The organism is Streptosporangium sp. NPDC023615, assembly GCF_040640155.1.
In the GTDB taxonomy this organism is placed as follows: domain Bacteria; phylum Actinomycetota; class Actinomycetes; order Streptosporangiales; family Streptosporangiaceae; genus Streptosporangium.
The window spans coordinates 57,672-114,866 of the sequence record NZ_JBFABE010000002.1; the positions used below are offsets into that span (position 1 = coordinate 57,672).

Sequence of the window (57,195 nt, forward strand, 5' to 3'; positions counted from 1 at the left end):
CGAGAGGGATCCACTCCGTGTTCCTGCTTTCCCCCACGCCCGTTCCCACCCCGAGTCCCAGCCCGACCCCCGTTCCCACCCCGAGCCTCACTCCAACGGTGGACCCGGCGGAGAGCGTCAAGGAGCTTTTGGACATGAGCGCGGGCCTGACGAAGGGATGCGGGGACGGCGGGGGGATACTCTGCGATCTCGTGCAGACCATCGTTCCTCTGAACTGGGCCCCCGTGGTCGCGGCCACCCTCGCCATCGTGCTGGTGATCCTGATCGCGCTGATCCTGCGCAACGTGGCGCACCGGTTGATCAACCGGGTGGTGCGGCGGGCGTCCTCCGGGCGCGCGTCCCTGGCGGGACGGCTGCGCGGCAAGGACACGCCGGCTCCCGAGGGGCTGGACGCGATCCTCGCCGAGCGGCGCAGGCAGCGGTCCGAGACCATGGGCTCGGTGCTCAAGCACGTCGCCTCCATCATCATCCTCGGCACCGCCGTGCTGACCGTCCTGGAACGGCTCACGGTCCCCATCGCCCCCCTGCTGACCAGCGTCGGCATCGTGGGCGTGGCGATCGGCTTCGGCGCCCAGGAGCTCGTCAAGGACTTCATCGCCGGGATGTTCATGCTCCTGGAGGACCAGTACGGCGTGGGCGACGTGATCGACGCCGGTGCCGCCGTGGGCACCGTGGAGGCGGTCACCCTGCGCATCACCCGCCTGCGCGACGCCGACGGCCGGGTCTGGTACGTGCGCAACGGCACCATCACCCGGGTCGGCAACGAGTCCCAGGGCTGGTCACGCGCCACCGTCGACGTCCCGGTGGCCTACGCCTCCGACGTCCCGGCCGTCCGCGACCTGCTCAGGGCGACCGTCGAGGAGATGTGGGAGGAACCGGAGTTCCGCTCGGTCATCGTGGAGGAGCCGCAGGTGTGGGGCATCGAGCAGATCTCCGACACCTCGGTGATCTTCCGCATCAGCGCCAAGACCCTGCCCTCCAAGCAGGCCGAGGTCGCCCGCGAGCTCCGTCTCCGGATCAAGGCGGCCCTCGACCGGGCCTCCATCCCGATCGCCGGCTGACGTCGATTAGGCTGGAGCACGTGTCCGCGACCCCCGAGGAAAAAGAGTCCTTCTACGACGCCGTCGGCGGCGAGGAGGCGTTCAGGCGTCTGGTGCACCACTTCTACCGGGGAGTGGCGACCGACCCGCTGCTCCGGCCGCTCTACCCCGAGGACGACCTCGAGGGCGCCGAGGACCGGCTCCGCCTGTTCCTCATCCAGTACTGGGGCGGCCCCAACACCTACAGCACCCAGCGAGGCCACCCGCGCCTGCGGATGCGGCACAACCCGTTCGTGATCCGCTCGGCCGAGCGCGACGCCTGGCTCAGGCACATGCACGACGCGGTGGCCTCCCTGGAGCTGCCCGAGGACCTGGAGAAACGCCTCTGGGACTACCTCGTGTACGCCGCGCACAGCATGGTCAACGCCCCCGACGCATAAACCCCGCCGACCGGGGGCAACCCATGCACATGGAAACCCCCTGGTGGCGCGACGCCGTCGTCTACGAGATCTATGTTCGCAGCTTCGCCGACGCCTCCGGAGACGGCGTCGGCGACCTGCCCGGCATCAGGAGGCGCCTGCCGTACCTCGCCGAGCTCGGCGTGGACGCGATCTGGCTGACCCCCTTCTACCGTTCCCCGATGGCCGACGGCGGCTACGACGTGGCCGACTACCGCGACGTCGACCCGCTCTTCGGCACGCTCTCCGACTTCGACGACCTGGTGGCCTACGCGCACCGGCTGGGCCTGCGGGTCATCGTGGACATCGTTCCGAACCACTCCTCCTCCGAGCACGAGTGGTTCCAGGCCGCGCTGCGCGGCGAGGGACGCGACCGCTACGTCTTCCGCGACGGCGGGGACCTGCCGCCCAACAACTGGCAGTCGACCTTCAGCGGCCCGGCCTGGTCCAAGACGCCCGACGGGCAGTGGTACCTGCATCTGTTCGCCCCCGAGCAGCCCGACTTCAACTGGCGCAACCCCGAGGTGCACTCCGAGTTCCTCGACGTGCTGCGGTTCTGGCTGGACCGGGGGGTGGACGGGTTCAGGATCGACGTGGCGATGGGCCTGTACAAGGCCGAGGGGCTGCCGGACACGCCGCCGGAGGACCAGGCGTTCAAGGCCGAGTCGCCGATCTGGGGGCGGCCCGAGGTGCACGAGGTCTACCGCGACTGGCGCAAGGTGCTGGACTCCTACGACGGCGAGCGGATGGCGATCGGCGAGGTCTGGACCGACTCCGCCGAGGATCTCGCGCTCTACGTCAGGCCCGACGAGCTCCACCAGAGTTTCAACTTCGCCTGGCTGGAGGCTCCCTGGTCGGGGACCGCGTTCAAGAAGGTCATCGACGACACGCTGGCCGCCGTGACCGCCCCGACCTGGGTGCTCTCCAACCACGACGTGATCCGCCACGTGACCCGGTACGGCGACGGCCTGACCAACTCCACCACGGGCCTGGCCCGCGCGCGTGCGGCGCTGCTGGCCATGCTCGCCCTGCCGGGATCGGCATATCTCTACCAGGGGGAGGAACTGGGCCTCCCCGAGGTGAAGGATCTTCCCCCGGAGGCCCGGCAGGACCCGATCTTCGCCCGTTCCGAGGGGAAGCTGCCCGGCCGGGACGGTTGCCGGGTTCCCCTCCCCTGGTCCGGGATGTCCGAGCCCTATGGCTTCTCCCCCGAGGGGACGCGGCCCTGGCTGCCGCAGCCGGTCGAGTGGGTGGTGCTCTCGGCCGAGCGCCAGTCCAGCGACCCGGGCTCGACGCTGAGCTTCTACCGGGAGGCCCTGCGCGCCCGCCGCGACCTGCGTGGCACCCTGCCCGACGAGATCACCTGGCTGGAGACCTCCGAGGAGACCCTCGCCTTCAGGCGGGGTTCGCTGACGTGCGTCATCAACTGTGGCTCCGAGCCGGTGGCGCTGCCGCCGCACGACCGCGTCCTGATCGGCAGCGCGCCGGTCGAAGGCCACCTGCTGCTGCCGGACACGGCGGTCTGGCTGTCCACCCCCGGAGACTGACGATCCCGGCGCGCCGCCCCACCGGGCGGCGCGCCCACGGGCGGCACCGGACGCCCCGGACGGCAGGCACGCGGCCGCCCGAACGCCGGACGTCTCGGGCGGCGGGCCCCGGGCGTCGTCAGCCGCCGGTGGTGAACCTGCGCAGGTAGGCCATCTCGTCCGGGTTCAGCCGCCGCGGGGAGGCCCGCTCCACGTCGTAGGCCACCAGCACCGAACCCGCCCTGACGAAGATCTCGTCGTCATCGCGGATCTCGTACGCCAGGGTGAACCGCGCCGGCCTGATCTCCGTCACCCAGGTCTCCACCCGTACGGGGTCGAGGCGGAAGGTGAGCGGGCGCCGGTAGTCGATCTCGTGGCGGGCGATCACGAGCCCCTGGAACCGGGTGAGACCCTCGCGGTGAGGGTCGACGTGGAACATCGCCAGCCTGGCGTCCTCCAGGTAGTCGAGGAACCGCACGTTGTTGACGTGGCCCAGCGAGTCGATGTCTGCGAACCTGACGGCCCTGGGGAACACGTGCCGGTGAGCCCGGCCGACCCCGTCCGCGACGCTCTGTTCGAACACACCGCAAACCGTAGCGACCCCTCGGGACGCGCCGCACGCCGGGGCACGCCCCGCGACGGCAGGACATGACCGGGGCCGGCCGCCTGACGGCGACCGGCCCCGGTCCTTTTCCAGGATCTGTTCCCGCACCTGCCCGGACTGTTCCGCTCGCGCCCGCCCGGGCGCCGGAGACCGCGGGACGGTCTCAGTCGCGGGTGAGCTTGCGGTAGGTGACGCGGTGCGGCCGGGCCGCGTCGGCCCCGAGGCGCTCGACCTTGTTCTTCTCGTACTCGGCGTAGTTGCCCTCGAACCAGAACCAGTTCGAGCCCTCCTCCCACGCCAGGATGTGGGTGGCGATGCGGTCCAGGAACCACCGGTCGTGCGAGGTGATCACCGCACAGCCGGGGAACTCCAGCAACGCGTTCTCCAGGCTGGAGAGCGTCTCGGTGTCGAGGTCGTTGGTGGGCTCGTCGAGCAGCAGCACGTTGCCGCCCTGCTTGAGGGTGAGGGCGAGGTTGAGCCGGTTGCGCTCTCCACCGGAGAGGATGCCCGCCTTCTTCTGCTGGTCCGGCCCCTTGAAGCCGAAGGCCGCGATGTAGGCGCGGGACGGCATCTCGACCTGGCCCACCTTGATGTAGTCCAGCCCGTCGGAGACGACCTCCCAGACGTTCTTGGACGGGTCGATCCCGCCCCGGCTCTGGTCGGCGTAGGAGATCTTCACGGTATCGCCGATGACGATCTCGCCGTTGTCGGGCGTCTCGCTACCGGTGATCATGCGGAACAGGGTGGTCTTGCCGACACCGTTGGGGCCGATGATGCCGACGATGCCGTTGCGCGGCAGGTCGAAGGAGAGACTCTCCATCAGCACGCGCTCCTCGAAGCCCTTGGTGAGCTTCTCGGCCCGGATGACCGTGGTGCCCAGGCGCGGGCCCGGCGGGATCTGGATCTCCTCGAAGTCCAGCTTGCGGTGCTTGTCGGCCTCGGCGGCCATCTCCTCGTAGCGCTGGAGACGTGCCCGGCTCTTGGTCTGGCGGGCCCTGGCGTTGGAGCGGACCCACTCCAGCTCCTCCTCCAGGCGCTTCTTGCGCTTGGCGTCCTTCTGGCCTTCGAGCTTGAGCCGCGCCGCCTTGGCCTCCAGGTAGGTGGAGTAGTTGCCCTCGTAGGCGTGGCAGCGCCCCCGGTCGAGCTCCAGGATCCAGTTGGCCACGTTGTCCAGGAAGTAACGGTCGTGGGTGACCGCCAGGACGGTGCCCGGATACTTCTCCAGGTGCGACTCGAGCCACTGGACACTCTCGGCGTCGAGGTGGTTGGTGGGCTCGTCGAGAAGCAGCAGGTCGGGCTGCTCCAGCAGGAGCTTGCACAGGGCGACCCGGCGGCGCTCACCACCGGAGAGCTGGGCGACCTCGGACTCCGGCGGGGGGCAGCGCAGGGCGTCCATCGCCTGCTCGAGCTGGCTGTCGAGATCCCAGCCGTTGCGGTGGTCGAGGGCGTCCTGCAGCTTGCCCATCTCGTCGAGCAGTTCGTCGCTGTAGTCGGTGGCCATCAGCTCGGCGATCTCGTTGAAGCGGTCGAGCATCGCCTTGGTCTCGGCGACGCCCTCTTCGACGTTGCCGAGGACGGTCTTGGATTCGTTGAGGGGGGGCTCCTGCTGAAGCATGCCGACGGTGAAGCCGGGCATGAGCCGGGCGTCGCCGTTGGACGGCTGCTCCAGGCCCGCCATCATCTTCAGCAGCGTCGACTTTCCGGTGCCGTTGGGGCCCAGGACACCGATCTTGGCGCCCGGCAGGAACGACAGCGTCACATCGTCAAGGACGACCTTGTCGCCGTGCGCCTTGCGCACGCGCTGCAGTGTGTAGATGTACTCCGGCATGCCTTTAGTTTAGGGCCTGGAAAGTTCAGCTAGGGGCGGCCTCGGATCCGGGCCGGCGGGCCGGGGGCACGACGGTGGCGGGCAGGCAGATCTGGTCCCGGCCGAGTTCCTTGGCGCGATACAGGGCGAGGTCGGCCGCGGCGAGCAGTTCGATCAGATCGTCGCCGTGCACGCTCATGATCGCGACCCCGACCGAGATGGTCACGGTGATCATGTTGTCGTCGGCCGGGACGGCCATCCTCCCCACCCGGGAGCGGAGCCGCTCGGCGACCCTGCGGGCCTCGGTCACGTCGGCCCTGGGCAGCAGGACCACGAACTCCTCCCCGCCGAACCGGCCCACCACGTCGTAGTCGCGCAGCTGGCTGCGGATGGTGTCGGCCACGCCGACCAGGACCTGGTCCCCGATCAGGTGGCCGTAGGTGTCGTTGACCCGCTTGAAGTGATCGATGTCGACGATCAGCAGGGCGAGCGTCTCCCCGGTGCGCCGGGCTCTGACGATCTCGGTGTCGGCCTCGCGGTGCCAGGCGGCGGCGTTCAGCAGGCCGGTCTTGAGGTCGGTGCGCGCCGCCGCCTGGAGCTGGGCGTGCAGCAGGCTGCGCTGGAGCAGCACCACCGGTGGCAACGCCAGGATCAGCAGCGCCGGGTTGAGCCCGCAGGTGATGGAGACCAGGACGCCGAGACAGAGCTCGACGACGTCCAGGAGCAGGCTCTCGCGGTTCCACAGGACCTCCCGCCAGCGGCTCTCGGGATCGGCGGTGTGGGCGGCGACGGCTATCAGGGCGGTGTTGATCACCGTGAACAGGACCGCGCAACCGACGGCCACCAGGATCGGCCACCCGTCCCCCCTGGTCAGCGCGTTCAGGTCACCGGCCGTGGCGTGGAAGAGCAGGGAGGCCGCGCATCCGGCGAGTCCGATGGCCGCCGAGCTGACGACCCGCCGGTAGACCACGGTCGCGCGGACCCGCTTCTGGAGCAGGAACTGGAGCGGTATGGGCGCCAGGAGCGCGTACAGCGGCGGCAGCAGCAGCGCGGCGGGCAGCCACCAGGCGGAGAGGAGGTCCCGGTAGACGCCGGCGGGCATGCCGAGCCTGCGGGTCGCCTCGATGCACACCGCCCCGCACGCCATCAGCGCGGTGAAGGTCAGCAGATCGGACCAGCGGAGAACGCCGGACATCGCGAAGAAAACGATCGCGACGGCATCCAGCGTGACCAGCCCGCACAGATAGGCAACCAACGGGCGACGCTGCCCGAGCAAGGGCCATCGATCGACCAGGGCCGTTACGCCGTCGCGCGCCTTCGCCGAGGTGTGACCGGGAGCCGCCATGTCGTCCCCCTCTCCGACTAACGATGTGTAACACAATAGTTGCGGAGTGTGCGTCGCGCGATGGCAACCGCTACGTTGACGAAGTGGGTCAACCCGCCGGTTGATTCACGACTTGGAAACCGCTCGCCCGCGAGCGGGCCGTGTGGGAAAGGAGCAAGCCATGCTGCGGGGCGTGACCTGGACCTAACAGGTGTCTCGGCATCTGACACGGGCAAGACCATCGGCCGGTTCATCTCGGCGTCACCGCCTGCGGCGGTGCGCACCGACCGCGCCCGGCCGATGCCCCCTCGCTCGGCCCGTCCCAGGCCCTGTTCTCCACCCCCGGACCTTCCCTCCCCGAATTCCCCTCCTTCCCCAGTCCTTTTTTGGGGAATACATTCTCACGGCTCTCCTCCCTGAAGAGCCCCTTTCGTCCTAGATCCCCCGGTGGCCGGAAGGTCTTCCGGCCGAAGACCCTCTCCCGCCCGACTCCCTCCCGGCTCGCCTCCCTCCTCGGTCGACGCTCCCGCGGCCGAGCCCGCTCCCTCGCGGGAAGATCCTCAGGTCGAACACCACCTTCGGACAGCGGTCAGACACCGAGGCCCACCGGCCCGACGGGGAAGGTCCGGGCCTCCCCCGTCGCCCGGCCCTCCCCTCATCACCGGACCTCCCCGTCGCCCGGCCTCCCCGTCGCCCGGCCTTCCCGCCGGCAGGCCTTCTCCTCGCCCGGCCCTCCCCTCGCGGTGCGGCTCACACCAGGCCGGAGCTCAGACGAGGCCCTGCCGCGCATGATCAGCCCGCGTACGGCTCAGGCTCCCCCGCGCGGGTCAGGCCGCCACATGCTCGCGCACCGGCCAGGGGACCTCGTCATCCGCACCGGAACGGACCCGTCCCTCGTCCGGCTCGGTCGCGGCCGCCTCCCCCGCCGGGACACGGCCGCCCACGACCACGGCACCCGCCCGCCTCGGCGCTCCCTTCGCGGCCGCTCGCCGCCTGCGACCGGGGCCCTCCCCGTGAGCGCGATCCTCGTCCGGGACCTCGTGGCCCGCCACGTGCGGGGTGATCCCGACGCCCTCCACGGCGGTCTCGCCCACCACGGTCGGTTCGACCCCTGGCACACCCCCCACGCCGGGGTGCCCACTCGTCACCCCACCGGCCTCGGACTCCTCGCTCGCCCCTCCGCCGGCCCCGAACTCCCCGGCCGTCCTTCCGTCGAACCCGCCCGTCCCGCCGTCGAGCCCGAACTTCTCGCCCGGCCCGCCGTCGGGCCTGGGGTCCCTGGGCGGCCCGCCGTCGGCCCCGGACCCCGCTGCGGTGAGAGCGTCGGTCAGGGCGGGAACGCCGCCGCTCATGGCCCAGTCGGAGGTCTCACGGTCGAGTTCGCTCCGCTCCGCGCTGCCCAGGGCCGGGACCGGCCCGCCCCGCTGCGGCTTGCTGAAACTTCCCAGGCCCCAGCGCAGGTCGTGACCCAGCGAGCCCGCCTCCACCTCGGGCATGAACCGGCGCTCCCCCTCGTGGGTGAACTCGCGGATGCGCAGCCTGCCCTGGACGAGGACGGGCTGGCCCATCTGAACCGACTGGGCGACGTTGTCGGCCAGCCCGCGAAAGCAGCGGACCCCGAAATAGGTGGTCTCCCCGTTGCGCCACTGCTGGTTCTCCCGGTCGAAATAGCGGCTCGTCGAAGCGATCTTGAGCGAGGTGACCCGGGAACCGTCGGGGAAGGTGTGCTGGCGCGGCGGGGCCGCGACGTTACCGGTCAGCGTGACATGGATGTCGTTCATCGTGCCTCCCATGAGAGCCGGCTGACTGCCGGCGGCTGAGAGACACGATGACTCCCGGGGCCATCCCCACGGGTTCCCGAATCCCGTTCTGTGGACAGTCGGGGTTCCGGGGGCGGAGCCGCGAAAGGGCCGGTGACGAAGCCTCGCGGTGGGCACGGTGAATCCCCGTGACGAAGCCTCGCGATCGGGCACGGTGATCGTCGCGGCCGGCCGCCAGGACGGATCACCCTCGCGGGACGGCCCACCGGAAGAGGACGAGCCTGCAGGAGAGGACGATCCTGCGGAAGAGGACCTCCCCCGGAAAAGGACGGCCCCCGGAAGATGACGGTCCTGCGGACCCGGACGGGATCAGCTCCGCAGGCTCCGCAGAGCGGAGTAGAACTCGTTATAGCGGGTCAGTTCCCGCTCCACCGGTTCGATCACCATGGTCTCGGCGACACCGGCGACCCTGCGGCGCATCTCGCGCTCCAGCACGTCACGCTCGTTGCCCGCACCGAGCACCACGAAGTTGCGGCTGGCCAGCGCGGTCAGCGCCCCGAGCCCGAGAACGGAGACGATCATCAGCCCGACCCAGGGCAGCGAGGCCGCGTCGGCGAAGACCTCCAGCCACTCCGGCGGCGTCCCGAGCTCGAACACCCCGTAGGCCAGGGCCGTACCGACCCAGGCGAGACCGGCGACGAAGAGCACGACCAGCAGGTACTGCCAGACGAGCAGGAGCCGCCACCAGCCGGGAACCCTGTCCAGGCGGGGGGCCACCTCCGACAGCTCCTCCGAGAGCACCTGGGGCAGCTGCGTCATCCGCGAACGGGCCGCGTCCCTGACCCCGTTCTGCCAGGCCTCGTGCATACCCGAGGTGAGCCCGTCGGCGAGGGCCTGGACGGCGGCCTCCACCTCCGCGGGCTGCGCGCTGACCGCTCCACCGGTCAGGCCGCGGATCTCGTTCCTGAGGTCTCCGAGCCGCAGGCTGTTCAGCGGGTCGGGACGGAGCCCGGCGGCCCAGCGCCCGTAGGGCCAGCCGACCCATTCGGCGGAACGGGCGGCGTACACGTTCTCCATCGCCTCGCCGACGGCGGGAACTCCGACCGCGTCACAGAGGGCGTCGGTCAGGCCGATCCGGCGGGCGTCGTCCAGGGACGACGGCGGCGTGGAGGCCCCGTCGGCCGGTACGGCCTTCGCCAGGCGGAGCGTCAGCCGGTCGAGGTCGGCCTCCAGGCGCTGGACCGCGGCCCTGCGCTGGGAGACGGTCTCGGCGAGGACGGCCTTGAGCTCGTCGACGCCGCCACCCGTGATCGCCGAGGTGGTGACGATCACCGGGTGCTCGACCCCCTCACGGCGGAGCAGGCCGTCCAGGTCCGCGACGCACTCGGCCAGCTCCTCCTCGTCGAGCCGGTCGGCCTGGTTGAGGACGAAGATCGTCACAGCCTCGTGCCCGGCCAGGTCCGTCACGTAACGGCGGTGCGTGGAGGCGTCGGCGTACTTCTGCGGATCGAGCACCCACACCACCAGGTCGGCGACCTGGATCAGCCTGTCCGCCTCGGTGTCGGTCAGCGCCCGGATCGAGTCGTGGTCGGGCAGGTCGAGCAGGATCAGCCCGTTCAGCCTCCCCTCCCCCCGATCCAGCGCACTGGCCCGGGCGAAACGGTGCCGCCACTGGATCTGCAGCCAGTCGAGCAGCGGACCCGCGCCGTCCAGCCCCCACACGCAGGCGTGGGTACGTGCCGTGGTCGGGCGGCGCACCCCCGTGGGCGACAGCTCCAGGCCCGAGATCGAGTTGAACAGCGTCGACTTCCCGCTTCCGGTGCCTCCGGCGAGCGCGACCACGGTGTGATCGGGGGAGAGCTTGAGCCGCTCACCGGCACGCAGCAACAGACGGCCCGACTCGGCGAGCAGCTTCGGATCGACCCTGCCCGGACCCAGCTCCACGATCCGGGTCAGGGCCGCGAGCCGCCCGCCGAGCCCCTGGCGCGACCGGGTGGTGTCAACACTCATCGGGCGACCTCAAGGTTGTACGTTGCCTGGTAAAGACGCGTGGCCGCGGCTTCGTCGGGGATGCCCGCTCCGTCGAGAGCCTGGACATAGCGGGCCGTCTCGTCGTCGAAGAGCACGCCGATCCGGGCGCGAAGGTCGCTTCGGGCCTTCACCCCGATGTTGCGCAGCGACTCCGCGCCGAGCAGCGCGTGCACCAGCCGCTGCGGCAGCGCGCCGGGGCCGTTCCGGGCGTCCGAGGAGCCGTACCCGAGCAGCCCTATGGTCAGGATCAGCGACAGGGACTCGGCGTCGAACGAGACCACCCTGGCCACCGCCCGTTTGGTCACGCCCTCGGTACGGATCAGCTCGATGATGTGATCCTGCCAGGCCCCGATGGTCCGGCCGGTCCTGCGCAGCAGCTCGTCGGACGCGCGGCCCGAGCCGGGGACCGCCTCCAGGACGTCCTGCGTGCCCGGACGGTTCAGCCAGCGCGAGGCGGCCTCCTCGGCCGCCCGGTGCGCCGCCGAGACGACCACCGACTCCAGCCCCGCCCTCAGCGCCGACTTCAGGGCGCTGAGCCGCTCGGGCGCCTGCTGGCTCGCCTTTCCCGCGAAACGACCGGGTCTGCGCAGGTGGAGGGTGCGCATGAGATCACCGGAACCGGCGAAGTCCTGCCAGCGGGCGAGCACCTCGCCCTGGAGCAGCGAGCCGTTGCCGGTGTTCTCGTCGATCTCGGCCAGCGCCCGGGCGTAGGCGGTGTCCACGTCCGCGCGCAGTTCCCTGCGGAGAGCGACCTGGGCCTCCAGCTGCTTGGCCAGCGCGGGCACACGGGTGCGGAAACTGTTCAGCACCCCGTCCAGGGTCGCGCGCACGGCCTGCTCGCGACGGCGCTCGTCGACCGAGAGCTCGGTCAGCCAGCGGCGGAGCTCGGTCACCTCGTCGTCGGGGAGCATCCCGTCGACGACCTTGCTCTCGTTGACGACGAACCGGTCGACCTCACCGAGACCGTACTCGGTGAGCATCCTGACGAAGTGCTTGTCGATCACTTCCCGGGACTTGGGGGGCACCCGCGAGAGCACGATGGCCAGCCGGGCGCCACGCTCCTTGGCCAGGCGCAGAAGCCGCCACGCCGGGGCGTCGGCGTACCGGGCGGCGGTGGTCACGAAGATCCACAGGTCGGCCACGTCGAGCATGCGATGGGCGATCTCGTGGTGCTCCTCGACGACCGAGTCGATGTCGGGGGTGTCGAGCAGGGCCACGCCGACGGGGAGATGATCGGTGGAGACGAGCACGAGACCACCCGAGGCCGCCTCGGGGTCGGGCTCGCTGAGCCGCCGCAGGCCGCCCAGCAGTCCCCCCTTGGCGAACCACTCGTGGTCGTCGGGGTGACAGGCCAGGACGGGCGTGCCGGTGGTCGGGCGGCGGACGCCGGTCGCGCTGACCTTGGCGTTGGCCAGGGTGTTCAGGAGCGTGGACTTGCCCGCACCGGTGGAGCCCGCGACCACGATGAGCGCCGGCGCGGTGCTCGTATGGACGCGGGGGATCACGTAGTCGTCGAGCTGGGCCAGGATCTCGCCCTGGACCTTCCTGGCCTCCTCGGCGCCGGGGAGGTCCAGGCCGAAGGTGAGATCGGTGACACCGATGCGGACGGCGGTGAGCGCACTGCTCAGGGCCTTGGAGACGGCGGCCGGAAGCGGTGTCTCCCGTACGCGCTCCCGAGGCTCCTCGTCCTCCTCGTCCCGCGCTGCCCCGGCGGGGTCCTCGTCCCCCTCGCCGTCCTGGACGGCACGGCCGTCCTGGTCGTTCCGGTCGCCCTGGTCGTTCCGGTCGTTCTCGATGTCTCGGTCGTCGGACGCGTCGGTGTCGGCGACGGTGCCGTCGGCGGTCTTGTCGACGATGACGACGATCTCAGCGTCACCGTCGGCCGCGTCGGCGTGCTCGGCCCGGTCATCGCCTTCGACGCCGTCCTCGCCTCCGGCTTCGGCTTCGGCGTCATCGCCGGCCTTGTCGTCGGCCCTTTCGTCGGCTTGGTCCTGAACCCGACCTTCGGTCCCGGCGGATCGCTCGACGCTCGGCGCCTCCGCACCGGCGTCCGCGACGCCGGTGTCTGTGGTGTCTGTGGTGTCGGCGGTGTCGGTGTCGTCTCGCGTTCCGGCACCGTCCGGTACGCCGCGCTCGGTGGCCTCGTGCTCGTCCGCCGGCGTGTCCGTCGGCGTGACCCCGTCACGCGTGGACGAGATGTCCGCGTGCTCGTCGTTCCCGGCGTCGTTCCCGGCCTCGTTCCCGGTGTCGCGGGCATCCGGCGTCTCACCACCGCCCTCGGCCCCGTCTTCGGAGTCACCGGAGCGCACACCTTCGGGCTGTCCGTGACGAACGTTCCCCGAGGCGTCGGAGCCGCCCTCGACGACACCGGAGTGATCGTCCTCGGCGTCGTCCGGGCGGTCGCCCTCAGAGTCCTGGAAGTCCTCGGCGTTCCCGGGATCCCCGGCGTTCCCGGAACGTTCGAGATCGTCGGCGCTCCCGGAAGGGAGGCTTCCGGAGTCACCGGAGTGTTCCCCGTCCCCGGAGCCTTCGGAGCGCCCGCCTTCGGGGCGTGCCTCCTGCCGGGACGTGTCCTCGGTCCCGTCGCCGGGCACGCCGGCGCTCTCGGCCGGCTCCGCGTCCCCGTCCCGCTCACGGGACTCTTCGTGCGGCCCGACGGTACGCAGGGGCGGGGCGACCTCCACGCGGGAGCGCTCCTTCGTGACGTCGGGTGCGCCGATCGCGGACCCTTCGTGGTCCGGTCGGGCCGAGACGGCCTCGGGACCGGCGGAGAAGTCCCCGGGGCGGGTGGGGAGATCCTCTTCCCCGCCGGGGAACGTGCCCGTGGGTCCCTCTCCGGGAGCGGGGCGGGGCGTGACATCCGCGGGCGCGCCGGACGACGGGGCGACGGGCGCCCCGTCACGGGGAGCGCTCGGGGGGACGGGTGCCCCCGGGCGGAAGAGCGCTCCGGGAGCGCCGGGTGAGACGGCGGTGACGTCGTCGAAGGCGCCTGTGGGGCGACCGGCCTGCGAGGAGGACGGCGAGGACGGCGAGGGCGGCGAGGGCGGGGTCGTCGGCGGCACGGGGGCACCCGGCCGGAAGATCGCGCCGGGACCGCCCTGGTCGGCCGGGTCGCCGTAGGGGGACGCACCGGCACCGGGACGGGAGACGGGCGCGGGAGCCTGCGAGCCCGGCCGTACCGGGGCGGCCGGCGGTACGGGAGCACCCGGACGGAAGGCGGCACCCGGGGCGGCGGGTCCGCCTCCCCGTGGGGCGGCCGCGGGTCCCGTCGGCGGGATCGCGGCGTCCTCACGCCGAGGGGCGCCGGGGTAACCGGTGCCGGGAGCGCCTCTCTGCGGGACCGCCGGAGCGAGAGGGCCACCCGCGACCGTACGGGGCGGGACCGTGCCGGACGGGGCCGTCCCGGGGGAAGCCGTCGCGCCGCCCGGGACCATGCCGGGCGGGACAGGGCCGGGCGGGACAGGGCCGGGCGGGACGGGACCACCGAGACGGGGACCGGGCGGGGGGACGGAAGTCCCCGGGCCCGGCGGACGAGGCGGGCCGGAGGCGGGTGGCGGAGCGCCTCGTGAGACGTCCGGGCGCACGCCGGGCCGGACGGATCTGGAAGCCGCCTCCCGGGAGGCGGCGAGGGCGTCGACCGTGGCCTGGGCGGCGGCGGCGGCGGCGCGGAAGGCCGCCATGGCGTCGGCGGGGGCGGGCGGCGCGGAGGGGTCGTCCGCCCTGCCTGGGGCCGCGGGCGCGGCGGGACCCGGTGGCCTGACCGGGGCCGCGGCGGGGCCCGCCGACCGGCCTGGAGTCGTGGCGGGACCGCCCTGCGGCCCGGTCTGGAAGGGAGGGGGCCCCTGCGCCCCGCCCGGGGGCGCGGGGGGACCTACCGGTCGGACCGGGGGCGTGGCGGGGCCGCCGTACGGCCCGGCCTGGAAGGGGGCGGGCCCCTGCGGTCGGCCCGGAGGCGCGCCCGGGCCGGTCGTCCCTCCGGGCGGCGCGGTGCGGGCGCGGATGGAGGCGGCGTCGTCGTCGGGACGGATGGCGCCGAAGGACACCGTCTGCTCGCCGGGGGATTCGGTGTCATCCGGCGAGGTGTCGTCGGGTGGCTCCTGGGGGGTGCCGGCGAGGCGAGGGTCACGGCCACCGCCCTGCTGGGGGGGCCAGTTGGACGCCGAATTCACGGTACTCGCTCCGCTCGAACCATCTCGACCTCCTGGCCGACCTTCACGACATCGCCGACGATCACGATCGCAGGTGGCCGAATCCCAGCCGCGCTCACACGCTCCGCCACGGTGGACAACGTGGCGTAAAGAGCCCGCTGGGTGGGAAGAGTACCGTCCTGTACCACCATTACGGGAGTTTCCGGCGAACGTCCGTCGTGGATCAGCGTCTCGGCGATCACTCCGATCCGTTCGACCGCCATCATAAGCACCAGCGTGCCACCGGATCTGGCCAGATTCGGCCAGTCGACGGTGGATCTCTCGTCGCCCGGGGGGACGTGTACGGAGATCACGTGGAATTCCTGGCTCACGCCGCGGTGCGTGACGGGTACGTTGGCGGCGGCGGGCGCCGCCACCGGGCTGGTGATGCCGGGGACCACGGTGACGGGGATGCCCTCACGGGCGCAGGCCAGCATCTCCTCGCCGCCGCGGCCGAAGACGAACGGGTCCCCGCCCTTGAGCCGGACCACGAACTTGCCCTGCTTGGCGTGCTCGATCAGCAGCTCGTTGATCCTCTCCTGGGCCATGTAGCGGCCGTAGGGGATCTTGGCGGCGTCGATCAGCTCGACGTCCGGGGAGAGCTCGTCGAGCAGGGCCTGCGGCGCGAGGCGGTCGGCGACGACCACGTCGGCCTGGGCCAGGAGCTGCCGTCCGCGGACGGTGATCAGGCCCGGGTCGCCCGGCCCGCCGCCCACCAGGGCGACCCCGACCGGCTTGGTGCGGTTGCGCCGGGCCCCTACCGTGCCGTCCCGGAGGGCTCCGACGACGGCGTCCCTGATCCCGGCGGCACGCCGCGGGTCGCCCCCGGCGGTGATCGCCACGCTGATCTCGTCCACCCTGCCGCTGGCCGGGGTCCAGGCGGCCGAGGCGTCCTTGTCGTCGGCGCGCACGCACCAGATCCGCTTGGCCTCGGCCTCGGCGGCCACCGCGGCGTTCACCGCACGGTCGCTCGTGCACGCCTGGACCAGCCACGCCCCGTCGACGTCGCCGACCTGGTAGCGCCTGGCCTCCCAGGTCACGCGGCCGGTCGCGATGAGGTCGTCGAGGGCGTGCGTCACGCTCGTCGAGACGATGGTGACCAGGGCGCCCGCGTCGAGCAGCGTCGGAACCCGGCGCTGGGCGACGTGCCCGCCGCCCACGACGAGCACCCGCCGCCCGGAGAGACGCAGGCCGAGCAGGTAGGGCGACATGGCGACAGATCTCCCGTTCGCGAGAAATGGTGAAGCAGGGCGTGCTAGGAGGTAAACCTACCGGCTGGCGGCTCTCCCTTCGCTGCCGCGGTGCCGACGCGGGCGGAGGGGCGGCCGATCGTCCGCCGTCGATCGGGTTCATACACTTTCGCAGGTCAGGCCGTCTTGTCCGTCACTCCGGCGGAATCGAAGGTCGCCCCCTCGTGCATGACCCTGACCGCCGCGCAGACGAGCGGGTGGGCGAGCAGGCCGCCGGTGCCCTCTCCGAGCCGCATTCCCAGCTCGATCAGCGGGCGCAGGCCCAGGTGCTCCAGGGCCACGGCGTGCCCCGGCTCGGCCGAGCGGTGCCCGGCCACACAGTGGTCCACGGCGTCGGGGGCCAGTGCCGCCGCGGCCAGTGCGGCGGCTCCGGCGATGACGCCGTCCAGGATGACCGGCACCCGCAGCGCCGCCCCGCCGAGGACGAATCCGGCGATCGCGGCGTGCTCCAGGCCACCGACCGCGGCCAGCGTCTCCAGGGCGGGCACCTCGCGGGCGTCGCCCGGCCCGCGCTCCAGGCCGTTCACCCGCAGGGCCTCACGGACCACCTCGACCTTGCGCGTCAGGGTCTCGTCGTCGACACCGGTCCCCCTGCCGGTCACGACGGCCGGGTCCTGACCGGTGAACGCGCAGATCAGCGCGGCCGACGCCGTGGTGTTGGCGATCCCCATGTCGCCGGTGACCAGGCAGCGGGCCCCCTGCGCGACGAGGTCACGGGCCACCGCGATCCCGGCCTCCAGCGCGGCGACCACCTGTTCGCGGGTCATCGCCGGTCCTCGGGACAGGTCGGCCGTGCCGTAGGCGACCTTGCTGATCGTCAGACCGGGAGCGGGTTCGAGATCGGCGGCCACGCCGACGTCGACGACCGTGACCGAGGCGCCCACCTGGGTGGCGAAGGCGTTGGCCACGGCGCCCCCGGCGAGGAAGTTGCCGACCATCTGCAGGGTGACCTCCTGCGGCCAGGGGGTCACGCCCCGGGCGTGGACACCGTGGTCGGCCGCGAAGATCGCCAGGGCCGGGGGAGCCGGGAGGGGAGGCGGGCTGACCCCGGCCGCTCCGGCCAGCCGTACCGCCACGTCCTCCAGGGCGCCGAGCGCGCCCTGTGGTTTGGTCAGCCGGTCCTGGTGGGCCCGGGCCTCGGCGACGGCCTCCCGGTCGGCGGGAGGGATCGCCGCGACGGTCTCCTCAAGAGTGGTCATGTGATCCAGTCTCTCGCGGAAACGGCATTTCAGGAAAAATCACGAAGATAAAGAGAAAAACCGTCTTCAGGGCGCGGGGCTCCGGGGCGTCCCGGGTGACGGGCGGGCCGGACCTCGGGTCACCTCGGGCGGGTCACTTCGGACCACCCCGGGTCGGTCCGGGTTGGTCCGGGTCGGTCCGGGTCACCAGGCGATGCCGCTGAGCGCCTCCTCGTAGCGGTCGATGACCACGTCGGCCAGGCCTTCGCAGTCGCCGATGACGTCGGCGCAGCGGACGTCCAGTCCCGGATGTCCCGCGGAGTAGGCCATGGACTGCGCCCAGACGCGGTCGAGCAGGCTCCCGGCGAACAGCAGGTACGGCACGACGATCACCCGCTTGGCGCCGAGCCGGCGGCAGCGCTCAATGCCACCGGGGACACCGGGCGGGGTCAGGGAGACGAAGGCCGTCTCCACGGTCATGTACTCGTGGGCGTGCGTCTCCCAGAACAGGCGGGAGACCCGGTGCACGTCGGCGTTGGTCTCGGGGCTGGTGGAGCCGTCCCCGACCAGGACCACCGCGGTCTCGCCGATCTCGATGCGCTCGGGCTCGTCGTCGAACGGCCCGGCGGCCACCGGGACCAGCCGGAGGCTGGCGACCTCGGCGGCGGCGTCGGCCAGGCGCTCGGCGAGCAGCGCCAGGATCCGGGGGTCGGAGCCCAGGGGGCGGCCGTGGTCGCAGGTCAGCATGGGGTGCCTCTCCTGCTCCCGGACCATCGCGGCGGGGATGTCGGCGCCGAGCCACACGTCGCCGGTCAGGCTCATCGGCTGGACCACCATGCGGTGGTGTCCCCGCGCGACCAGCGAGGCGACCGAGTCGCTGAGGCGCGGCCTGGATCTGGCGATGTAGCCGCCCGAGACGTCGGCCGCCGTCTGGTCCAGACGGCAGCGGAGCCGGTGGACGAACCTGCCGAATTCAGCAGATCCACTGTCATCGTGCGAGCCCTGCCCGATGAGCAGCAGCGGCGGTTTCATGGAAACAGGACTCCAATGACCTTGACCTGGGGTTACGCGAGTGCGACTGGCGACGATATCCGATCCGGGCGTCCCATGGACAGATAACGGATCGGTAAATCATGTTTTTCCCACCCGTCGCGGTGGCCGGTGGACGCTCCTCCCTCGCGGGGCCGCCCGGGTGACACGCCATGGCACGGTAACCGGACACGCGGGGGACGTCCAGCCGCACCACGCGGATCGCGCCAGATCATGCCGGATCGCTTCCGAGCAGGCCGGGGATCCCCCTGGGACCCGGGGGATCCCCGTACGGGCCGAGGAGCCCGCCGGGCCCTGGGGAAGCCCCGTCCCCGGTGAGCTTCCGTGCGGGCCGGGAGGCGACGTGCCTCAGCGGACGACGACGACCTCCAGCGTGCGGGGCCCGTGCACGCCCTCCACCCGGTTCAGCTCGATGTCGCTGGTCGCCGACGGACCGCTGATCCAGGTCAGCGGCCTGGACGGGTCGAGCCTGCCCAGGGCCTCGGGAACCCCGGACACGATCTGCCCGGCGCGCACCACGCACAGGTGGTAGTCCGGGACGAGCGTCAACGCCCGGCGTCCCTGGCCCGGCCCGGTGTCCAGCACGATCGTGCCGGTCTCGGCGATCGCCACGGCGCACCCGGTGAGGACCCCGTCCACCCCGTCCAGCTCGGCCGCGCTCAGCGGCGGGTCGTCGGTGACCGGGGCCGCGGGCGCCCACTCCGGCGGCAGTCCCTCGGGGACGACCACCCGGGTGGCGCCCCTGCGGGCCAGCGCCGCCGCGACCGTCGCGGCCACCTCTCCCTCCTCCACCACGTGCACGACGGCCCGGTAGTCCGCCACCCGCTCGGCGAGCAGTTCCACGACCCCCGCGCCGGCGACCGCCTCCCCCTCCCCCGTGACCGGGTCCGGGACCGGGACCGGCGACGTGCGGTAGGCGCGGGTGATCTCGACGGCCGGGGCTCCGGCGACGGCCGAGCGGATCCTCGCCAGGATCCGCTCCCTGCTCCCCGGCCCGTCCGCGGTCCCCCCGGCGGTCATCGCGTGCCTCCTTCGGTACGGCCCCACCAGTCGCGGAAGGACTCGGAGGGGATGTCGGGGATGTCACGGGTGTCGGTCCACGCCGACAGTGGTCCCGGCAGCCGTCCGGGGACGAACCTGCGCAGGCGCCCGCCGAGGCGCTGGGCGCGCGCCAGCCGTGCCGGGCGGTCGAACACCCAGCCCGCGGCGCGCATGCCCAGCCGCTCGGCACGCGCGTGGCGGACCCTGCCGCGCAGGTGGACCAGGACCTCGGGGATGTCGATGGCGACGGGGCAGGCGTCGAAGCAGGCCCCGCAGAGCGTCGAGGCGTACGGCAGCGACGCGTCCAGCTCGGAGGCGGTGCCGCGCAACTGCGGGGTGAGGATCGCGCCGATCGGCCCGGGGTAGACCGAGCCGTACGCGTGCCCCCCGGCGCGCTCGTAGACCGGGCAGACGTTCAGGCAGGCCGAGCAGCGGATGCAGCGCAGCGCCTGGCGGCCGACCTCGTCGGCCAGCACGCCGGTGCGGCCGTTGTCGAGCAGGACCAGGTGGAACTCCTGGCCCTCGGTGGAGCCCGTCCAGGTGGAGGTGTAGGGGTTCATCCGCTCGCCGGTGGAGCTCCTGGGCAGCAACTGCAGGAAGACCTCCAGGTCCCGCCAGGTGGGCAGCAGCTTCTCGATGCCGACCACGCTGATCAGCGTCTCGGGCAGGGTGAGGCACATCCGCCCGTTGCCCTCGGACTCCAGCACCACCAGCGTGCCGGTCTCGGCGATCATGAAGTTGGCGCCGGAGATCGCGACCTTGGTCGACAGGAAGCGCTCGCGCAGGTGCAGGCGGGCCGCCTCGGCGAGGGCGTGCGGCTCGTCGGTCAGGTCGCCGGGAGCGGCACGGCCCCAGTCGGCCATCCTGTCCTGGAAGATCTCGCGGATCTCCGAGCGGTTGCGGTGGATCGCCGGGACCAGGATGTGCGAGGGCAGGTCGTCGCCGAGCTGGACGATCAGCTCGGCCAGGTCGGTCTCGTACGCGGTGATGCCCTCGCGTTCGAGCGCCTCGTTGAGGCCGATCTCCTGGGTGGCCATGGACTTGACCTTGACCACGCTGGTCTCGCCGGTGGCCTTGACCAGGTCCGCCACGATCCTGTTGGCCTCGGCGGCGTCGGCCGCCCAGTGGACGTGCCCGCCCGCGGCGGTGACGGCCTCCTCCATCCGCAGCAGGTAGCGCTCCAGGTCGCGCAGGGTGTGGTCCTTGATCTCCTTGCCCGCCCGGCGGAGCTCGGCCCAGTCGGGCAGCTCGTCGACCACGGCGGCCCGCTTGCCGCGGATCGTCCGGGTGGCCTTGCGGAGGTTGTACCTGAGCTGCGAGTCCTGCACGGCCGCGGCGGCGTTCTCCGGGAAGGCGGGCATGCCGAGGAACGTGCCGCCGGTCGTCCTGGGCGCCGTCCGGGGCGCCGTCCCGCGCTCCGTTCCGCCCTCCGTCCCGCGCCCGGCCCCGGTCCGGGGGCCGGGGGCGTTCATCGGGTCACCTCCGTGGCGGCGAGGATCTCGGCGAGGTGCATGATCCTCACCCCGGTGCGCTGGCGCCGCAGGGTGCCGCCGATGTGCATCAGGCAGGAGTTGTCGGCGGCGCAGAGCACCTCGGCGCCGGTGGTGGTGACGTTGTGCACCTTGTCCGCGCACATGGCCGCGGAGATCGCGGGGTTCTTCACCGCGAAGGTGCCGCCGAAGCCGCAGCACTCCTCGGCGCCGGGCAGCGGGACCAGCTCCAGCCCCCTGACCCGTTCGAGCAGCCGCGTCGGCCGGTCGCCCACGCGCAGGCCGCGCAGGGAGTGGCAGGTCGGGTGGTAGGTGACCCGGTGCGGGAAGTAGGCGCCCACGTCGGTGACGCCGAGGACGTCGACGAGGAACTCCGACAGGTCGTACACCTTCGGTGCCGTCTCGGCGACCGCGGCGGCGAACGAGCCGGGCCCGCCGGCGGGCGCCCCGGTGGACGCTCCGGCCGTGGCGGGGGTGCGGGCCAGTCGCGGGTACTGCTCGCGGACCATCGCCGCGCACGACCCCGAGGGCGCCACGATCGCGTCGTACCCGGCGAAGACCTCCACGAAGTGCCCGGCCAGCCGCCTGCCCTCGCCGGGGTAGCCGGTGTTGACGTGCATCTGGCCGCAGCAGGTCTGTGCCCGGGGGAACTCGACGTCACAGCCGAGGCGGCGCAGCAGCGTGACGACCGCCCGGCCGGTGCCCGGGAACAGCGTGTCGTTCACGCAGGTGATGAAGAGGGCGACGCGCACGGCACTCCTTCCGTTCCATGGTCTGACCACAGTATGGTCTGACCACATTCCCCACAAGAGGAGGGTCTGTTGAGCGGCTGGCAGCCGGTCCGGCGTACCCGGGCCTTCGAGGACGTGATCGCCCAGATCGAGCGGCGCATCGCCGACGACGGCCTCACGGTGGGCGACCGCCTGCCCGGCGAACGGCAGCTCGCCGAGCAGCTACGGGTGAGCCGTTCCTCGGTGCGCGAGGCGATGCGCGTCCTGGAGACGCTGGGGGTGGTGTCGTCCCAGGTGGGCCGGGGGCCGGACGCGGGCGCCTTCCTCACCTCCCGGCCGGCCGGGGCCCTGAGCGACCTGCTCAGGCTGCACCTCGGGCTGTCCAGCCTCTCGCTGGAGGAGGTCGTCGACGCCCGGCTGATGATCGAGCGGTGGTCGGCCTCGCACGCCGCCGTACGCGGCGCCGACCTGTCGGCCCTGACCTCGGCGCTGGAGCGGATGGACGCCACGACGACGGCCGAGGAGTTCGTCGAGCACGACACGGCCTTCCACGTGGCCATCGCCGAGGCGTCCGGGAACAGGCTGACCACCGCGATGATGCTCTCGCTGCGCGACTCGCTGCGCCGGTACGCGGTCGAGGCGGTCGAGCGTCTCGGCGACACGGCCGGGCTGATGGCCGACCACCGCCGGATCCACCGGGCGATCGCCGGCGGGGACCCGGCCGAGGCGTCGGCCGCCGTGGAGGCGCACCTGAGGCGGGCCTACCCGGGCATCTCACTGCCTCCACGGGGTGATCGGCACGGGGGCGACGGGTAGCACGGGCGGCTCGGCCGCGTCGGCCCTCCGGCAGGCGGCGCCCGAGCAGGAGACCAGCGCGTCGAGCTGGGCGTTGAACCGGGCGATCACCGGCAGCGGCGTCAGGGCGATGATGTTGCGGAGCTGGTGGGGATCGACGGCGAGGTCGTAGAGCTGGTACTCGCCGGTCGAGTAACGGACGAAGGTGTGCCGGGCGGTCCGCATCCCCTGGTAGGCCGGGACCGGCGTCTGGCGGGCCGAGGACGGGTTGATCGGCCGGTTGAACTCCAGCAGCACGTTCCTGCGCCACGACGGCGGCCGCTCGCCCCGCAGCAGCGGGAGCAGCGAGCGCCCCTCGGCGAAGGCCGGGAGCGTCACCCCGGCCAGCTCGGCGAAGGTCGGTGCCAGGTCCACGTTGGCCGCCAGGTCGCCGACCACACCGCCGGCCCGCACGCCCGGCCCGCGGACCAGCAGCGGGACGCGGATGGACTCGTCGAACGGGGTGGTCTTGCCCAGGGCGATCCGGTGCTGGCCCAGGTGGAACCCGTTGTCGGAGGCGAAGAAGATATACGTGTCGTCGAGTTTCCCGGAGACCCTCAGGGACTCCACCAGCGTGCCGACCATGTCGTCCACGCCGAGCATGGCCCGCAGCCGGTTGCGGTACTGCCGGTCGATCCGCCGGACCGTCCCGGCCCCGAACTGCGGGAGCGACCTGAGCCAGAGGGGCTCGGCGGTGACGTCGAACTGGTTGAAGGAGGGCGTGCGGGGGGCGAACGCGGTCGCGAAGGCGGCGGCGTGCCGGGGGGCGTGGTTGGCCGGGTTGTGCGGGGCGACCGGTGCGAGGTAGAGGAAGAACGGGTCGTCGTCCGGCCGGGAGACGAACGAGGCGGCCTTGGCGCTGAGCACGTCGGTCAGGTAGTCCTGCGGGGCGAACCCGTAGGCGCGCGGCGTGCCGTTCTCGTTGAGCGTGTAGCCGTACTCCTCGTACAGCCTGCGCACGGGAACGTCCCACTCGTCCCAGCCGGGGGGCACGTAGGCGGCGCCGGTCGCGCCGCCGGGGTAGTGGTTGAGGTACTTGCCCATCAGGCCGGTCCGGTACCCGGCGGACTTCATCCACGTCCCGACCGTGGAGCGTTCCAACCCCGAAAGATGATATTTGGTGAAACCTCCCTCGGGGGCGGTGTTGGTGAGCACGCCGTGGCTGTGGACGTACTGGGAACGCATGATCGACGCCCGTGACGGGCAGCACCAGGAGTTGCTCACGAAGAACCGGTCGAACCTGGTGCCGCCCCGGCCGAGCAGGGTGGCGATGTTGGGAAATTTCTGTAGATCTCCCGCCTCCAGGTCGTCGACCAGGATCAGCACGATGTTGGGCCGCCCCGTCGCGTGCGCCACGGCCGGGACCGTTCCCACGGCGGCGAGCGCGAGGAGGGAGATCAGGGAGAGGAGTTTGCGAGCGGCGTTGAGCACAGATGCACGCTTCCCAGGAGAACGAATTTCGACACCTCACACTCGACCGGCCAATATAGAACGTGTTCTAATTGCGGGGCGCGCCCGGCGCACGTCACGAGGAGGCCCCCGTGAGCACCGACCTGAAGCTCGGCCTGAGCCTCGGCTACTGGCAGCGGAACGCCGACGACGCCACCGAACTCGTCCAGGCCGCCGAGCGGCTGGGATACGAGTCCGTCTGGACGGCAGAAGCCTACGGTAGCGATGCCTTCACCCCCTTGGCCTGGTACGGCGCCCGGACGTCCCGCATCAAACTGGGCACGTCCGTGGTGCAGATCTCCGCCAGGACGCCGGTGGCGACGGCGATGACCGCCATGACCCTCGACCATCTCACCGGCGGACGGCTGATGCTCGGCATCGGCGCGTCGGGCCCCCAGGTGGTCGAGGGCTGGTACGGAATGCCATTCCCCGGACCGCTCGCCCGTACCCGCGAGTACGTCGAGATCATGCGCAAGGTCTGGCGCCGCGACGAGCCGGTGACGAGCGAGGGCGAGCACTACCCGCTCCCCTACCCCGGCGGCGCCGGCCTGGGCAAGCCGCTGAAGCTGATCACCCATCCGCTGCGGAGCGAGATCCCCCTCTACCTCGGCGCGGAGGGCCCGAAGAACGTCGCGCTCGCCGCCGAGATCGCCGACGGCTGGCTGCCGCTGTTCGTGTTCCCCGAGAAGATCGGGCAGATGTACGGGCCCTCGCTCGCCGGGGCCGGGCCCGGTTTCGACATCGCCGCCATGGTGCTGGTCTCGATCACCGACGACGTCCGGGCGGCCCTGGACGGCGTCAAGATGATGCTGACCCTCTACATCGGCGGCATGGGCGCCAAGAGCCGCAACTTCCACGCCGACATCATCGGCAGGATGGGCTACGCCGAGGCCGCCGAGGAGATCCAGGCGCTCTACCTGGCCGGGAGGAGGGACGAGGCGTTCCGCGCGATCCCGGACGAGCTCGCCGACGGCATCTCGCTGGTCGGCCCGCCGGGCCGGATCCGCGAACGCCTGGAGCCGTGGCGCGAGAGCCCGGTGAGCAAACTCCTGATCATGGGTCCCCGCGACGAGGCCTCCCTGCGGGCGGTCCGGGACCTGGTCCTCGGCTGACCCGCGGGCGTTCCCCGGCCCGGTCCCGGGGTGGCCCCCGCACGGATCGGCCGGATGCCCGATCCCGGCCGCGTGCCGGGCTGGCAGAATCCATGAGGTGACGATTCGGGTGCTCATCGCTGACGACCAGGAACTCGTGCGAACCGGGTTCCAGATGATCCTGGACGCCCAGGAGGACATGGAGGTCCTGGCGACGGCCGCCAACGGGGCCGAGGCCGTCGAGCTGGCGCGGAGACTGCGGCCCGACGTGTGCCTGCTGGACATCCGCATGCCCAAGCTGGACGGCCTGGAGGCCACCCGCATCCTGGCGGGCCCGGGGGTGCCGGACCCGATGAAGGTGGTCATCGTCACCACCTTCGACCTGGACGAGTACGTCTACGGGGCGCTGCGGGCCGGCGCGACCGGTTTCCTGCTCAAGGACAGCGGGCCGACGCTGCTCATCGAGGCGATCCGGGCCGCGGCGGCCGGAGACGCGCTGGTCTCGCCGTCGGTCACCGTACGGCTGCTCGCGCACCTGGCCCACCCGCGGAGCGGAGCGGGCATGCCCCCCAACGAGCCGCTCACCGAGCGCGAGCTGGACGTGGTCAGGCTGGTGGCCAGGGGACGGACCAACCAGGAGGTCGCCGCCGAGCTCTTCGTCTCGCTCTCCACCGTCAAGACACATCTGGGGAGTATCCAGGTGAAGCTGGGCGCCAGGAACCGGGTCGAGATCGCCGCGTGGGCCTGGGAGTCCGGCACCGTGAACTGAGCCGGGCCGAGCGGACCGAGCCGGAGGGACGCCGGGGTCGGGACGGGGCCGAGGGATCACGACCCGGGCCACGGCCCGGGGAACGGGATCGAAAGGGTCACGCGGGACGGATGGGCCGGACGGGTCCGATTAGCGGAAGTGCCTACGGGATAGGAAAGAGGCAGGTCCTCGGCGCATGGCGGGGGGAGATATACATGCGCTCTATCCCATCTTCACAGAAAAGGGCGACGTCGGCCGTCTACCTCGCGCTCACCGCGCTGGTGCTCGCGTCCGCCGCCCTGGCGGTCTTCGAGCAGGCCCGTGGCCGGCGCCTGGTCATGGAGATCTCCCGGCTCGGTGGCGACCCCCAGGCCCCGGGCGCGGAAGCGGTCTTCGGCGCGGTCACCGTCTTCGCCATTCTCATCATCCTCTTCGCCGCGACCGCGATCGCCTGCGCGGCCGCGTACCTGAACTGGTTGGTCCGCGCCCGCCGGTACGCCGACCGGCCCGCGGTGGTACCGGTCGTGGCGAGCTGGTTCGTGCCGGTGATCAACCTGTTCGCGCCCGCGCTGCTGGTGGACCGCCTGTGGTGGGCCTCGCGCCCGCCGCCGGACCGCCGGGAACGCTGGGTGGCGCTGCTCACCGCGTGGTGGCTGAGCTGGCTGGTCGCCCTGGCGCTGGTGCTGGTACGGCTCTGGCCGGGCGCCTCCCGCGACGGGGCGAGCCTCACCGGTTTCGGGATGCTCGAACTGGTCGCGGTCGCGGTCGCCGCGCTGCTGTGCGGGGCGACCGTCCGGCAGATCGGCGCCGTCCAGGCCGCGGGCGCCAGGCACCGGCGCCAGGAGACGACGGGAGGGCACCTTCAGCCGCCCTCGGCGGGGGCGGTCGCGCACCTCGGCCCGGACCCGCTTCCCCAGGACTCCCCCGTCGCCTCCGCATCCGTCCCCCCGGCCGGCGCCCAGGAGGCGGGGGCCCGGGGGGCGGCGACCCGGGAGACGACGGCCTGGGAGACGACCGGCTCCGGCACCGTCTCGGAACGGTCCCCGGAGCGGACCCCGGAGCAAGTTCCGGAACATGTCGTGGAACGTGATCCGGAGCGGCCCCTGGAGCAGGCCCAGCGGGAACGCGCCCCGGAGGTCCACCCCGCCGGACAGTGACCCCCCGCCGGACGGTGAGAGACACAGGCCGTCGGGCCGTCGGGTCATCGGTCGTCGAACCACCCGGTCGACCGACAACCGGACCACCGGCCGGCGACGAGCGGGCGGCGGGACCGGCCGGGCGGTGGGCGATCAGTGCCGGCTGTCGTCCCATGCCCGCACCAGCAGCCAGTCCGCGCCGGCGGTGTCGAATCTGAGCTCGTAGGTACCGGCCCGTCCGCCCGTGGCGGCCTCGGCCCGCCAGAACCGGCGCTCTCCCGGGTCGCTGTCGGAGGTCTTCCACCACTCGCGCGCGACCACCCAGTGGTCGAGGACCCGATGGACGGTGTAGAGACGGTCACGCCAGACGAACTGGACGGGCCGCCCCTCGCGGGTCCACACCTCGACAGGGTCGCCGTAGAGTCTGCTCACAACGGTTCTTCTCCCCGCGGCTTTCGAGCGAGCACCCGGGGGAAGGCGGGCCTGGGGTATCGAACATACGTTCTCACGCTCTCGGACGCAAGCCGTTCGGCCACCGGACGATCACGCCGGCCCCCACCGGGGTCACGGACGCCGCCCGCCCGGTGGCGATCGTCGCACCGGCCGGCAGCCCGGCCCGTCCGGCCCGCCCGCCCGCCCGGATGCCGGACACCGTCGCTCGCGAGCGACCCGGCGGACGAGGACGTACACCATCCCAGAATGTGACGCCGATGGACGGTCTGGAAAAAGTGGACCTGCCGCTGTTGCGGTCTCCTGATGGGCGGCGAGGGGTCGGTAGGCTGATCCCCTCATGTGATGGCGTATGCGGTTAGGTACAAGGGTGAACAACCTCAGTCCCGACGAACCCCTGCAGATCGGCCGGTACCGCGTGCTCAGCAGGCTGGGCCGGGGCGGGATGGGCACGGTCTACCTCGGCGTGGCCCCCGACGGGCAGCAGGTCGCCATCAAGGTCATCAACCCCGAGTACAGCCAGCACGAGCGGTTCAGGATGCGCTTCCGCCGCGAGGCCGACGCCGCGCAGCGCGTCCGCCGGTTCTGCACGGCGGCGGTCATCGAGGCGGCACTCGACGGCGACCAGCTCTACGTGGTCACCGAGTACGTCACCGGCCCCAACCTGGAGGAGGCCGTCGACTCCGGCGGGCCGCTGCGCGGTTCCAGCCTGGACGCGCTGGCCGTCGGGGTGGCGACCGCGCTGACGGCCATCCACGGCGCCGGGGTGGTGCACCGCGACCTCAAGCCGTCCAACGTGCTGCTCTCGTCCGTCGGCCCGCGCGTGATCGACTTCGGTATCGCGCGGGCGCTGGACACGCTCAGCGGGATGACCGGGACCGGCGAGATCCTCGGCACCCCCCGCTACATGGCGCCCGAGGTGCTGCGCGGCGAGCCCGTCTCGGCCGCCTGCGACGTGTTCTCGTGGGGCTGCCTGATGGCCTTCGCCGCGAGCGGGCGGGCGCCGTTCGGCGGCGAGGCGCTGCCCGCGGTGCTCTACCAGGTGCTCAACACCGAACCCTCCCTGGAGGGCATGGAACCCACGCTGCGCGGGATCGTCGGTCACGCCCTGGCCAAGGACCCGCGGCGCCGGCCCACGTCCCAGCAACTCCTCGACCACCTGGTCGGGCGCGACGCCGAGCCCGAGCAGGCCGCCCGTTCGGTACGGACCTCCTGGCAGGGCCCGGCCCCGGCACGGGAGGGCGGTCCCTGGGGCGCGGTCGGCCCGGCGGGCCCGCCGCCCGGTGGCCCCGTCCCGGCCGGCCGGACGCCGACCGGCCCGACCGGCCCGGCCGGTCCCGTTCCGACCGGTGCCTTCCACGGGCCGGGACAGGCGGCACCGGCGTTCGCCTGGTCCGGTCAGACCGCCTCCGGCGGCCGGCCGACCGCGCCCGACGCCTCCTACCGGGGACCCGGCGCCTCCCACGAGGGGCCCGGCCACACCCTGCTGGGCGGCGGCCCGGACGGTCCCGGAGCCGCCCCGCGCGGGCCGTCCACCGGACGGCGGAAACTGGTCGTCGGGGCGGTCGTGGCGGCCCTGGTGGTGGCCGGGGGCGGGCTCGGCCTGCGCCTCGCGCTCGCCCCCGGAGGCCCGCCCGAGGGCCTCGCCCTGCTCTACCAGGACGACTTCACCCAGAGCGGCACCGGCTGGAGCGGCGGCGCCTACGATCCGCTCATCGGTACCTACGGGTACTCCCCCCACGGGTACTACGCCATCGACGTAAACGGTCAGTCGGCCTTCAAGCGCGAGGAGGCCCCGATCCCCTTCGTCCCGGCGCCGCCCGCCACGCCCGACCCCACGGCCACCCCCACACCGGTCACACCGGGCCGGATCCTGATCACCGCCGACGTCGCGGTCCGCTCCGGCAGCACGGGCCTGGGCGAGTACGGGCTGTTCTGCCGGGGCGCGGACGACAACAAGGCCACCCGGTACGAGTTCCTGCTGGACACCGCGGGGAACGCCCGGATCCGCAAGGTCGTCAAGACCGCCGGGGGCGAGCTCACCAAACCGGTCAGGGTCGAGCTGGTCAAGGACAGGGCCTCCCGGCTCTCGGCCGAGTGCACCGGGGTGGACGGGGGCGTGCAGCTCACCATGTGGGTCGGCGACGAGCAGGTCCAGACCTACCTGGACACCAACAGCCCGCTGCCCAACGGGCTGATCGGCGTGATCGCCCGGGTGGGCGAGAACAGCAGCGCCGTGCTCAAGGTCGCCGTCGACAACTTCACCCTGCGCGGCCCCTCCGCCACCGGGCAACCCTGACCCGCGTCATCGGACGGCCACCGGACCCCGGACGGTCTCGCCTCCCGCCGCCGGACGCTCCCGGCCCGGGGAAGGGGGGCGGCGAGTGATCCGTACGGCGCCGGGGAGGATGGACGAGCCCGACCTACCGAAGGAGTTCAGCACGATGCGCGCCATAGTCGTCTCGACCACCGGCGGACCCGAGGTCCTCACCTGCACCGACCACCCCGACCCCGAGACGGACCCGGGCGACGTGCTGGTCGACGTCGCCGCGGCGGGGGTGAACTTCATCGACGTCTACCACCGGATGGGACGCTACCCGCTCGCGCTGCCCTTCGTCCCCGGCGAGGAGGGGGCGGGCACCGTCGCCGCGGTCGGTGACGACGTCCGCGACTTCGCCGTCGGCGACGCCGTGGCCTGGGCGGGCGTGCCGCGCAGCTACGCCTCCAGGATCGCGGTGCCCGCCTCCAGGCTGCTCGCCCTGCCCGACGGGGTGACGCCCGAGATCGCGGCGGCCGTCACCCTGCAGGGGCTGACCGCGCACTACCTGACCCACTCCACGTACGAGGTGAAGGCCGGTGACGACGTGCTGGTGCACGCCGCCGCCGGTGGCATGGGGCTGCTGCTCACCCAGATCGCCAAGCTGCGCGGCGCCCGGGTGATCGGCACGGTCTCCACCGAGGAGAAGGAGACGCTGGCCCGCCAGGCGGGCGCCGACGAGGTGTTGCGCTACGGGAGCTTCGCCGAGGCGGTCCGCGAGCTGACCGGTTCCGGCGTGCACGTCGTCTACGACGGCGTGGGCGCGGCCACCTTCGACCAGAGCATCGCCTCGCTGCGCCCCCGCGGAATGATGGCGCTGTACGGCCAGGCCAGCGGACCGGTCCCGCCCGTCGACCCGCAGGTCCTGGCCAGGAACGGTTCCCTCTTCCTGACCCGCCCCACGCTGGTCCACCACGTCGCCACCCGTGACGAGCTCACCTGGCGGGCCTCGGACCTCTACGGGTGGGTGGCCTCGGGGGAGCTTCGGGTCCACGTCTCCGAGCGCTACCCGCTCCAGGAGGCCGCCCGCGCCCACGAGGACCTGGAGGCCCGCCGTACGACCGGGAAGGTACTGCTGATCCCCTGATCCCCCGGGCCGGGCCGCGTCCGGACCGCCGGAGTCCATCGATTCATCGGGCCCCCGGATCGGCGGCCGGTCGGGGTTCCCCCGGTCCGTGAGGATCACCGGGGCGGCCCGCGTCCGGTCGCGGTCAGCCCAGCGGGTGGGCGGGCCAGTCCAGGAGGCGGGCGCCCAGGACCGCCGTCTCCAGGGTGAACCGCTGGGTGGAGTCGTCCGGCGAGAAACCCGTGAGGCGGCGGATCCGCTCCAGCCGGTAGGTGACCGCCCGGGTGCTGACGCCGAGCCTGCGGGCGGCGGCGGTCTGGTTGCCCTGGGAGGCGAAGACGGCCTCCAGGGTGTCGAGCAGCGGCCCGGGACCGCCGCGTGCCTCCAGCAGCGGGCTGAGCACCGTCGTCACCAGGTCCTCGATAGCCGCCCTGTCGCGCAGCAGCACCGGGAAGACCAGCAGGTCGGCGGCCTTGAGCACGGGGGCGCGCAACCCTAGCCGGTCGCCGAGCCCGATGGCGCCGGCCGCCTCCCGGTAGGAGGTGACCACCCCGCCCGGGCCCCGGTGCGGTCGGCCGAGCCCGACCCTCCAGCCGGGCGCGAACGCCTGGCGCACGTGGTGGGTGAACTCGCCGGTCGCCACGGTGAGGCTCCCCGGCACGACACAGACGAGCATCCCCTCCCGGACCGCGACCAGGACGTTGTGCGAGCCGAACCTGGCGATCAGCGCCTCCTCGATCCGCCGGGCCGTCCCCTCGGGAACACCGGGAAGCCCGGGATGTCCGGAAGATTCGGAGGGTCCGGGAGGCGCGGGAGGCGCGGCGCCCCCGGAGCCGCGCGCCGCTCCCGGGCCCACCGCCCCTCCAGGACCGCCCGCCCCTCCAGGACCGCCCGCCTTCCCCGGGCCGCCCCCGAGCCCGCCCGCGAGGCCGTCCCGGGCGGCCGGGCGGGCCACGGCCACCACGTAGGTCTCGGCCAGGCGGAGGCCGAAGTGCTCGGCCCGCTCGGCGAGCCGGTCGGCGCGTCCCTGGAGCAGGTCGTCGACGAACTCCCGGCGCGCGCCCTCCTCCCGGCGCAGCGCCGTCCGCTGGGCGTTCTCGTAGCCCTCCATCAGAGCGGAGACCGTCCGCCGCAGGGCCGGGAAAGGGACGGGGGTCACGGACGTCACGGACTCGGCCCCGGCCAGCGCGGCCTCGACCAGGGCGCGCACGCTCAGGCCCCGCTCGGCGGCCAGCGTCCCGGCGGCGCGGCAGTCGTCGAGCTCGGCCCGGCCGGGGGGCCTGCCGGTGGCGGCCGCCTCCCTCAACGCCCGGAGATGGCCGCCGAGCAGCTCGTCCATCAGACTCCCACGTCACGCCTGTCGAAGGCCGGTATCGCGATCAGCACCAGCACCGCGGTCGCCGCCGCCAGCACGAGATACTCCCAGACGGGGAGTCCGAGCTGGAGCGGCCGGCCGTCGAGGTAGTAGTGGAACGGCGAGAGCCAGCGCAGCCAGGAGAGCGCGTCCACGTCCTTGCCCATGGTCTCGACCACGTACCCGGCCACGGCGACCACGCCGACCACCGCCAGGGCGACCCCCGGACGCCTCGTCGCCGCGCCGACCGTCAGGCAGAGAGTGCCGAAGAAGAGGGCGAGCAGGAGGACCCCGGTGTGACCGGCCAGGATCCTGCCGGCCGGGACCCCCAGGCCGACGGCCGCCGACAGGGCCAGCACGATCACGAGGGTGACCGCCGCCACGCCGAGCAGGGACAGCGCCAGCGCCGCGAAGCGCTCCAGGAGCAGCCGCCGCCGGGTGATCGGCAGGGTGAGGGTGAGCTCCAGGGTGCCCGCCTCCTCGGGCCGGGCGATCGCCCGGTTGCCGAGCACCGTGGCGCACATGATGAACAGCAGCGGTCCGAAGAGCTGGTAGACCAGCGCCTGCAGGTAGCCCGAACCGCTGGTGAAACCGCCTTCCAGGCCGCCCATCAGGTCGCGCATCGCCCCGGGGAACTTGGTGAGCGCGACGTCCCCGTACAGGTCGGGGTTGTTCGCGATGTTCGGGTAGAACGACAGGTACAGCGCGAAGAACGCGCCGATCCCGACGGTCCAGCCGATCAGCGCCCTGCGGTTGTCACGCAGGCCCTTCGACACCAGCGCGGGCATGACGCGCCTCCTCTCCGCTGTAGTAGGTCAGGAAGATCTCCTCGAGGTCGGGCTCGGCGCTGACCATGTGCACGACCGTGAACCTCGCCGCCGCCTTCACCAGCGCGTCCGGACGCCCGTCGATCGTGCAGCGCACCCCGGCGCCCTCCACCCGCAGGTCCCGTACGCCGGGCAGGTCCTCGAACGCCTCGCGCGGCACCGGAGCGTCGAAGTGGAACTCCACCCGCCGCACCGCCTTCTCGCGGAGCGCCGCGACCTCCTCCACCGCCACCAGCCTGCCGGAGCGCACGATGCCGACCCGGTCGGAGACGTGCTCGACCTCGGCCAGCACGTGGGATGACATCAGCACGGTACGGCCGGAGGCGCGCACCTCGCGGATCATCGACAGGAACTCCTGCTGCACCAGCGGGTCCAGGCCGCTGGTCGGCTCGTCCAGGATCAGGAACTCCGGTTCGTGCATGAACGCCTGGATGAGGCCGATCTTCTGCCGGTTTCCCTTGGAGAGCTTGCCCATGGGCGCCGACAGGTCGGCCTCCAGCCGTTCGGCCAGCCCCCTGATCCGCCCCTCGGGAACGCCGCCGCGCACCGCGCCGAGGAAGGCGAGGTACCTCTCGGCGCTCTCCCTGCCCTCCAGGGCCAGCTCCCCGGGCAGGTAGCCGATCCTGCCCCGTACGGCCGCGTCCCGGGGATCGGCCCCCAGGACCGTCATCCGCCCCCGGGTCGGACGGATGACGTCCAGGAGCAGCCGGATCGTGGTCGTCTTCCCCGCGCCGTTCGGGCCGAGATACCCGAACACCTCCCCGGGCCGGATCTCCAGGTCGAGATCCTCAAGCCCCCGGCGTCCGCCGTAGAACTTGGTGAGCCCCTCGGTCTCCACCACCGCTGTCATGCCCTCGATCGTGCCCGCCCGCCGCGGCCGGGGCCATGGCCGGATCCCGACAGTTGGCCGCCCCTTCGCTGCGCGGATCCGGAACCGGCGCGACGTACGGGCCGGCGGCCCGGCCCCCGAGCACCTCGCGGGCGCGGCGGTCGCCGGCGCGGTCTATGGTGATGCCCACACCGGATCGCGGCACCGGGCCGCGTTTCCTCCACTCTCGAGGAGAACCGATGAGCGTGGACACCGCCTTCGTCCTGGGGGGCGGGGGCGTCATGGGCGCCCACGAGGTGGGAATGCTGCGGGCGCTCGACGAGGCGGGCATCAAGCCGGACGTGATCGTCGGCACCTCCGTGGGCGCGCTGAACGGCGTCGTGGTCGCCGCCGCCCCCGGTGACGCGGTCGCGCGCCTGACCACCCTGTGGAGCTCGGAGATCGTCCGTACGGCGTTCGGGGGCTCGTGGGTGACGCGGTTGTCCACCCTCGCCAGGAGCGGCACCCACCTGCACTCCGCCGAGCCTCTGCGCGGCCTGCTGGCCCGGACGCTCCCGGTCTCGCGCATCGAGGACCTGGCCGTGCCGTTCCAGTGCGTGGCCGCCTGCGTCGAGCGCGCCGCCGCGCACTGGTTCACCCAGGGGCCCGTGGTCGAGGCGGTCCTGGCCTCCTGCGCCGTTCCCGGCCTGCTGCCGCCGATCCGCGTCGGCGACGACCACTTCCTCGACGGCGGGCTGGTGCACAGCATCCCGATCGGCCGTGCCGTCGCCCTGGGCGCGCGCCGGGTCTACGTCCTGCACGTGGGCCGGATCGAGCGCCCCCTGACGGTGCCGAGGCGGCCGTGGGAGGTCGGCATGACCGCCTTCGAGATCGCCCGGCGGCACCGCTTCACCGAGGAGATGGCCAGCCTGCCGGACGACATCGAGGTTCACGTGCTGCCCTCGGGGGGCGAGGCACGCCCGGGTGTGGATCTCTCCCAACTGCGTTATCGGGATTTATCGCATATATCTGAATACATCGAACGGGCGTACCGGGCCTCGGCCGACTATCTGGCCCGGCAGGCGCCCGCCGGGAGCCGAACGGACCCACCCGGACCCGACACGGCTTCCTGAACCACCCACCTCCGACCGCCCGACCGTCACCCGTCCACCCGGCCACCCGTCCACCCGCCTCACCGCCTCACCGCCTCACCGCCTTCATCTCGCCACCTCGTCCCGTCGCCGCATCGCCGCCGCCCGGCCGTCACCCGATCGCCCGACCGTCGCTCGTGAGGAACCCAAGACCACACCGCACCTCCGCACCGGCAGGAGCCGCCCGTGCTGCCTCCTCGCATCATCCGCCGCCTGGTCCTCGCCCCGCTGATCGTCGTACTCGCGGTGGGAGCGGTGATCACGCTCCCGATCTGGCTGCTGGTGGTGACCGCGGCCTCGCTCCGGCTGCCGCCCCCGCAGCGGCGCGGCACCCGGCTGGTCTGGTTCGCGGTGGCCTGGCTGACGCTGGAGTCGATGCTGCTGGGCGCCTGTCTGGGCCTGTGGGTGGCCAACGGGTTCGGCGCCCGCCTCAACCGGGACGAGTACCAGGAACGCCACTACGAGCTGATCCGGTGGTTCCTGGCCAAGATCTACGAGGCCGCCGTGCGGATCTTCCGTCTGAGCGTCGAGGTCGACGAGCCGGCACCGACCTCCGACGAGCTCTCCCGGCGCCTGACCCGCCCCGTCATCGTGCTGTCGCGTCACGCCGGTCCGGGTGACTCGTTCCTGCTCATCCACCATCTCCTCACCGGCTACAACAGGCGTCCGAGGATCGTGATGAAGGCGGCCCTGCAGTTCGACCCCTCGCTGGACGTGGTGATCAACCGCCTGCCGAACGCCTTCGTCCACCACAGGGCCGGCGAGAGCGGCATCCTCGACGAGATCCGCCGCCTGTCCTCGGACATGGACGCCGACGACGCCCTGGTGATCTTTCCCGAGGGCGGCAACTTCACCCCGAAACGCCGCTGGCGGGCCATCCTGCGGCTGGAGCAGAGGGGCCTGGCCGCCGAGGCCGCGCGAGCCCGGAGGCTGGAGCACCTGATGGCCCCCCGCCCCAACGGGGCCATCGCCGCGATCGAGGCCTGCCCGGAGGCGGACGTGGTCTTCGTCGCGCACACCGGCCTCGACGATCTGGTCACCCTGGGCGACATCTGGCACCGCCTCCCGGTCAGCGCCGAGATCAAGGCCAAGTGGTGGCGCGTGCAGGCGGCCGACGTGCCCCGCGACCGGGAGGAACAGATCCGCTGGCTCTTCGACCACTGGGACGAGATCGACGCCTGGATCGCCGAGAACCGGCCGACCCCGGCTCCCACGCCCTGAGCACCCCGTCCACGGCCACCGGCCGCGACGGGCCCGGCAACCACCGGCTCGCCCCTGATCGCCCCTGATCGCACGGCCTCGGCCGACCACCGGCTGCGGCGGACCGGGGACCACGCCGTCCGGCGGCCGGACGACCCGCCGTGCCCGACGGCCTACCAGTCCTGGGACAGGCCCGACATGCGGCGGAGGTACTCGTCCTCGTCGATCTCCCCGGCCGCGTAGCGGCGCTTGAGGATCGCCCTCGGGTCGTCGGCGGGCTCACGGGCCGCGGACGCGCGGGCCGCCGAGGCGCGCATCAGCAGAACCACCCCGAAGACCACCGCGGCGATCACGGCGATGACGAAGAGCATCATCATGAAGCGGCCCATCGGCGACCTCCCCTGTCGACCCCGCCGAGACCGGCGGGGGCACTGGCGACTTTACCCGCAGAAAGCACCGGATCTCCTTCGGCGGTGGGGGGACCCCCGCTCACCCACCGCCCGAGAAGCCCGAGGCCCCACGTCCTGCCCCGCGTCCCGGAAGCCCGGGCCCCGCCTCTCACCCACCGCCCGAGAAGTCCGGGGCCCGGCGTCCGGCCCCGCCCGGCGGCAGGGTCGGGAGTCCCGGCGGCGCCCCGCCCTCCAGCAGCCGGAGCAGGGCGCCGGTGTCGACGTTCCGCTCGATCAGGTCCCCGAGCGCGTCCAGCCTCTCCTCGCGCAGCGCGGCGAACGACACGTCCGGCGCCGGGACGAAGTCCCGTCCGGAGAGCGCGGCCACGTCGGCGAGGAACGCCCGGCGGAAGCCGTCGTTCTCCAGGGCGCCGTGCCAGGTGGTCCCCCACACCGTGCCGCTCCGGCAGCCGTCCAGGAAGGGCTCGCCGCCGTCGGTCGTCACCGTGCCGTGGTGGATCTCGTACGCCTCGACCCGGTGGCCGTACGCGGAACCGACCGGGCGGCCCAGCGTCTTGTCCCGGGCGAACTCCACCGTCGCGGGCAGCAGCCCCAGCCCCTCGACCGCACCGGCGCCGGACTCGACGTCGTCGCGGATGCTCCGGGCGAGCATCTGGTAGCCGCCGCAGATCCCCAGCACGACCCGTCCCGGCAGGGCGCCGGCCAGGCCGGTGGCACGCAGCCAGGCCAGGTCCGAGACCGTGGCCCGGGAGCCGGGCAGCACCACCAGGTCGGCGTCCTCCAGCTCGCCGGGCGAGGTCACGAAGCGGACCGTCACCCCCGGCTCGGCCGCCAGCGCGTCCACGTCGGTGAAGTTGGAGATCCTCGGCAGCCGTACCACCGCCACCCGCAGGGTCTGCCGGCCGTGCGGGGCCCGTGTCCCGATCGCGGGCCGGTTCTCCAGCGCCAGCGAGTCCTCGACGTCCAGCCAGAGGCCGTCCAGCCAGGGCAGCACCCCGTACACCGGCCGTCCGGTCAGCTCCCGGATCATGTCCAGGCCGGGCGCGAGGAGTTCGGGAGCGCCGCGGAACTTGTTGATCACGAACCCGGCGATCAGCGCCTGGTCGTCGGGCTCCAGCAGCGCCACCGTCCCGTACAGCGAGGCGAAGACCCCGCCCCTGTCGATGTCCCCGACCACGATCACCGGCAGGTTCGCGGCGCGGGCCAGACCCATGTTCGCGATGTCCCCCCTGCGCAGGTTGATCTCCGCCGGGCTGCCCGCGCCCTCGCAGACCACCACGTCGTACGCGCCGCGCAGCCGCTCGAGCGCCTCCACCGCGACCTGGCGGAGCCGCTCCTTGACGTCCCAGTACTCCATGGCGTCGACCTCGGCCATCGGCCTGCCCATGACCACGACCTGGCTGCGCCGGTCGCTGCCCGGCTTGAGCAGGATCGGGTTCATGTCCGCGGACGGCTCCAGCCCGCACGCGGCGGCCTGCATCGCCTGCGCCCGGCCGATCTCGGCGCCGTCGGCGGTGACGAACGAGTTCAGCGACATGTTCTGCGCCTTGTACGGCGCGACCTTCACGCCCTGGCGGGCCAGCCAGCGGCAGATCCCGGCGGTGACGACGCTCTTGCCCGCGTCGGAGGTGGTCCCGGCGACCAGCAGCGCCCCCTTCACGCCCCGTCTCCGGCCCGCGTACGGTGGATCGGATCGGGGGGGATCGGGGTCGCGGGAGGCCCCGCGGTGAAGTCGGCCGTCATGCCGACCAGCATGCCGGTCCGGGTGACCTCACCGCCCACCGGCCTCCGCCCCCACCGGCCCCTGCCCCCACCGGTCTCGTGTTCGCCGATCCACCTCTCCACCGGCCTCCGTGTTCACCGCCTCCGTGTCCACGGCCCCCGGCTACCGGCGCCGCAGCAGGGCCGCGACCGCCAGGGCGGCTGCCCCCAGCCCCACCGCCCGCGCCAGCCGCACGGACCGGCGGATGTCGGCGACCTCGGGCGCGGGCCCGTCGCCCATCTCCGGCCGGTGCTCCACGCGGGTCCCGTACACGTTCACCCCGCCCAGCGTGCGGTCCAGCGCGCCCGCGAAGGCCGCCTCGCAGCGGCCCGCGTTGGGACTGGGATGGCGGTGGCCGTCCCTGCGCAGCACCGTCGCCGCCCGCCGTACCGACCCTCCCACCAGGGGGGCGCCGAGCGCGGCGAGCACCCCGGTGATCCGGGCGGGCACGAGGTTGGCCGCGTCGTCGAGACGGGCCGCGGCCCAGCCGAAACGCTCGTAGCGCGCGTCGCGGTGACCGACCATCGCGTCCAGCGTGTTGATCGCGCGGTACGCCAGCAGGCCGGGCACCCCGGCCACCGCCCCCCAGAACAGCGGCGCCACGACCGCGTCGGAGGTGTTCTCCGCGATCGACTCGACGGTGGCCCTGGCGAGCCCCGCCGCCTCCAGCCCGGACGGGTCGCGCCCGCACAGGTGCGGCAGCCTCCCCCGGGCCCCGTCCAGATCGTCTTTCTCCAGGAGGGAGGCCATCGCCGTACCCTCCCGGCCCAGCGTGGTGCCGCCGATGACGGCCCAGGTCGCGACCGCGCTCAGCGCGGCCCGCACCACCGGATGACGCGGCCCGGTCGCGGCGAGGCCGAGCAGCGCCACCGGGACGACGCACGCGGCCACGTGCGCCACGCCCCGGAGGCGGTCGTCGCCGTACAGCCGCCGCTCCATCCCGGCGGCGGCGGTGCCGAACAGCGCGACCGGGTGCCCGCGCCGGGGATCGGCGAGCACGGCGTCGATCGCGACACCGGCGAGCATCCCCAGCCCTTCGGCCCTGCCGGGCCCACGCCGGCGCCCGTCCTTCGATCCCCTACACCAGATGCTCATGGAGCTCATCCTGGTGGCTCTCCAGCCAGGCGCAGGCCCGCCGGATGCGCTCACCCGCCCCGCCCGCCCACATCCGCGCCCACCCGCCGCGCGCGCGGTCGCCCTCGGCCTTGGCCCGCATCGCGTGGTAGGAACGGTCGAAGCGAAGCCGGGCGAGATCCAGCAGGCGGCGCCGGTCACGGGCCGCCAGGCCGTACGCGTCGCAGAACAGCCGGAGCCTCGGGCCGACCTCCAGCTCGCGCTGGAGCGGCTCCAGATCCACCGGGTCGGCGATCGGCGCCCAGTGCCGCAGCGTGGTCACCACGTCGAACAGCCTGGTCGTCGGCCTGGCCATGTCGAAGTCGATCAACGCCGCCGGGAGCCCGTCGCGGAAGATCACGTTGTCGAGGTTGACGTCGCAGTGCCCGACCAGGGCCGGGGCCGCGTCGTCGTTGGACCCCGCCTCCCAGCGGGCCCCCTCGGGCGGGACGAACCCCTCGGCGGCGTCGTGGAACCGCCGCAGCAGCCGTGCCAGCTCGGCCAGCGCCCCGTCGGTGAGCGCGTACGCGGGCAGCGGCCTGGCCGCGGACTCACCCTCGACGTAGCTCAGCACCTCCCGGCCCAGCTCGTCCACCCCCAGCGCCCGGGGAGCGCCCTCGAACCCGGACCGCTCCAGATGACGCAGCAACGCGTGCACCGACTCCGTGGAGGGCCTGCGAGGACGGCGTACGGTGTCCCCGACCCGCACGACCCCCTCGGTGACGTCACCCCCCAGCAGGGGGATCTCCTCTCGGACCGTGGCGACGAACATGGCATACGAGCGTAGACCGGTCCGCCTCCGCACGGGAACGATTCGGGCAGACCGCCTCGGTGCGACGAGGCATCCGGAAGGCCTCGGCGGATCGGCAGGCGGTCCCGCAGGTTCCGGCGCCACGGCCGGCACCCCGCCCTCACCAGGCGGGAGGGAAGGCCACCCGCCGGGAGATGACCGAATCGTGGAGTGACCTTCGCGACACAGGCGAGAAACCGATACGTGGGCACTCCCCGGATCATGCACAATTGAGCGGGAGCACCCTTAGCTCAGCTGGATAGAGCATCGGACTTCTAATCCGACGGTCGCAGGTTCGAATCCTGCAGGGTGCGCTGCCAGGACCAGGTCATCCACACGTTGACCTGGTCTTTCGCTTGCCGGGGGCACGCATCCCTCAGGCAACCGCAGGTGGCCGAAAGCAGCCGTATACCACCGGTCGCGGGACACACCCGGAATGGCCGAGGTCCCATTTTCCCAGGTAGGGCGGGGATTCCGGAGCCCTGCGCGGCGATTCCGGGGCCGGAACGACGAAGGACCCCAAAGTGTCCCGCGGTCCTTCGTGGAGCATGATCCATGTCACGTGACGAGTGCGGCCAAGATTCTCTGGTCGGCCGCACTCGCACCGGTCGTCGATGCACGTGGCGCGGCCCCTGAGCATCATGTCCACCGCGTGCCCGGCCTTCCCCGCGGCTTCCCTGCGGCTTCCGGCGCGTGCCCGGCGCCTTGGTGTACGCCGGCCCGGAGATCGGTCCGCCCGTACGGGTCCGGAAGAGCCGTTCATCTGCGGTGACACCGTGACGGCCGATGTGATCACGCAGGGTGGCCACCAACTCCGGTGGAATCGACACCTGCCGCGTCTCCTTCTCGCCCCGGTGCTTGAGGCCGCGCTCGTCGTGGGTCTCCCCCGAGTCTGTGAGCCGCTTGTTGCTCTGCGGCTTGGCCCTCTCCAGGGCGAGCGCCCCCCAGCAGGACCCCGAAAGGCGACAGTCCTTCTTGCGAGTCCCGCCGCCCTCCCGAAGCGCAGACCACCAAAGTACGTGCGAGCGAAGAGAGCCGCGAGCCTCCGTCAGGGCGACGCGCCCCATGGGGCGCCCACGTGCCGCTTGTTCCGGATGACCAAAACAACAGAGTTTAAATTCGGTGCACATCGACCCTTATTCGATTATCCGGGGCCAAAATTACTGACCTGCAAGATCTCGATCGGGAAGTTTTCGTTACTATTCACCGGCACCTTTACCGATGACCTGACATGCGCGTCAGACGAGGTTCGCCTTGCCCCGCGCAGCCGATCTGACTTATCGTTTTACTCGCACGAAGAACCCCACATCCCCCACTTAGATACAAAGAGGAGAAAGTAGGCGAAAGAACACTGAACGGCGAAAAATTAAAGCCACGGGCGAGAAGCCTTCCCAAGCGATCCACGCCCGTGGCACATCAAACGATGCAAGGAGGAGAATACTCCATGTTTGTCAAATGATTCGGCGCCCTTCTGGTGACACTCGTCACGCTGGTGGGTTCGATCGCTATGACCACGCCGGCGCAGGCCGCCCCTGAACCCACCCCACCCTCCCGCAACGAGGTGACGGTCCGGGAGGCGGCAATGGTGCTGGACTGCTCCAGCTTGTCGAGTTCAGCTGCGAAGTATGCCGTCGAGCACGACATCTGCACAAAGGACGGACGCGCCGTCGACCGGGCACAAGAGGGAGTCAACATCCAAGATGAGCGCGTTGGCCGTTGCGGAACAGCCCGGCTCTACCTGTACAACGCGGGGCAAGGACATGCCGGCTTCCATTACGGCTACTCTTCTTCCCTGGGAGCGGTGGCCGGTCACCATCTCTACATTAAGTGGGCCAACCACGACGAATCGACAACCGGGAATTGGATGGATTCCAGCTGGCCCTGGTCGTCGACCTATGCCGCGTACAATGCCCCGTTCACCGGTTCAGGTTATGTGACCAGCGGGATGTCCGGGGACGTCAACCTCGTGTGGGGAGGCGGTTGCACCATCGTCAACCCCACAAGCAGCACGACTGTTTCCTGGTAGACATCTGAATCCGACCCCACCACCGGGAGGAGATCGGCATGCCATTGCTTACACCGGCGATACGAGAAAGCCTCGTCGCGATCCGTCGGCTTCCTCCCGGTACCATCGCCCCCTTGCCCCGAGAGCACGACGCGGCCGTTCTTCTTGCCCAGGCCGGTAAACAACCACCGGCGGCCGATCTGGTTGCCTGGGCGCGTCGTGAACACACCGAACGCTGCGTGACATTTGTCCTTCGCACTCAGCTGCACGGTCTCTACGGCCTGATGGCGGGAGTCCGTCGAGCGCAGGCATCTGGAGCCAGCAGCCCGGAACAGCACCTCGCCCGACTGAACGCGGCGGCAACAGCCATCGACTGGCTACCGATCCCCGGCGACGTCCTGGTGCAGATACGCGACATCCAGTCACGAACTGCACTCCTGCCTCTGGTCACAAAGGTTTGTCGTGGGAGCAGGTACGGTCTGCTGGCCGAGGTGTTGGACCATGCGACGCAACGAGATCCTTTTTCTTGGGTTCTTGAGAACAAGGTTGACGAGGCATGCACCGAGGCGCTTCGTCTGGCGATGGTGTTAACTCTCAGGGCATTGCCTCAAGATCCTGGGCCCAATCTTCGGCAGATGAAGCTCCGCACACCCCGTACTGCCGACGACATGAGGGTCACGCTGGACACTCTCACGTTCGGGGCGGCGGGTCTCCGGGTCACTGCATCCATGGAGATGCGCACCGCCGACCGGTCGGCGTTCAAAGGCATGTGCGATCTATGGGGAGAAGGGTTCGTCAAACTGGTCGATAATTTCGACAACGGATATCTTCCTGCCTCGCGACACCTGCGCGGCACCAGTTCCCGATACAAACACAAACTGCAGATAGAGCAGATATTTTGGCCACCTGTGTTTTCTGAAGCTCGAGCGCTCTCTCTGAGCGGGCCACCGGCTCCACATGGACCTGTCGTCTTCGAAGTACCGCTCAGCTGAGACATCCGAGGCGATCATGCCGGATCAGACGGCCCTCAAAGGCGTGGCAGCCCGTTCGGGAGACCTTCCAACGCATGGCCTACTCTTGCTGCCGATCTCGTCGGCAGGCCTCTACGGCCATGCTTATTCCAACGCCCGCGACGCCTGTGACAGTCGAACCTCTCCGGCCTGAGCCTCCCCGCGAGGAGCCACCGCAACATCTCCGGCGGGTACGTCCCCGGTTCTCCGGGGAAGCTCGGCGCCTGGGGTGTCCTTCCCCAGCTCACGCCCCCAAGAGCGACGGCGCCGGCGGGGATGCCCCGCCGGCGCCGCGCACTACGTTCCCGCCGAGGGTCAGCCGTCGATGCGGCATCCGTCGACGGTCCGGCCGTTGTCGCACCGGTTGAGCTGGAGGCTGTCGAGCAGGTAGGCGAAGTTCTGGCCGGAGGGGCTCACCACCGACAGCCGCACGGTGGCCGCCCCGGTGGGCGCGACCGCCGACACCGAGTACTCCTGCCAGCTCGACGACAGCGCGCGGGAGGGGCTGTCACTGGTCGATATCAGGGCGTTGGAGGAGTTGTACCAGGACAGGCGCAGCTTGACGTTGCCGGAGGTCGGGGTGGTCAGCCGGGCGAAGAACTTGTAGCGCTGCCCGGCCGTCACCGCGGGCCTGCGGGTGACCGACACGAACCCGTCGGCGTAGGACTGGACGTTCATCGTCAGCGAGCGCCGGCCGTCGTAGTAGCGGGCCGAGGTCGCCCCGTCCGGGCCCGGCGGGGTGACCTGCGTCCAGCCGCCCCCGGAGACGGTGAACCCCGAGGGGGTCCCGTACGGCGCCTGCGACTCGATCGTGCGTTCCTGGGCGGTCAGCAGGTCGTTGCTGTAGCCCACGTCGCAGCACGTCGGCACGGTGAAGCGCGACCAGGCCGCGAGGTTGAGATGACGCGTGTCGGGATGGTTGGAGGTGTGGAACAGCGCCGAGAGCTCGCTCGGGTCGTAGTAGGTGTTGAACTCCTGGTCGATCTGCCAGTCGTTGTACTGGCTGGTCATGACGTCGTTGACCGCGAGAACGCCCGGCACCTCGCTGACCTTCGCGTGGTCGACCTCGTAGAGGTGGATCAGCTCGTGCATCATGGTGCCGCTGTCCCACTCGTTGGAGGTCGCCACGCAGACGCCGCCGCAGTGCGCGGTCGCCGTCCCGTCGAAGTCCTCGAACACCACGTAGGTGCGGTTGGCGTTGTCGTACCCCGCCGCCTCCAGGTCGTCGGCGACGATGCCGGGGCCGGTCTCGCCCGAGACGTCGGCGGCCTCGATCTTCTCGGGCACCACGAGCGCGTGGGCGTAACCGGAGTAGGTGCCCGTGCCGTACCCGGTCCGGCAGCTCAGCTTGACGTGCTGGTCATGGTCGGTCGACTCGTCGAGCAGCCAGTCCATCCTGTCGACGATCTTGGCGATCCGCTCGGCGTAGGCCTCGTAGTTGTTCCCGTTGCCCTCGTGCCAGGCGTAGATCACCTGGACCGCCGGGGTGCTGCCGGTGGCGTTCGCGGGATCCGTCAGCGTCGTGGCGCACCCCCTCTGGGGAACGTTCGCGTCCGCCGGTTGGGCGTAGGGCGCGGTCGGTTCCGTGCTGATGGGGTTGAAGTCGGCGCGTGCGGGACTGACGGTCGCCAACGCGACGAGACTCGCCGCGATCACGGCCATACCGAAACGGTTCAGCTTCGATGGCAAAAGCGCTCCTCCTGTAAATGACTCATACGATGAGGAGACTAATCAGAGTATATGACGCCTTTTGAAGATATTTGTTAAATCTGGAGTGCTTAAATATGAATTATTAAATTTTTAACACATCGAACACCACATGTCTTACATGGCGGCAGAAAGTGCTCTTCATGCGCAAACATACCTCTTTGAGAGGTTTTCACGACAGAAATATCTTCTAATGAAAATCCGCGACAATCTCTTGGCGGCTGCGCGAAAGGCGGCGATGTTCTTCGTCGATCGACGGCTCACGGATGCGGGACGACCGTCTTCCGCGAACGCCGGACGGCGACGCCCTGGTCGATCAGAATCACCGCGCCGACCAGCAGGGCCACCACTCCCGACAGCTCGGCGAACGCCGCCAGGACGTATTCGCCGTCCGGGTCGCCGACCCCGGCGGGCGAGCCGTTGAGCCGTCGTGACGCGGCCATCGCCTGTGACAGGACCAGAGCTCCGAACGCGAAGGTGACCCCTCCCAGGACGAGGCCCGGAGGCTTCGGCCGGGTCGGCCTGCCGAAGAGGCCGGCCCTCAGAGCCACATGATCGACATGATCCCGGACAACCCGGTGAGCATGACCGGACCGTCCCGTCGAGGAAGTGAGCGAGCGCGTCTCTCTTCACGGGACGGCGTACGGACGGCGTCCGGTCTCACACGAGGGCTGTGCGCGGGAGTGACTCCACCACACCGGCCGCGAGGTCCCTATCCGAACGAGGCCCGTCCGGTCGCGTGTTCCATCGGCACGCGTGGTCAACAAGTTGGCACTCACAGGGAATGACTTGTGTCCGGATCCCGGCGATCCTCGTGCCAGGAGTCACAGGAAAGCGATCAGGAAGAACGGGGATGGGTATGCGACTCAAGAGCCTGGTAGGGGGAGCGGCTGTTCTCGCAACGGCCGCGGCGCTGTTCACGACCACCGCGGGGCCGGCGCAGGCGACCATTCAGGACTGCACCACGTACGACTTCCTCAGCATCCCCTACAACCAGGCCGGGGGCCAGCAGAGATCCGTCAGCCTGGGGAGTGGAAGGCAGGCGGGTCTGCTGGTCGCACGGATCGGCAGCCCCCTGCAGAACCACGCGTTCGCCAAGATCACTGGTGCCACCAAGCCGGGAGACCAGGTCTGGATGGACTGGAGCACCACCGGTGGCAACGGCCATGTCCAGTGCGGCCCCTTCAAGGTCCAGAACAACGGCTCGCCCAACACCAGTGCCGCCAAGGCGATCAACTACGGCAACACCAGCTGGGTTTTCCGCGCCTGCGGGAGAATCGTCGGAGGGTCCACGAAGTGCACGGCGTGGTGGCACCCGTCCAACTAGGGAGTTCCGAGGGCCGGGGTCGTGTAACCGGCTCTGCTCCGGTGGGGTGATCGGCCGTTCTGGGCCCGTGCCCGGTACATGAGGCATTCCGACAACGGTCGGCTGACCGCCGGAGGCGATGACGACGGGAGTGGCGTACGCACGGCGCTCGACCTCACACGAGGGCTGTGGGGAAACGACTCTGAGCCGGGTGCGCGAACGGTGAGACCTCTTACCCGACCCGCGGCCGTGGACTTCGAGTCGGTGAACAGGAGCGTTTGTCGTACGCCTGCCGTCAGGGCGGTGAAAATCCGCGAAGTATGCACTTCGGTGGAATGTGTGATCGCGGCGGACTGCACTAGATTGCCTGCCATGATGCTCGCCGGCATTCCCAGTCCCTCCGAAGGGGTCTGGTATCTGGGGCCGTTGCCCATCCGCGGTTACACGCTCTGCATCATGCTCGGGGTCGTGGTGGCCGTCGCCGTCGCCGATCGCCGCTGGCGGAATCGCGGCGGGGCGCCGGGGACCATGATGGACCTGGCGACGTGGGGGATCCCGTTCGGTCTCGTGGGGGCGCGGCTGTACCACGTCATCACCGACTGGCAGTTGTACTTCGGGGCCGACGCCCCCCACCGGCCGATCGACGCGATCCTGATCTGGAGCGACTCGGGACCCGGCTGGCGCGGGCTGAGCATCTGGGGCGCCGTCGCCCTGGGCGGGGTCGGCGTGTGGATCGCCTGCCGTCGCCGGGGCATCGCCCTGAGCGCGGTCGCCGACACCGTGGCCCCGGCCGTCGCCGTCGGTCAGGCCATCGGCCGGTGGTGCAACTACTTCAACCAGGAGCTGTTCGGCGGCCCCACCGACCTGCCCTGGGGGCTGGAGATCGACGCGGGCCGTCCTGGGACCGTGCCGGGCGTCGCCACGTACCACCCCACGTTCCTCTACGAGTCGCTGTGGAACCTGGCGCTGGCGCTGGCGCTGATCTGGATCGGCGGTCGTTTCGCCCTGCGGCACGGGCGGCTCTTCGCCCTGTACGTGGCGGGCTACACCGCGGGCCGGTTCTGGATCGAGGGCCTGCGCGTCGACCCGGCCAACGAGATCCTCGGGCTGCGGCTGAACCAGTGGACGTCGATCGCCCTGTTCCTGGGCGCGCTGGCCTACGTCCACCTGACCCGGAACAGGAGGTCCCCAGAGCCTCTGGGCGACGAACGGGTTCCCGTCGAGGTGAGGTGACCGAGTGGACGGACGCCGCGGCCGCCTTGCGGGGGAACGGGCCTCCGGCGCCGCCGCGGCGACCGCCGAGGCGCGTGGGCGCGCGAGGAGGGGAAGGCCTCCGAAGCCTCCCGGGGGCGTTCGGAGGCCGGCGGACCTCCCGTCAGGGGCCGACCCGGTCGCGGTCCCGGTCCGGTCGCGCCGACCGGTCGATCCGGTACACGTAGTGGGCGCGGTCGTCGATCGGGTTGTCCGGCTCCAGGTCGCCTTCCGCGACCCGGCGCAGCCCGGCCTTCTCCAGTGCCCTCCAGGACGCGCGGTTGGCCGTTGACACGGGAACCAGGACACAGGTGGCGGCCGGGATCTCCGTCCAGGTCCGCTCGACGATGTCGCGGATCATTCTCGGCCCGAGGCCGCGCCCGACCTGCTCCGGATCGCCGATCAGGTAGTCGATGCTCATCGCACCCTCGGGAACGGTGAGGAGGGGCGCCAGCTCGGCCACGTACTCGGGGTAGTCGGCCAGCATCGTCCGCTGGACCAGGCCGAGCGGCCGGCCGTCGAGGAGAGCGAGCAGGTCCTCGGACGGCTCCTCTCCCCTGGCGACGGGGCCGAAGTCACGTGCCACCGCCTCCGCCGAGGTCTCGTGATTCCACCACCGGGCCACGTGCGGCTGCTCCAGCCACTCCCTCAGCAGTGGGAAGTCCCGCTCGTCGAGCCGACGCCATGTGATCATCAGGACGCTCCGGAGGTGGTGAGGTGCCGACGGTGGTACCGGGCCTGCCGGTCCCTGTGGCCGCAGGAGGGATGGCACCAGCGGCGACGCGGGTGGCTCTTCATGAAGATCAGCGAGCAGCCGGGGCCCTGGCATCGCCGTACCTTCCCCGCCTCGGGTCCGGTCAGCAGCTCGATGCAGCAGGTGGCGATCCGGCCGAGCACCGCGGTACCGCCGACGGTGGTGTCGCGCCACCGCGAGACCGGCCCCCCGGCACCGGTCCAGTCGAGCCGCAGATGGGTCGGCGCCGCCGCCGCGAAGCCGTTGAGCCGTTCGACCGACGCCTCGTCGGGTGTTCGCTCGTCGACGGCCGCGGAGAGCAGGGAGTGCACGCAGTCGCGCAGCGTCCGGACGCGCTCGGCGTCACGTCCCATCGCGGCCGGAGCCGTCACCCCGTGTTCCGCGGAGACCGATGCGAACCACTCGTCGATCCGTCGGGCGGTCCGCAGGAAGTCGATCCGTTCCTCCCCGCTGCCGTAGAGCGTGTTGGCCAGCTCCACCGCGAGAGGCTCCGTGCCGAGGATCGGCAACTCCGTACCAGGCATGAGGCTGACGGTAGCAGTGCCGCCCATCCGTCAGCATCTATGTATTCGCGGTGATCCCCGCCGCCGGCTCAGGCGGCACCGCCACGGCTCCGGCGTGACCGTTGCCGGTCTGACGTCGCGCGGCTCCGACGCGTCGGATCGTCGGCCCCGGCCCCGGTCGCGACCGCTGTGCCGGGGTGAGGCGGGGTCGAAAAGGAGGTGCGTGGACGCACGTCCTGGGGCACGATCGGGAACCGGCTCGTCCACGCCTGTCTCAGGGGGTCCCATGACCGGTCCTGCCGCGGATCCCGACGAGGTGGAGGTCCCGTTGACCGGTGGTGGCCGCACGGCGGTCAGCCGGCGGGGCCGGACGGTGTTCCGGAAGGCCGGTCCCTGGTCGAGGAGTGTCCACGCCCTGCTGAGACACCTGGAAGAGGTCGGCTTCACCGGGGCGCCGCGGGTGGTGGGAACCGGGTTCGACGATTCGGGCCGGGAGACGTCGCCGTCTCGGAGTGAGACCGGTCGAAAGAGCGACGGGGCTCCGCCACCGGACGCCTACTCGAAGAGGGACGGGTCCCCGGTGCCGCGGCGGAGGATCTCGGGCTCGTCCTGCGAGAGGTCGACGACCGTCGTCGGGGTGGCGCCGCACTCGCCGGAGTCGATGACGGCGTCCACCACGTGGTCGAGCCTCTCCTTGATGTCCCAGCCCTGGGTCAGCGGCTCGGTCTCGTCGGGCAGCAGCAGGGTGCTCGACACCAGCGGTTCACCGAGCTCGGCCAGCAGCGCCTGCGTGACGACGTGATCGGGGATCCGGACGCCGACCGTCTTCTTGCGGGGATGCAGCAACCGCCGCGGCACCTCCTTGGTCGCGGGCAGGATGAACGTGTACCCGCCGGGGGTCGCCGCCTTGACCGAGCGGAACAGCGCGTTGCTCACATGAACGAACCTGCCGAACTGCGCGAAGTCCCGGCAGATCAGGGTGAAGTGGTGGTCGCCGCCGAGGTCGCGGATCTCCCTGATCCGGTCGATGCCCTCCCTGCTGCCCAGCTGGCAGCCCAGCGCGTACCCCGAGTCCGTGGGGTACGCGATCAACCCGTCCGCGCGCAGAAGGTCGACCACCTGGCCGATCAGCCGCGGCTGGGGACTGTCGGGATGCACGTCGAAGTACTTGGCCACACCCAGAGCTTAGAAGCGAACGCTCCCGCGCATGACACCCGGCCCGCCGAGGCGGTCCGCGCGCGCCGGATCGCTCCCCTCGGCGGCGGGTGAGGAGAGGGCACGCCGCCGGCGCCGGCCCGGAGAACCCCGAGGTCGCGTCGCCGGCAACGGCCCCGCAAGGCCGCGGAGCCACGCCGCGGGCGACGGTCCGGCAGGACCACGGAGCCACGCCGCCGGGAACCGGTCGCCGAACCTCACATATTCATGTCAGATACGGCCGTCGTCTCTGGTGCGCCGTCCGGTGTCCGCCGTAGGGTCGCGGCGTGCGGGCGACACGACGGCGGGAGAGACGATGACGGCGACGATAGGCGAGCTGATCTCGTATCCGATCAAAGGTTGCGCGGGGACGGCGCTGAGCGAGACGCGGCTGACCCGCGCGGGACTGGCCCACGACCGCGCCTTCATGGTGATCGACACCGACGGGCTGTTCCGCAGCCAGCGCCAGGACCCCCGGCTGGCGCTGATCCGGCCGGTCGTCGACGCCGGCGGTGAGAAGCTCGCCCTCCACGCCCCCGGGTTCGAGGACACGCGCATCACGATCGACCTGGACTCCCCCCGCCGGGAGGTGGAACTGTTCGGCAGGGGCTACCGGGGGATCGACCAGGGCGAGGTGGCCGCCGAGTGGGTGTCGTCGGTGCTCGGCTCACGGAGCCGGCTGGTGCGGGTGCCGCCGGAGCACGACCGCGTCACCGACGGCCGGACGCCCGGAACGTCCGGTTACGCCGACAGCGACGCCGTGCACGTCCTCTCCCGGGCCACGCTGGACGACCTGAACCGGCGCGTGAGCGGGCCCCCGGTGCCGATGTCCAGGTTCCGGCCGAACATCGTGGTCGACGGATGGGACGAGCCTCACGTGGAGGACCGCGTCCACCGTCTCGTCGCCGGCGACGTGGAGCTCGGGTACGCCAAGCTCGCGATCCGCTGCGCCGTCACGCTGGTCGACCAGCGGAGCGGCGAAGGGGCCGGCCCGGAGCCGCTCCGGACCCTGGCCACCTATCGCCGTGCCGCCAGGGGCGGCGTGGCGTTCGGCATCAAGTTCGCGGTCCTGCGTCCGGGCGTACTCGCCGTCGGCGACGTGCTGACCGTTCCGGCCTGGTCCGAGCCGCAGCTTCACGAGCCACGACCCGCCTGACCGTCCCGCCCGTCCCGGTTCGGCCCGCCCCGGCCGGGCCGCGATCAGGACGGGAAGCGCTGCCCCTTCCAGGCGGCCAGTTCGGCCGCGGCGGCCGTGAGCTGGGCGGGGGTGACGGCGGGGCCGGTGGCCGCGCCGACGACCAGGGCCGCGTGCACGGTGCCCGGTGCCGCGCCGGACGGCCTCAGCAGCAGGCGGTGGGCGGCCGACGACCCGGTCTCGGTCGCGATCGCCGCCGGCCCCGAGGCGGGCAGGCCCACACGGGTGGCGACGTCACCGACCACGACGGTGGTCGCGGCGGTGAGGGACGCCGGCAGGTGCAGCTCGGTCGGGACGCCGGGGGCCGTGGCGGGCTCGCGCCAGACCAGGACGCCGAACCGCCGGTCCCTGACCAGCGCGGCGACGTTCGGCATGGAGGCCGGGACGGTCAGCCAGGCACGCTGCTGCCCGGCGCCGCCGTGGCCGGACCGCGCGAGGTCCTCGTAGGTGAAGGCCAGCACGTCGCCGGCGACCGCGGAGGGGTAGAGGCGGTCCAGCACCGCCCGGTCCAGCCGGGTGGTGGTCAGGGCGCCCGAGGAGTCCGCGGCGACCACGGAGAAGTCCTCGTCGTTCCAGGCGTCGCCCTCGGTCCGTACCTTGGCGGGGTTGCGGTTCATCGGCTCGCGGTGCCGTCCGCTGTAGACGTCCCAGTGCCACTGGGTGGAGGAGAGCACCTCTCCCCCGGCGGGGGCGTCGGCCCACCAGTTCCTGCCCGGGACCCCGGAGTCCATGGCCTGGTACATGGCCCGGACCATCCACGGGGTGCGGTCGCTGCCGTTGCCCGACAGCCTGTGGCCGAACTCCGAGACGAAGGGCGCGGTGGCCAGCGTGCGGGCCCGGCCGCGGATCTCGTTCATCGCCGCGCCGTACACCCCGTCGGAGGCCGGTGACGGGTCGATCGTCATGCGGGCGCCGTCGTAGAAGTGGCTGTTGAAGACGTACCGGGTGCCGAGGGCGCCGACCGTGGTGAACCCGCCCTCCTCGAAGAAACCGGTGTTCCAGAAGACCAGGGGTTCGACGAAGGCGGGCTTGGCGGCCCAGCCGGAGGCGTCCATGGCGGCGCGGAAGCGCTGGTAGAACGGCATCAGGTAGGTCTTCTCCCACTCCACGCCGCTCCTGCCGTCCAGCCCCCCGTCGTAGGGCTCGTTGAAGGGGTCGAACCCGATGACGGAGGCGAACTCCGCGTCCGTCAGCCGCTGCCTGATGTGGGTCATGGCGGCCGCCGCCTGCCGCAGGAAGGCCTCCTGGACACCGACCTCGCCCTCGGCCGTGCTGATGCGCCGGTCCCGCCAGAAGTCGTGGGCGGCCCGGCGGACGGCCTCGTTGTTCTGCATGTTCTGCCCCCACAGCAGGCAGATGCCGCACGACTCCCTGGGGTAGTTCCCGCCCCTGATCACCCATTCGGGCGCGCCGTCGCCGGTGTACCAGCTTCCCTGGTTGAACAGGTACGAGGAGTAGAGGTCCTGGTGGTAGTCGAGCAGGACGCGGATGCCCCGGCCGGTGAACGCGCGGATCTGCTCGACCGCCCTGTCGAGGTAGGCGCGGTCGACGGTGGAGGGGGACGGTTGCACGCCCTCCCAGCTGATGAGGAAGCGGATCACGTTCGCGCCGGTGAGGTCGCGCATGGCCTGGGCCGAGCGCGCGGCGTCGGCGGTGCTGCGGAACGGCAGCAGCGAGTTCTCGTACAGCTTGGTGCTGCCGGACACGTTGAACCCGCGCAGCGTCACCTCCCGGCCGTCGCCGTCGCGGAAGACCCAGCTCTGCCGCTTGGCCGCGACGGCCAGCGAGGACGGGGCCGCGGTCGAGGTCGAGGTCGCCGTGGCGTCCGCGGCCGAGGTCGTGCTCCCGGTCGCCGTGATGTCCGCGGTCGTGTTCCCGGTCGCCGCCGTGTCCGCGGCCGCGGGGGTGTGGGACGCGCCGCCCACCGGCGTGAACGCCAGGGTGAGGGCCAGGACGGGGGCCAGGACGGGGGCGGCCAGGCGCACCGCGCGGGACGAGGCTGCTCGCATGCACGGACGGTAGCCCCCCGCCGGCGTCCCTGTCCGTACGCGATCCGCTAGAACCGTCTCCCGTTCTTGTCCGCCGCGCGCGTCCGCCGCGCGTGAGCGTCCCGCCGAGGCCGCGGACCGAGCCCCTGGACCGGGCCCTCCGGCTCAGGTCGTGGATCGGGTCTCCGGGCCCGCGCCCCGGACGACCGGTCTCGCCCCGCGCGATCGCGCGGGGCGCCGGAAACGGCGGGACGGCGGACATCGGGGACAGGCGGCGAGAAAGGCGGCGTGTCATCATCGGCGCCTTTGACGGCGGTGAAGGCGCGCCATTCGGCCGGCCCGCGACGACCTCACACCGAACTTCTACCGACAAATTAACCATTGCACCTTAAATAGACCCATAAAGCCTTTCAAGGCTTCCGGAAACGGCATCCCGCCGGGTCCGCGCACCGGTGGCTCAGGCGGCGACGGTGGCGTGCATCTCCCACACCAGGATCTCGGCGGCCTCGGTGGCGGTGACCTTCTGGCCGCCGGTGGCGGTGAGGCGCACCGCGTCGCCGGTGCCCAGCTCCCCCGCGCCCTCGAGGACGACGGCTCCCCGGGGCACGAACAGGTGCAGGAACGGCGCCTCGGGCAGCCGTACGCCCTGCCCCGCCTCCAGGCGGGCGGCGTACAGCGCGGCGTGACGGTTGTTGATGCGGATGGCGGCGGCGCCGTCGTGCCGGGGCATGCCGGAGGCCACCGGGACCAGCCCGCCGGACAGGAGCTCGCCCTCGATCTCCAGTTGCTCGTACCCGGGGGCGATCCCGGCCTCGTCGGGCACGACCCACATCTGCACGAAGTGCACCGGCTCGTCGTGGACGTCGCCCGCGAGCCGCCAGGAGTCGTTCTTCTCCGAGTGCAGGATGCCGGTGCCGGCGCTCATCCGCTGGGCCAGGCCGGGGTAGATGACGCCGTTGTGGCCCTCGGAGTCCTGGTGGACCAGGGAGCCCCGCAGCACCCAGGTGACGATCTCCATGTCCCGGTGCGGATGGGTCTCGAAGCCGGCACCGGGCCGTACGACGTCGTCGTTGTTGACCAGGAGCAGCCCGTGGTGGGTGTTGGCCGGGTCGTGGTGGCGGCCGAAGGAGAACGAGTGCTTGGAGTCCAGCCAGGAGATCTTCGTGGCGGCCCGTTCGGCGGCGCGGCGGACGTCGACGCGGGGAGCGAGGGACGAGATGGTCATGCCGGTTCCTCCCGATCAGAAGATGACGTGTCATGCACCCCCTCCAACATGGATGACGCGTCATTCATTCCTCGCCCCGATGACATGTCATGTAGATCGCGTAAGGTGGGCCCATGACCGTCCCCCGATGGCTGGACGACGACCAGCAGCGCGCCTGGCGCTCCTACCTGCGCATGCAGTCACGGCTCGGCGCCGAGCTGAACCGGCGGCTGCAGGCGGCCTCCGGCCTGTCCCTGGCCGACTACGACGTGCTGGTCCACCTCACCGACGCCCCCGAGGGACGCCTGCGCCCGTACGAGCTGCAACGCGCGCTGGAGTGGGAGCAGAGCCGCCTGTCGCATCATCTGAGCCGGATGCAGCGCCGGGGCCTGGTCGAGCGCCGGGAGTGCGCCGAGGACGGCCGGGGCGCCTTCGTCGTTCTCACCGAGGCCGGCCGTCGGGCGATCACCGCCGCCGCCCCCGGCCACGTCCAGGCCGTCCGGGAGCTGTTCGTCGACGCCCTCGGTCCCGGCCAGGTGGAGACGCTGGGGCGCCTGTCGGCCCGGGTCCTGGCCCGGCTCGACGCCGCCGCCGGCGGGTAGGGGACGACCTCAGCGCCGCCGGGTGGACGGCGGCCTCGGGCCACCGCCGGGCAGAGGACGGCCTCACGTCCCACCGGGCAGAGGACGGCCTCACGTCCCGCCGAAGTGGCGGATGATGACCCCGGCGTCCCGGGGGCTGTGCGTGACGAGGTGCAGGTCCCAGTCGCGGCGGGCCCGGTCGTCGAGCTCTCCCTCGACCGCGGCCCACAGCCAGCTCAGGCTCTCGGCCGGGTCCAGGCCACCGCGACCGGCTCCGAAGAGGGGCAGGGCGATCGACCGCAGCGGCGGCCGGAAGCGCGGGCGTTCCCGCTCGGCCAGGCGGAAGACGTTGCCGACCGCACGGGCCATGGCCTCGGTGGAGAAGGTGTACTCGGTCCCGTCGGCGCTGGGGACGGCCACCGCCGCGTGGTAGACGCGGCGCACCCCCGACCTGCCGAGCCTGCCCGGCCCGGTCGCGACCACGGTGCCGGGGGCCACGGGCAGTCCGGGCCTGCCGTGGGCGCGCATCCACTGCGCGAGCTCGCGCTGGACGACGTCGTCCACGAGCTCGCCCGACTCCGTCCTCTCGGCGCAGGCGCGGCGCAGCGCGGCCGACAGCGACCTGCGGAAGATCTTGGACGCCTCGAGGTAGACGTTCTCCGAGGAGACGATCACGTCGACCCCAGTGATCATCTCCACCGGCATGAAGTCCAGCGTGACCGGGCCGAGCGGCACGACGGCGGGACCGTCCGGCAGGTGGGCCGGGCGGACCGCCCCGGCGGCCAGGCAGAGCCGCAGGATCGCCTCGGCGATCTCGTCCGCGATGAGCTGCTCGTGGTGCTTGCGGAAGCGTTCGGTGCTGACCCCGTAGACCGAGGCGGCCCTCTTGCGGCGCTCGCCGACCGGCCAGTCCCGGGTGCCGGGCACCAGCCCGAACGTGTGCTCGGCGGAAGCGGTGAGGTTGCCCCCTCCCAGCGCGGCGACCGCCCTGCGCAGGAGCTCCTCCACGGCCGCGGGACGGTACGCCTCGGAAACGCCCGGGGCCGGCAGGACGCACAGGGCGGCCGCCACGTCGAGGGCGGGCAGTGGCGTGTCCCGCAGCCTCGTCAGCCCTCGTTCGCGCAGCGATCTGAGATCCGCGACGAGCTCCTCATGGGCCGGTGGTTGCATGACTCCAGTGTGGACGGAATATGGCTGTCATCCGGTCGTATTCAGGTCAATAGAGGCGTTCTTCATGAACATACCGGGATTCTGCTGTTCAATGTGTTACCCATCACACATCGGCTTTCCGCCGGTAACAAGGCCGTACTGGCAAGCGGTATTTCGGATGACGCCACCGAAGGAGAGCCATGAACGGTGAGGGGCCCGCGCACGCGGGGGTGGGCGGGGACGACGCGGGTGGGCCGTGGGCCGATCCGGCACCGCCGGTCGCTCCCGGATCGACCGACCGGGGGCCGGCCGATCCGGGAGCGGCCGGCCCGGAGGCGACCGGTCCGGGAGCCGGCGGAACGAACGCCGGCGGCCCGGGAGCCGGGAACGCGGGCACGGCCGAACCGGGAGCCGCCGGGCCGGGAACCGTGAACCCGGGAACCGTGAACCCGGGAACGGCGGACCCGGGAACGGCGGTCCCCGGAGCGGCCGAGCGGCTGGCGGCCATCGAGAGCGCCGTCGCCGAGTTCAACCGCAGATCGGCGCACCGCGAGACCGTGATCGACCGCCTGCACGAGGAGAACCAGGCGCTGCGCGGCGGCCTGTACCGCACCATCCTGGAGCCGGTCGTCGCCGACCTGATCCGGATGCACGACGCGCTGCTCCGCGAGGTCACCCGCCTGACCGGCGACGGGGGCGAGAAAAGCGCGAAGGACGGCGAAGGCGAGGCGGCGGACACGGCGAGCGCGGCGAACGCGGCGAACGCGGCCCACGGCAGGCTGCTGGCGAGCTTCGCCGACGACACTCTGCTGATGCTGGAGCGGTGCGGGCTGGAGGAGTTCACGGCGCGTCCGGGAGAGCCGTTCGACGCGGGCCGGCACACCGCCGTGTCGGTCGTGCCGGTGACGGACGAGGCCCTCGACAACACGGTCGCCGAGGTGGTGGCGATCGGCTTCGTGGAGCGGGAGACGGGCCGGGTCCGGCGTCCCGTACGGGCCAGGTTCCACCGGTACCGCCGCGCCGACGACCGGGACCACGGCGGGGACCACGACCGGGACCGGGGCCGCACGGGCGTGCCCGACGGACGCGACCCGGCGGACATGACCTGACAGACCAAGGGGATCACCACATATGGCAGCGCACAACCCGACGTACGGAATCGACCTCGGCACCACCTACTCCTGCATCGCCTACATCGACGACACCGGCCGGCCGGTCGTCGCCAAGAACGCCATCGGCCAGGAGACCACCCCCTCGGTGGTCTACATGGAGACGGCCGACCACGTCGTGGTCGGACAGGACGCCAAGAGCTCGGCCAAGCTCTACCCCGACCTGGTGGTGTCGCTGATCAAGCGGCAGATGGGG

The 57,195-nt window shown here is 71.8% G+C and carries 49 protein-coding genes and 1 tRNA gene (1 of these 50 cut by a window edge); 20 read left to right on the forward strand and 30 right to left on the reverse strand.

The genetic code is table 11. The features are described from left to right. The first annotated feature begins 191 nt into the window (after window positions 1-191). Genes AB0G16_RS01730 through AB0G16_RS01740 form a run of 3 tightly spaced genes read left to right on the forward strand, consistent with a single transcriptional unit; the run spans window position 192 to window position 3,045 of the window. A complete protein-coding gene (locus AB0G16_RS01730) occupies window positions 192-1,061 on the forward strand; it encodes a mechanosensitive ion channel family protein (RefSeq protein ID WP_362797250.1) in 870 nt (289 codons plus the stop codon). A gap of 20 nt (window positions 1,062-1,081) precedes the next feature. Continuing rightward, complete coding sequence (locus AB0G16_RS01735) at window positions 1,082-1,480, forward strand: globin (RefSeq protein WP_362797252.1); 399 nt, start codon at window positions 1,082-1,084, stop codon at window positions 1,478-1,480. Between the two features lie 23 nt (window positions 1,481-1,503). Continuing rightward, on the forward strand, window positions 1,504-3,045 hold the full coding sequence (locus AB0G16_RS01740) for a glycoside hydrolase family 13 protein (protein WP_362797254.1): 1,542 nt from the start codon (window positions 1,504-1,506) through the stop codon (window positions 3,043-3,045). A 118-nt stretch (window positions 3,046-3,163) separates the two neighbouring features. Here AB0G16_RS01740 and AB0G16_RS01745 read toward each other — a convergent pair whose 3' ends face one another. The 12 genes from AB0G16_RS01745 to AB0G16_RS01800 form a co-directional block, all read right to left on the reverse strand. Next, window positions 3,164-3,607, reverse strand: coding sequence for a thioesterase family protein (locus tag AB0G16_RS01745; protein ID WP_362797256.1), 444 nt, complete (start codon window positions 3,605-3,607; stop codon window positions 3,164-3,166). 184 nt (window positions 3,608-3,791) lie between these two features. After that, the gene (gene ettA, locus AB0G16_RS01750) at window positions 3,792-5,456 is read right to left on the reverse strand and encodes an energy-dependent translational throttle protein EttA (protein WP_362797258.1); all 1,665 of its coding nucleotides are present in this window, start codon (window positions 5,454-5,456) and stop codon (window positions 3,792-3,794) included. A 25-nt stretch (window positions 5,457-5,481) separates the two neighbouring features. Continuing rightward, entirely contained in the window at window positions 5,482-6,690 is a 1,209-nt protein-coding gene (locus AB0G16_RS01755; RefSeq protein WP_362797260.1) for a GGDEF domain-containing protein, read from the reverse strand. An 896-nt stretch (window positions 6,691-7,586) separates the two neighbouring features. Then, window positions 7,587-8,540: a single-stranded DNA-binding protein gene (gene ssb, locus AB0G16_RS01760; protein ID WP_362797262.1), complete on the reverse strand. Its 954-nt coding sequence runs from the start codon at window positions 8,538-8,540 to the stop codon at window positions 7,587-7,589. 348 nt (window positions 8,541-8,888) lie between these two features. Next, entirely contained in the window at window positions 8,889-10,529 is a 1,641-nt protein-coding gene (locus tag AB0G16_RS01765; RefSeq protein WP_362797264.1) for a GTP-binding protein, read from the reverse strand. Next, on the reverse strand, window positions 10,526-13,234 hold the full coding sequence (locus AB0G16_RS01770) for a GTPase (RefSeq protein WP_362797266.1): 2,709 nt from the start codon (window positions 13,232-13,234) through the stop codon (window positions 10,526-10,528). The genes AB0G16_RS01765 and AB0G16_RS01770 overlap by 4 nt, the downstream gene beginning before the upstream one ends. A gap of 1,481 nt (window positions 13,235-14,715) precedes the next feature. Continuing rightward, on the reverse strand, window positions 14,716-15,948 hold the full coding sequence (gene cobA / locus AB0G16_RS01775) for a uroporphyrinogen-III C-methyltransferase (RefSeq protein ID WP_362797268.1): 1,233 nt from the start codon (window positions 15,946-15,948) through the stop codon (window positions 14,716-14,718). Between the two features lie 155 nt (window positions 15,949-16,103). Then, window positions 16,104-17,186 (reverse strand): nicotinate-nucleotide--dimethylbenzimidazole phosphoribosyltransferase, encoded by a 1,083-nt coding sequence (cobT, locus tag AB0G16_RS01780; RefSeq protein WP_362797270.1) that lies wholly within the window; start codon window positions 17,184-17,186, stop codon window positions 16,104-16,106. Window positions 17,187-17,369: 183 nt separating this feature from the next. Beyond that, entirely contained in the window at window positions 17,370-18,197 is an 828-nt protein-coding gene (locus AB0G16_RS01785) for a sirohydrochlorin chelatase (RefSeq protein WP_362797272.1), read from the reverse strand. A gap of 366 nt (window positions 18,198-18,563) precedes the next feature. Beyond that, window positions 18,564-19,235 (reverse strand): LUD domain-containing protein, encoded by a 672-nt coding sequence (locus tag AB0G16_RS01790; protein ID WP_362797274.1) that lies wholly within the window; start codon window positions 19,233-19,235, stop codon window positions 18,564-18,566. After that, on the reverse strand, window positions 19,232-20,617 hold the full coding sequence (locus tag AB0G16_RS01795; RefSeq protein WP_362797718.1) for a lactate utilization protein B: 1,386 nt from the start codon (window positions 20,615-20,617) through the stop codon (window positions 19,232-19,234). The genes AB0G16_RS01790 and AB0G16_RS01795 overlap by 4 nt, the downstream gene beginning before the upstream one ends. 107 nt (window positions 20,618-20,724) lie before the next feature. Beyond that, complete coding sequence (locus AB0G16_RS01800) at window positions 20,725-21,498, reverse strand: (Fe-S)-binding protein (protein ID WP_362797276.1); 774 nt, start codon at window positions 21,496-21,498, stop codon at window positions 20,725-20,727. Window positions 21,499-21,567: 69 nt separating this feature from the next. Between AB0G16_RS01800 and AB0G16_RS01805 the strand changes: the two genes are divergently transcribed. After that, window positions 21,568-22,293: a FadR/GntR family transcriptional regulator gene (locus AB0G16_RS01805; RefSeq protein WP_362797278.1), complete on the forward strand. Its 726-nt coding sequence runs from the start codon at window positions 21,568-21,570 to the stop codon at window positions 22,291-22,293. Here AB0G16_RS01805 and AB0G16_RS01810 read toward each other — a convergent pair. After that, the gene (locus AB0G16_RS01810) at window positions 22,252-23,742 is read right to left on the reverse strand and encodes a sulfatase (protein ID WP_362797280.1); all 1,491 of its coding nucleotides are present in this window, start codon (window positions 23,740-23,742) and stop codon (window positions 22,252-22,254) included. The two genes, AB0G16_RS01805 and AB0G16_RS01810, sit on opposite strands and share 42 nt — an antisense overlap. Window positions 23,743-23,852: 110 nt before the next feature. On the opposite strand from AB0G16_RS01810, the gene AB0G16_RS01815 reads away from it, so the two are divergent. The 3 genes from AB0G16_RS01815 to AB0G16_RS01825 all read left to right on the forward strand — a co-directional run bounded on the left by AB0G16_RS01815 (window position 23,853) and on the right by AB0G16_RS01825 (window position 26,756). Next, complete coding sequence (locus AB0G16_RS01815; RefSeq protein WP_362797282.1) at window positions 23,853-24,872, forward strand: LLM class F420-dependent oxidoreductase; 1,020 nt, start codon at window positions 23,853-23,855, stop codon at window positions 24,870-24,872. A 97-nt stretch (window positions 24,873-24,969) separates the two neighbouring features. Then, window positions 24,970-25,620 (forward strand): response regulator transcription factor, encoded by a 651-nt coding sequence (locus AB0G16_RS01820; protein ID WP_362797284.1) that lies wholly within the window; start codon window positions 24,970-24,972, stop codon window positions 25,618-25,620. Window positions 25,621-25,814: 194 nt separating this feature from the next. Beyond that, a complete protein-coding gene (locus AB0G16_RS01825; protein ID WP_362797286.1) occupies window positions 25,815-26,756 on the forward strand; it encodes a DUF4328 domain-containing protein in 942 nt (313 codons plus the stop codon). 132 nt (window positions 26,757-26,888) lie between these two features. Here AB0G16_RS01825 and AB0G16_RS01830 read toward each other — a convergent pair whose 3' ends face one another. Continuing rightward, window positions 26,889-27,167: a DUF6504 family protein gene (locus AB0G16_RS01830; protein WP_362797288.1), complete on the reverse strand. Its 279-nt coding sequence runs from the start codon at window positions 27,165-27,167 to the stop codon at window positions 26,889-26,891. A gap of 388 nt (window positions 27,168-27,555) precedes the next feature. Between AB0G16_RS01830 and AB0G16_RS01835 the strand changes: the two genes are divergently transcribed. After that, a complete protein-coding gene (locus AB0G16_RS01835; RefSeq protein WP_362797290.1) occupies window positions 27,556-29,484 on the forward strand; it encodes a serine/threonine-protein kinase in 1,929 nt (642 codons plus the stop codon). 145 nt (window positions 29,485-29,629) lie between these two features. Next, entirely contained in the window at window positions 29,630-30,589 is a 960-nt protein-coding gene (locus tag AB0G16_RS01840) for a quinone oxidoreductase (RefSeq protein ID WP_362797292.1), read from the forward strand. A 124-nt stretch (window positions 30,590-30,713) separates the two neighbouring features. On the opposite strand, the gene AB0G16_RS01845 is transcribed toward AB0G16_RS01840, so the two are convergent. Genes AB0G16_RS01845 through AB0G16_RS01855 form a run of 3 tightly spaced genes read right to left on the reverse strand, consistent with a single transcriptional unit; the run spans window position 30,714 to window position 33,599 of the window. Then, entirely contained in the window at window positions 30,714-31,907 is a 1,194-nt protein-coding gene (locus AB0G16_RS01845) for a helix-turn-helix domain-containing protein (RefSeq protein WP_362797294.1), read from the reverse strand. Next, entirely contained in the window at window positions 31,907-32,710 is an 804-nt protein-coding gene (locus AB0G16_RS01850) for an ABC transporter permease subunit (protein ID WP_362797296.1), read from the reverse strand. Before AB0G16_RS01850 ends, AB0G16_RS01845 begins: the two co-directional genes overlap by 1 nt. Continuing rightward, window positions 32,679-33,599, reverse strand: a complete 921-nt coding sequence (locus tag AB0G16_RS01855) for an ABC transporter ATP-binding protein (RefSeq protein WP_362797298.1) — start codon at window positions 33,597-33,599, stop codon at window positions 32,679-32,681. The genes AB0G16_RS01850 and AB0G16_RS01855 overlap by 32 nt, the downstream gene beginning before the upstream one ends. 218 nt (window positions 33,600-33,817) lie before the next feature. Between AB0G16_RS01855 and AB0G16_RS01860 the strand changes: the two genes are divergently transcribed. Both AB0G16_RS01860 and AB0G16_RS01865 read left to right on the forward strand, forming a co-directional pair. Beyond that, window positions 33,818-34,690, forward strand: coding sequence for a patatin-like phospholipase family protein (locus AB0G16_RS01860; protein WP_362797300.1), 873 nt, complete (start codon window positions 33,818-33,820; stop codon window positions 34,688-34,690). A gap of 204 nt (window positions 34,691-34,894) precedes the next feature. Next, entirely contained in the window at window positions 34,895-35,929 is a 1,035-nt protein-coding gene (locus tag AB0G16_RS01865) for a 1-acyl-sn-glycerol-3-phosphate acyltransferase (protein WP_362797302.1), read from the forward strand. Window positions 35,930-36,081: 152 nt separating this feature from the next. On the opposite strand, the gene AB0G16_RS01870 is transcribed toward AB0G16_RS01865, so the two are convergent. The 5 genes from AB0G16_RS01870 to AB0G16_RS01890 form a co-directional block, all read right to left on the reverse strand. Beyond that, complete coding sequence (locus AB0G16_RS01870) at window positions 36,082-36,297, reverse strand: SHOCT domain-containing protein (protein WP_362797304.1); 216 nt, start codon at window positions 36,295-36,297, stop codon at window positions 36,082-36,084. A gap of 169 nt (window positions 36,298-36,466) precedes the next feature. Further along, window positions 36,467-37,978, reverse strand: a complete 1,512-nt coding sequence (locus tag AB0G16_RS01875; protein ID WP_362797306.1) for a cobyric acid synthase — start codon at window positions 37,976-37,978, stop codon at window positions 36,467-36,469. Beyond that, window positions 37,975-38,163: a hypothetical protein gene (locus AB0G16_RS01880; protein ID WP_362797308.1), complete on the reverse strand. Its 189-nt coding sequence runs from the start codon at window positions 38,161-38,163 to the stop codon at window positions 37,975-37,977. Before AB0G16_RS01880 ends, AB0G16_RS01875 begins: the two co-directional genes overlap by 4 nt. Before the next feature lie 40 nt (window positions 38,164-38,203). Next, on the reverse strand, window positions 38,204-39,175 hold the full coding sequence (locus AB0G16_RS01885) for a cobalamin biosynthesis protein (protein WP_362797310.1): 972 nt from the start codon (window positions 39,173-39,175) through the stop codon (window positions 38,204-38,206). Next, window positions 39,159-39,965, reverse strand: a complete 807-nt coding sequence (locus tag AB0G16_RS01890; RefSeq protein ID WP_362797311.1) for an aminoglycoside phosphotransferase family protein — start codon at window positions 39,963-39,965, stop codon at window positions 39,159-39,161. Before AB0G16_RS01890 ends, AB0G16_RS01885 begins: the two co-directional genes overlap by 17 nt. A 258-nt stretch (window positions 39,966-40,223) precedes the next feature. Here AB0G16_RS01890 and AB0G16_RS01895 point away from each other — a divergent pair. From AB0G16_RS01895 to AB0G16_RS01905, 3 genes are all read left to right on the forward strand, one after another. Then, window positions 40,224-40,297 (forward strand) — tRNA-Arg (locus AB0G16_RS01895). A 1,160-nt stretch (window positions 40,298-41,457) separates the two neighbouring features. Next, entirely contained in the window at window positions 41,458-42,009 is a 552-nt protein-coding gene (locus tag AB0G16_RS01900; protein ID WP_362797313.1) for a hypothetical protein, read from the forward strand. Between the two features lie 38 nt (window positions 42,010-42,047). After that, window positions 42,048-42,980, forward strand: coding sequence for a hypothetical protein (locus AB0G16_RS01905; protein ID WP_362797315.1), 933 nt, complete (start codon window positions 42,048-42,050; stop codon window positions 42,978-42,980). 333 nt (window positions 42,981-43,313) lie between these two features. On the opposite strand, the gene AB0G16_RS01910 is transcribed toward AB0G16_RS01905, so the two are convergent. Both AB0G16_RS01910 and AB0G16_RS01915 read right to left on the reverse strand, forming a co-directional pair. Continuing rightward, window positions 43,314-44,687: a hypothetical protein gene (locus AB0G16_RS01910; RefSeq protein WP_362797317.1), complete on the reverse strand. Its 1,374-nt coding sequence runs from the start codon at window positions 44,685-44,687 to the stop codon at window positions 43,314-43,316. A gap of 278 nt (window positions 44,688-44,965) precedes the next feature. After that, entirely contained in the window at window positions 44,966-45,256 is a 291-nt protein-coding gene (locus tag AB0G16_RS01915) for a hypothetical protein (RefSeq protein ID WP_362797319.1), read from the reverse strand. 308 nt (window positions 45,257-45,564) lie between these two features. On the opposite strand from AB0G16_RS01915, the gene AB0G16_RS01920 reads away from it, so the two are divergent. Together AB0G16_RS01920 and lgt are read left to right on the forward strand one after the other, a co-directional pair. After that, complete coding sequence (locus tag AB0G16_RS01920) at window positions 45,565-46,032, forward strand: hypothetical protein (protein ID WP_362797321.1); 468 nt, start codon at window positions 45,565-45,567, stop codon at window positions 46,030-46,032. 351 nt (window positions 46,033-46,383) lie between these two features. Beyond that, window positions 46,384-47,244, forward strand: a complete 861-nt coding sequence (gene lgt, locus AB0G16_RS01925) for a prolipoprotein diacylglyceryl transferase (RefSeq protein ID WP_362797323.1) — start codon at window positions 46,384-46,386, stop codon at window positions 47,242-47,244. Window positions 47,245-47,386: 142 nt separating this feature from the next. Here lgt and AB0G16_RS01930 read toward each other — a convergent pair whose 3' ends face one another. From AB0G16_RS01930 to AB0G16_RS01940, 3 genes are all read right to left on the reverse strand, one after another. Continuing rightward, window positions 47,387-47,956, reverse strand: a complete 570-nt coding sequence (locus tag AB0G16_RS01930; protein ID WP_362797325.1) for a GNAT family N-acetyltransferase — start codon at window positions 47,954-47,956, stop codon at window positions 47,387-47,389. Beyond that, window positions 47,956-48,540 (reverse strand): ABATE domain-containing protein, encoded by a 585-nt coding sequence (locus tag AB0G16_RS01935; protein ID WP_362797327.1) that lies wholly within the window; start codon window positions 48,538-48,540, stop codon window positions 47,956-47,958. The genes AB0G16_RS01930 and AB0G16_RS01935 overlap by 1 nt, the downstream gene beginning before the upstream one ends. A gap of 534 nt (window positions 48,541-49,074) precedes the next feature. Next, window positions 49,075-49,695, reverse strand: coding sequence for an L-threonylcarbamoyladenylate synthase (locus AB0G16_RS01940; protein WP_362797329.1), 621 nt, complete (start codon window positions 49,693-49,695; stop codon window positions 49,075-49,077). Between the two features lie 334 nt (window positions 49,696-50,029). Between AB0G16_RS01940 and AB0G16_RS01945 the strand changes: the two genes are divergently transcribed. Next, entirely contained in the window at window positions 50,030-50,869 is an 840-nt protein-coding gene (locus AB0G16_RS01945; RefSeq protein WP_362797331.1) for an MOSC N-terminal beta barrel domain-containing protein, read from the forward strand. Window positions 50,870-50,913: 44 nt separating this feature from the next. On the opposite strand, the gene AB0G16_RS01950 is transcribed toward AB0G16_RS01945, so the two are convergent. Continuing rightward, entirely contained in the window at window positions 50,914-52,917 is a 2,004-nt protein-coding gene (locus AB0G16_RS01950) for a cellulase family glycosylhydrolase (RefSeq protein WP_362797333.1), read from the reverse strand. Between the two features lie 436 nt (window positions 52,918-53,353). Continuing rightward, the gene (locus tag AB0G16_RS01955) at window positions 53,354-54,121 is read right to left on the reverse strand and encodes a pirin family protein (protein WP_362797335.1); all 768 of its coding nucleotides are present in this window, start codon (window positions 54,119-54,121) and stop codon (window positions 53,354-53,356) included. Between the two features lie 113 nt (window positions 54,122-54,234). Between AB0G16_RS01955 and AB0G16_RS01960 the strand changes: the two genes are divergently transcribed. Beyond that, complete coding sequence (locus AB0G16_RS01960) at window positions 54,235-54,702, forward strand: MarR family transcriptional regulator (RefSeq protein ID WP_362797337.1); 468 nt, start codon at window positions 54,235-54,237, stop codon at window positions 54,700-54,702. A gap of 90 nt (window positions 54,703-54,792) precedes the next feature. Here AB0G16_RS01960 and AB0G16_RS01965 read toward each other — a convergent pair whose 3' ends face one another. Further along, on the reverse strand, window positions 54,793-55,851 hold the full coding sequence (locus AB0G16_RS01965) for a hypothetical protein (RefSeq protein WP_362797339.1): 1,059 nt from the start codon (window positions 55,849-55,851) through the stop codon (window positions 54,793-54,795). Window positions 55,852-56,030: 179 nt separating this feature from the next. Here AB0G16_RS01965 and grpE point away from each other — a divergent pair, with 179 nt between their 5' ends. Together grpE and AB0G16_RS01975 are read left to right on the forward strand one after the other, a co-directional pair. Then, window positions 56,031-56,939: a nucleotide exchange factor GrpE gene (gene grpE, locus AB0G16_RS01970; protein WP_362797341.1), complete on the forward strand. Its 909-nt coding sequence runs from the start codon at window positions 56,031-56,033 to the stop codon at window positions 56,937-56,939. A 22-nt stretch (window positions 56,940-56,961) separates the two neighbouring features. Further along, window positions 56,962-57,195 carry the beginning of an Hsp70 family protein gene (locus AB0G16_RS01975; RefSeq protein ID WP_362797343.1) on the forward strand. 1,398 nt of this gene lie beyond the right edge of the window, so 234 of the gene's 1,632 nt are visible here — the first part of the coding sequence; it begins with the start codon at window positions 56,962-56,964; its stop codon lies beyond the right edge, outside the window.

Bases quoted from the DNA above. Each gene is read 5' to 3' on its own strand.
- AB0G16_RS01845 (WP_362797294.1), bottom strand. From the start codon at position 31,907: ATGGACGAGCTGCTCGGCGGCCATCTCCGGGCGTTGAGGGAGGCGGCC.
- grpE (WP_362797341.1), top strand. From the start codon at position 56,031: ATGAACGGTGAGGGGCCCGCGCACGCGGGGGTGGGCGGGGACGACGCG.
- AB0G16_RS01795 (WP_362797718.1), bottom strand. From the start codon at position 20,617: ATGCCCGCCTTCCCGGAGAACGCCGCCGCGGCCGTGCAGGACTCGCAG.
- AB0G16_RS01905 (WP_362797315.1), top strand. From the start codon at position 42,048: ATGCCATTGCTTACACCGGCGATACGAGAAAGCCTCGTCGCGATCCGT.
- AB0G16_RS01855 (WP_362797298.1), bottom strand. From the start codon at position 33,599: ATGACAGCGGTGGTGGAGACCGAGGGGCTCACCAAGTTCTACGGCGGA.
- AB0G16_RS01740 (WP_362797254.1), top strand. From the start codon at position 1,504: ATGCACATGGAAACCCCCTGGTGGCGCGACGCCGTCGTCTACGAGATC.
- AB0G16_RS01955 (WP_362797335.1), bottom strand. From the start codon at position 54,121: ATGACCATCTCGTCCCTCGCTCCCCGCGTCGACGTCCGCCGCGCCGCC.
- AB0G16_RS01850 (WP_362797296.1), bottom strand. From the start codon at position 32,710: ATGCCCGCGCTGGTGTCGAAGGGCCTGCGTGACAACCGCAGGGCGCTG.
- cobT (WP_362797270.1), bottom strand. From the start codon at position 17,186: ATGACCACTCTTGAGGAGACCGTCGCGGCGATCCCTCCCGCCGACCGG.
- AB0G16_RS01790 (WP_362797274.1), bottom strand. From the start codon at position 19,235: ATGACCGCCGGGGGGACCGCGGACGGGCCGGGGAGCAGGGAGCGGATC.
- AB0G16_RS01825 (WP_362797286.1), top strand. From the start codon at position 25,815: ATGCGCTCTATCCCATCTTCACAGAAAAGGGCGACGTCGGCCGTCTAC.
- AB0G16_RS01785 (WP_362797272.1), bottom strand. From the start codon at position 18,197: ATGAAACCGCCGCTGCTGCTCATCGGGCAGGGCTCGCACGATGACAGT.
- AB0G16_RS01890 (WP_362797311.1), bottom strand. From the start codon at position 39,965: ATGTTCGTCGCCACGGTCCGAGAGGAGATCCCCCTGCTGGGGGGTGAC.
- lgt (WP_362797323.1), top strand. From the start codon at position 46,384: ATGATGCTCGCCGGCATTCCCAGTCCCTCCGAAGGGGTCTGGTATCTG.
- AB0G16_RS01950 (WP_362797333.1), bottom strand. From the start codon at position 52,917: ATGCGAGCAGCCTCGTCCCGCGCGGTGCGCCTGGCCGCCCCCGTCCTG.
- AB0G16_RS01885 (WP_362797310.1), bottom strand. From the start codon at position 39,175: ATGAGCATCTGGTGTAGGGGATCGAAGGACGGGCGCCGGCGTGGGCCC.
- AB0G16_RS01860 (WP_362797300.1), top strand. From the start codon at position 33,818: ATGAGCGTGGACACCGCCTTCGTCCTGGGGGGCGGGGGCGTCATGGGC.
- AB0G16_RS01965 (WP_362797339.1), bottom strand. From the start codon at position 55,851: ATGCAACCACCGGCCCATGAGGAGCTCGTCGCGGATCTCAGATCGCTG.
- cobA (WP_362797268.1), bottom strand. From the start codon at position 15,948: ATGTCGCCCTACCTGCTCGGCCTGCGTCTCTCCGGGCGGCGGGTGCTC.
- AB0G16_RS01945 (WP_362797331.1), top strand. From the start codon at position 50,030: ATGACGGCGACGATAGGCGAGCTGATCTCGTATCCGATCAAAGGTTGC.
- ssb (WP_362797262.1), bottom strand. From the start codon at position 8,540: ATGAACGACATCCATGTCACGCTGACCGGTAACGTCGCGGCCCCGCCG.
- AB0G16_RS01920 (WP_362797321.1), top strand. From the start codon at position 45,565: ATGCGACTCAAGAGCCTGGTAGGGGGAGCGGCTGTTCTCGCAACGGCC.
- AB0G16_RS01960 (WP_362797337.1), top strand. From the start codon at position 54,235: ATGACCGTCCCCCGATGGCTGGACGACGACCAGCAGCGCGCCTGGCGC.
- AB0G16_RS01930 (WP_362797325.1), bottom strand. From the start codon at position 47,956: ATGATCACATGGCGTCGGCTCGACGAGCGGGACTTCCCACTGCTGAGG.
- AB0G16_RS01840 (WP_362797292.1), top strand. From the start codon at position 29,630: ATGCGCGCCATAGTCGTCTCGACCACCGGCGGACCCGAGGTCCTCACC.
- AB0G16_RS01765 (WP_362797264.1), bottom strand. From the start codon at position 10,529: ATGAGTGTTGACACCACCCGGTCGCGCCAGGGGCTCGGCGGGCGGCTC.
- AB0G16_RS01870 (WP_362797304.1), bottom strand. From the start codon at position 36,297: ATGGGCCGCTTCATGATGATGCTCTTCGTCATCGCCGTGATCGCCGCG.
- ettA (WP_362797258.1), bottom strand. From the start codon at position 5,456: ATGCCGGAGTACATCTACACACTGCAGCGCGTGCGCAAGGCGCACGGC.
- AB0G16_RS01935 (WP_362797327.1), bottom strand. From the start codon at position 48,540: ATGCCTGGTACGGAGTTGCCGATCCTCGGCACGGAGCCTCTCGCGGTG.